Raw genomic sequence first — 42,219 nt, 5'->3', positions numbered from 1 at the left:
TCTCCCCGCAAGCGGGGAGAGGGAGCGCGTTGTCGTCAGAACGAATTCTTCGTTTCTATTCGAGCCGGTTGGAGCGCAGCGCCATGCGCGTGATCGGCGGGCGGCTGCGCGGCCGCAATCTGGTGGCGCCGTCGTCGCGCGATATTCGCCCGACGGCGGATCGGCTGCGCGAGTCGCTGTTCAACATTCTGATGCACGCGTACGACGATCCGATCAGCGACGCGCGCGTGCTCGATCTGTTCGCCGGCACCGGCGCGCTCGGCATCGAAGCGTCGTCGCGCGGGGCGAAGTTCGTGCTGTTCGTCGACAACGGCGCCGAGGCGAGGGCGCTGCTGCGCGCCAATGTCGAGGCGCTCGGGCTCGGCGGCGTCAGCAAGGTGTATCGCCGCGACGCGGCCAATCCCGGCCCCGCGCATCCGATCGAGCCGTTCTCCCTGGTGTTCCTCGATCCGCCCTATCGCATGCAGCTCGCCGAGAAGGCGCTGACATCACTCCGCGACGGCGGCTGGCTGCTGCCGGATGCGCTGCTGATCGTCGAGGAAGCCAAGGACGCAAATTTCGTTGCGCCTGAGGGCTTTGCCGAACTGGAGCGGCGAGCCTACGACGACACTGAGTTCACCATCCTGCGGTTCGGTCCAGCTAAGTAACAACTCGCTCGCTGATTCGCTTATTTGCACCACCTCTCCGCGAGTCATTCCGGGGCGCGCGGAGAACATCCTTTCCCCGTCATTCCGGGGCGCGCGCAGCGCGAACCCGGAATCCATAACCCCCGTGTTTATTGTAGCGAGAGGCGTCGCGACGCCGCGCTTCACCGAGGCTCCGGGAGTATGGATTCCGGGTTCGCGAGCTGCGCTCGCGCCCCGGAATGACTCGGGGAGAGGTTCGAGGCTGAACGTTACTGGCGGTGGTAGCTGCGAGCTAACTACTCACAAATCCGCGGCGCTGATCCAGAACACTTCGCCTTCGGAGTCCTCGCTGTCGAGCCAGAGCAGCGGCAGGTGGGCGAATTCGGCGTCGATCAGCTCGCGGCCGCGGCCGATTTCGCAGAGCAGGCCGCCGTTTTCCGTGAGGTGATCCTTGGCTTGCGCGAGGATGCGGCGGACGATGGCGAGGCCGTCGTCGCCACCGTCGAACGCCATCGCGGGTTCGGCAAGGCATTCGGCCGGCAGATTCGCCATGCCTTCGGCGTCGACATAAGGCGGGTTGGTGATGATCAGGTCGTAGCGCGCGTCGCCGAGCGGTGCGAACAGGTCGCCGTGGTGCAGCGTCAGGCGATCGCCGAGCTGATGATCGGCGACGTTGCGGGCCGCGACCGCCAGCGCTTCCTGCGACAGGTCGACCGCATCGATGGCGGCGAACGGAAACGCGCGGGAGGCGAGGATCGCGAGGCAGCCCGAGCCGGTGCACAGATCGAGCACGCGGCCGACCTCGGCCGGATCGCCGATCAGCGAGGTGTCGCCGCCGTCGAAATGGCTGTCGAGCAGTTCGCCGATGAACGAGCGCGGCACGATCACGCGTTCGTCGACATAGAACGGCACGCCCCGCATGTAGATCTTGTTGACGAGGTAGGCGGCCGGCAGACGCGTCACAATGCGGTCGGCGATCAGATCGAGGATCACCTCGGCCTCGGCGAGGGTGACGCGCGTGGTGGCGAACATTTCGAACTGATCGGGATGCAGGTGCAGCGCCTCTCCGATCAGGAAGGCCGCGTCAGCGATCGGGTCGGTGGTGCCGTGCGCGAACACCACACCGGCTTGGGCAAAGCGGCTCACTGCGAAGCGCAGGAAATCGAGCACGGTGACGAGTTCGCCCGGCATGACGGCGAACGTGTCGTGTTCGAGCACGAGCGGCATCTCGATTGCGGCGAGGCGCTTCGCCGGGCGCTTGTCGCGTGTAGCCGATTTGCGTTTCCCCGTCGAAGGTTTGGCCTTCGCGGGCTTCGCTTTCGCGACTGCGGCCTTCGCCTTCGCCTTTGCTTTTTTTGCCATCAATCCTTGCCCCATCGTGCGGCGGCCGCGTCGTCGCGGTCGTGCGCCTCGACCCAGCGCGTCTCGCCGTCGCGCTCCTCGCGCTTCCAAAATGGCGCGTTGGCCTTCAGATAATCCATCAGGAATTCGGCCGCCGAGAACGCCGCCTGGCGATGCGCGGAGGCGGCCAGCACCAGCACGATGTTGTCGCCCGGCAGCATCCGGCCGACGCGATGCACGATGGTCAGCGCTGTCACCGGCCAGCGCTTCACCGCCTCGGCGGCGTGGCGGCCGATTTCGTCCTCGGCCATGCCGGGATAATGCTCGAGCGTCAGCGCCGCGACATCATCGCCGTCGTCGGCGCCGCGGCAGATGCCGCTGAAGCTCACCACCGCGCCGATATCGACACGGCCGGCCGTCATCGCGGCGATCTCGGCGGCGATGTCGAAATCGGCTTCCTGAATGCGGATCGTCACCGGAACGGTCATCGGATCATCCCTGCGCGCGATGCGCTCAGCCGCCGGTCATCGGCGGGAAGAACGCGACTTCGCGGGCGCCGGCGATCGGCGCGTCGGGGCGCACATGGGTGCGGTCGATCGCGGTGCGGATGACGCCCGGTTTCTCGAACGCGGTCGCATAGCCTTCGCCGCGCGCGGTCAGCCAGCCGATCAGGTCGGCGACGGTGGCGATTTCGGCCGGCGGCTCGATCGTCTCTTCTTCCAGGCCGATGCGTTCGCGCACCCAGGCGAAGTACTTCACCTTCATCGCGAGTCCTCCTCGATGAGGTGGTGGATGCCGGCGCGGAAATAATCGTAGCCGGTGTACATCGTCACCAGCGCGGAGATCCACAGCAGGGCGAGGCCGATCTGGGTGGTGTAGGGCAGCACCTCGTCGCCGGCGTCGCCCGCGAGCAGGAAGCCGATCGCGACGAGCTGGACCGTGGTCTTCCATTTCGCCAGCTTGGTCACCGGCACGCTGACGCGCAGCGCGGCGAGATATTCGCGCAGGCCCGACACCAGGATTTCGCGGCACAGGATCACGATCGCGGCCCACAGCGTCCAGCCGTGGATAATACCGTCAGCCGCCAGCATCAGCAGGCAGGAGGCGACCAGCAGCTTGTCGGCGATCGGGTCGAGCATCCGGCCGAACGCCGAGTGCTGGTCCCAGATCCGGGCGTAATAGCCGTCCAGAAAATCGGTAATGGCGGCGGCGATGAATACCGCCAGCGCGACCCAGCGCAGCGCCAGCGGGCCGCCGAGGATCGACTGCGCATAGATGCAGCCGACCACGACGGGGATCGCCGCGATACGCGCATAGGTCAGAATATTGGGCAGCGTCAGCGACTTCGTCCCACGCGCCGGCGCCCTGGTAGAAACATTATTCATCGAGCTTACCAATACTGCCCAAGCTGGAACGTCAACTCCCTCGAACGGCGCCCTGATCCCTATCAGGAAAAGGTGAAATCCGCATGGATCCTGATCAGCCCGGGGGCGGCCGACTTTCGTCGGGCGTCGCGGCTCAGCCGGGTCCGGGGTGAAAGAAGTCGAAGATCCGCCGCGCGCTTTCGGCGCTGATTCCCGGAACCTTGCCGAGGTCGCCGAGCGAGGCCCGCTCGATTTCCTTCAACGTTCCGAAATGGTGGAGCAAAGCGCGCTTGCGGGTCGGGCCGATGCCGGGGATTTCCTGCAGGCCGGCCTCGCGGATGTCCTTCTTGCGCAGCTTGCGGTGCGAGCCGATCACGAAGCGGTGCGCCTCGTCGCGCAGCCGCTGGATGAAATACAGCACCGGGTCGCGCGGCTCGAGCTTGATCGCCTCGCGCTCGGGCATGAACAGCGTCTCGCGGCCGGCGTCGCGGTCCGGTCCTTTGGCGACACCGAGCAGCGTCACCTCGGTCTCCAGACCGAGCTCGGCCAGCACGCCGCGCGCGGCGTTGAGCTGGCCACGACCGCCGTCGATGATCACGAGGTCGGGCCAGTTCGGCGTCTCGTCGTCCTTGGGAGGCGCTTCGCCCTCGGCGCGGGCAGCCACCAGCCGCTTGAACCGGCGCTGCAGCACCTCGCGCATCATCGCGTAATCGTCGCCCGGGGTAAGCCCTTCGGAGCGGATGTTGAACTTGCGGTACTGGTTCTTGATGAAGCCGTCCGGCCCCGCGACGATCATCGCGCCGACCGCATTGGTGCCCTGGATGTGGCTGTTGTCGTAGACCTCGATCCGCTGCGGCGGCTTCGGCAGGCCGAGCGTGGTGGCGAGACCCTGCAGCAGTCGGGTCTGGGTCGCGGTGTCGGCGAGCTTACGGCCGAGCGCCTCGCGCGCATTTGTGGCGGCGTGCGCGACCAGCTCCTTCTTCTCGCCGCGCTTGGGGACGCTGACCTCCACTTTGTGGCCGGCCTTGACGCACAGCGCGCTGGCCAACAGCTCGCATTCCTCGATGTCGTGCGACAGCAGGATCTGCTTCGGCGGTGGTTTGTCGTCGTAGAACTGCGCCAGGAACGAAGCCAGCACCTCCTCGGGCGTGAACGACTTCTCGGCGCGCGGGAAGTAGGCGCGGTTGCCCCAGTTCTGCCCGGTGCGGAAGAAGAACACTTCGACGCAGGAATAGCCGCCTTCCTGATAGATGGCGAAGACGTCGGCTTCCTCGACGGTGCGCGGGTTGATGCCCTGCTGGGACTGGATCGCCGACAGCGCCGCGAGGCGGTCGCGATACAGCGCCGCGGTCTCGAATTCGAGCTCGTTGGACGCCTTCTCCATCTCGGCCGCGAGCAGGCCCTTCACGGCCCGGCTGCGGCCCGACAGGAAGTCGGTCGCCTCGCGCACCAGCTCGGTATAGCCGGGGAAGTCGACCTCGCTGGTGCAGGGCCCGGCGCAGCGCCGGATTTGATAGAGCAGGCAGGGCCGGGTGCGGCTCTCGAAGAAACTGTCGGTGCAGGAGCGCACCAGGAACGCGCGCTGCAGGGCCGTGATGGTGCGGTTGACGGCGCCGACCGAGGCGAACGGGCCGAAATAGCGGCCCGGCCGGGTCTGCGCGCCGCGGTGCTTCAGGATCTGCGGCGCCCAGTGGTCGCCGGTGATCAGGATATAGGGAAACGACTTGTCGTCGCGCAGCAGCACGTTGAAGCGCGGCCGCAGCTGCTTGATCAGATTGGCTTCGAGCAGCAGCGCCTCGGTCTCGGTCGCGGTCGAGATGATCTCCACCGACACCGTCGCGGCGATCATCCGGGCGATGCGCATCACGTGCCCGGTCGGCCGCGCATAGGACGACAGCCGCTTCTTCACGTTCTTGGCCTTGCCGACGTAGAGCACGTCGTTGGCGGCGTTCAGCATCCGGTAGACGCCGGGCGAGGTTGGCGCCAGCCGCACCGCCTGCTCGATCGCCGCGCGACCGACCGCGAGCGGGCCGTCGGCCGGCTCGGCGCTGTCGTCCTCGATCTCGGGCAGGCGTGCCTCATCGTCGTCCTCGACCGTCAAGGCAGCCGTGGCAGCGTCGATGTCTTGCGCGCCGGAGCGAGGCTTTGGGCCAGGCGAAACCGGCGACGGCGAAGCCGTCTCGGCCGGCGACGTCGCCGCCGCGTCGCGGGTTTCGGCAGGGTCTTGATTCATGGTCCTAAATTAGGCGTTCGGGGCGGGCGGTGCCAGCGCGGCGGTCCCGGAACTCACATGCGGCGATCGGCGCCCACGCCGCCATGCTGTCGCCCCGAAGCTTGGGAAGTAAGCTTTCATTAAGAACGAGGTCCGGAACCCAGGGCGGATTAACAACCGCTTAACTTAAAACTCTCGATAAATCTTACCGGAAAAAAGGGGAAATCCGTAACCATCCCGGATGCTTTTCCCGCGGCCACAACCGGCCGATGGCTGGACGGACGGCGCGCGCAAGCGGTGCTGCCGTCGAGGAGAGTAAGATGCGTAAACTTGCGATGGCGACGGCGACCATTCTCGCCGCAGGGGCAACGGCCGCGCAGGCGGCGGACATGGGCTATTACGGCTCGCGCACGCCCTACACGGTCAATCAGCCGCTGAACGCGTTCAGCTGGGCCGGCCCGTATCTGGGCGGCAACCTCGGCTATTCGTTCGGCAACGTCACCAACAACATCACCAAGCCGTCCGGCTTCTCGGGCGGCGTGCAGGGCGGCTACAACTGGCAGAGCGGCAACATCGTGTTCGGCCTCGAGGGCGACATCCAGTTCTCGACCGCGGACGATACCTTCGCGCCGTATAAGTTCTCGAACCCGTGGTTCGGCACCGCGCGCGGCCGCGTCGGCTACGCGATGAACGACGTGCTGCTCTACGCCACCGGCGGTCTCGCCTTTGGCCAGCTGAAGGGACAGAACCTGCTGATCACTGAGAGCCACACGACGGCCGGCTGGACCGTCGGCGCCGGCGCCGAATTCGCCTTCGCGCCGAAGCTCAGCGCCAAGGTCGAGTACCTGTACGGCAGCCTGTCGACCAACAACTTCTTCATCACCGGCGCGCCGAACGGCTACAATTTCGGCCTCGTCCGCGCTGGCATCAACTACCACTTCTAACAACGCGATCTTCGCGACCAAGAAACTCGGCGATCAACATTCCCGGCCCTCGTGGCCGGGATTTTTTGTCGAGAGGTTGTTAGTAGGTAAAGTTCGTAGGATGGGTTGAGCACAGCGAAACCCATCGGTCTTGCGGGAAACGATGGGTTTCGCTCCGCTCAACCCATCCTACGATGAGGGCTTATTCGGCGGTCAATATTCCGAGTTCTCGTGGCCGGGATTGTTTGACCAACCGGTCATGCCCATGCGCAATCCACAACCGCCCACGGCAACGTGGTGTTGCCGTCGTCAGGCGATTGGACTGCCATGCAATCGTGCGTCAGCTGCGCGCGTGCGAACGACGCCAGGATGCTTTACGAGATGACCAGGTTGACCGCCTTGGGGCCCTTGCCTTTCTTGTCCGGCTCAACTTCGAACGAAATCCGCTGACCTTCGGTGAGGTCCTTCAGGCCGGCGCGCTCGACCGCGGTGATATGTACGAATACGTCGCGGCCGCCGTCGTCAGGCTTGATGAAGCCATAGCCGCGTTCGCCATTGAAGAACTTCACCGTTCCCGTCATAGGCATTCCGGAAACTCCTCCCGCCCTGCTTTCCGTCGCGCCAACAGCAATGCAAGGCGCTACGGTGCGACCTGGCATTGCGCTGCCGGAAAGCTTGGCCGAGAGTGGGACCCGCTGCTCAACACATGCGGGTAGTACGGCCTTGTCACTCCGCCGCCCCCATTCGCGGAAGCGGAACGTAAAGCCAGTCCAATCAACTCAGCATAATACGGATTTGCGCGGATTGACTACGGCTCAAATGCGACTTTTGCAGCCTGATGCGGTCACTAGGTGAGTAATCAGGCCTTGGGTAGCTCGATCCGGTAACGGCCCACGCCGCCCTGGCCGAGCGGTCGCTCCAGTTCGGGGAGAATGACTTTCAACTCTGAGGCGAGCGTCCAGGGCGGGTTCACGATCAGCAGGCCGGTGGAGGTCAACGGCCCATCCGGCTGCTGGGGGGCGACGCTGAACTCGAGCCTCAGGCACTTACCTTCGCCGCCCTTGGCCGCCGTGGCGGCGACGTGGGCGGTCAGCGCTTCGGTCGATCGCCGGTTCTTGGCCGGGTACCACATCACAAAGACACCGGTCGGCCATTTGGCATAGGCGGTCGAGAAACCTTGGGCGAGGCGGTCGAATTCGTCCTTTTGCTCGAACGAGGGATCGATCAGCACCAAGCCGCGCCGCTCCTTCGGTGGCACGAAAGCTGTCAGCGCCTGCCAGCCGTCGAGATCCACGACCCGCGCCTGGGTGTCGCGGCGCAGCCCGTCGATCAGGCGCTTGCGCGCGACCGGCTCCAGCTCGCTCGCCACCATGCTGTCCTGCGGCCGCAGCAGCGCGCGGGCGATCATCGGCGAGCCCGGATAGGCGGTCAGCTCGCGCTGCGGATTGAAGGCCCGGACGATGTCGAGATACGGCTGGATCAGCTCGCCGGCCTTCTCGGAGAACCGCGCCTGCAGCACCCGGCCGATCCCGCCCGCCCATTCGCCGCCGCGGCGCGCCTCGTCGCTGGTGAGGTCGTACAGACCGGCGCCGGCGTGGCTGTCGATCACCCGGAACGGCGCCGGCTTCTCCTGCAGATAGGTCAGGATGCGGACCAGGACGATGTGCTTGAGAACGTCGGCGAAGTTGCCGGCGTGGAAGGCGTGACGATAATTCATCCGCATCTCCTATCAGCGGACGTCCTCGCCCGCCACGATGTTCGTGGCGCTGGGCAGGCCGAAGCCCCGCCGGACCCTTACTGGTACGACTACGGGGAACCAGGCATCTCTGTGAAATTCAAGCAAGTCAGTACTTTGTAGCAATTTGAAGCGACCTTGGCCGGGCTGTCGCGGCGTCCGATTAACGGGCTGTTTAATGAGCGGTGCTAGGTCTGAGGTCCGGATGGGACCGGAGATTTCTCGGGCCGGATCCCCCACAGAACGCAATGAGCCCACCGTTGGGGGCGTTTCGGCGCACCATCGCGGTGCCCCTTGGGAGTTGAAGATGGCGGTTGATTTGTCAATGTCGGTCTTGGTGGTGGACGACTACAGCACCATGATCCGGATCATTCGTAATCTTCTGAAGCAGCTCGGCTTCGAGCATATCGACGACGCCAATGACGGCTCGGCCGCGCTCGAGAAGATGCGCAGCAAGAAGTACGGCCTGGTGATCTCGGACTGGAATATGGAGCCGATGACCGGCTACGACCTGTTGAAGGAAGTCCGCGCGGACCCGAACCTGTCGCAGACCCCTTTCATCATGATCACGGCCGAATCCAAGACCGAGAACGTGATCGCCGCCAAGAAGGCCGGCGTGAACAACTACATCGTCAAGCCTTTCAACGCCGCGACGCTGAAGACCAAGATCGACGCGGTGTTCCCGGATCACGTCGCCGCCTGATCGCGACGCCTGATCGACCGAGTTTGCGAGACGCGCTCCGCAAGGGGCGCGTTTTTGTTTAGGCCCACATCTCCCCGTCATTCCGGGGCGCGCGAAGCGCGAACCCGGAATCTCGAGCTGTTCTGCGACTCCGACGTTTCCACAATTGCGGGATTCCGGGTTCGCGCGCGAAGGGCGCGCGCCCCGGAATGACGTGCGTGAGGGTGTTTGCGCGGCGTAGCGCATCCCGGAAATGACGATAGGAGAGCAGCTACCAGCGCAGTTCCCGCGTCAGGGCCAGCGGCGGGTGGCCGAACAGTTCGGTGACGGCGGCGGTGTCGAGCCGGTCGATGCCGTCGAACGCGTCGGCGTGGATGCCGCGGGTGACGAACAAAAGGTCGATGCCGTAGGCCTGCGCGCCGGCGAGATCGGTGCGCACCGAGTCGCCGATCGCCAGCACGCGGTCTTGCGGCGTCTCGGTGCCGCGCAGCTCGCGGGCCAGCGCCATGGCGCGGTCGTAGATCGGGCGATGCGGCTTGCCGTAGAAGATCACGTCGCCGCCGAGCTCGCGATACAGCTCGGCGATCGCGCCGGCGCAATAGATCAGCCGGTGACCGCGTTCGACCACGATGTCCGGATTGGCGCAGACCAGCGTCAGCTTGCGCGCCAGCGCCTGTCCCATCATCTCGCGATAGTCTTCGGCCGACTCGGTTTCGTCGTCGAACGGGCCGGTGCAGATGATGTAGTCGGCCTGGTCGAGCGGCGTCAGCACACTGTCGAGGCCGCGATAGATCGAATTGTCGCGATCCGGGCCGAGCCAGTAGATCGACTGCCCGGGATGCTCGGCCACGTAGATCCGGGTGAGGTCGCCGGACGAGACGATGGCGTCGTAGCAATCGTCCGGAACGTGCAGCTTGCGCAGCTGGCGCTGCACCGAATCCGCCGGGCGCGGCGCGTTGGTGATCAGCACCACGGTGCGGCCCTCGGCGCGCGCGGTGCGCAGCGCTTCGCAGGCTTCGGGAAACGACTCCAGGCCGTTATGGACGACGCCCCAGATGTCGCTCAGCACGACATCGACGGACGGCACGAGCTCGCGCAGGTGCTCGACGAAACGCAGTGTGGTCATCGCAGGGGACGGTCAGACGGGGCCGACGACGCGGCGCGCCAGCGCAGCGACGCCGGTGGCGACACGCGCCGGTTCGATCCGGGCAAGTGCGCCCTTCGGGAGGGAGCCAGCATCATGAGAAGAAGCGAGTTCCTGCTTGGCCGTATCGCCGGAGGAGAGAGGCGTTGGCGAGGGGGCGGTTTCGGGGCGCAACGGGCGCGGGGCCGCGAACAAGAACCCCTGCCCAAACCGCACATCGTAGTCAAGCAGGTCGACCACCGCGCGTTCCCCCTCGATCCGCTCGGCGATCAGGTCGATGCCGAAGCGGCCGAGCAAATCCGACAGATCCGCCGGGTGAATGTCGGCGGCCGGACGTTCGCGCTCCTCCAGCAGCAGCGCGGCCGGCACCTTGATGAAGCGGACGCCGCGGTCGGCCAGCTCGCGCGGCTCGAACCGTAGGTCGGTGACGTGATCAATCGAGAACCGGTAGCCGCGCTGCGCCAGCGCCGCTAGATGCTCGGCTTCGACCGGCCCGAGACTGCGCAGCGTGCTCTGCTTGAACTCGAGCACGAAGGACGGAGCGAGCGCCCGATTGGCCTCGAGGAAATCGAGGCATTGGGCGAACGCCGCGGGGTCCGACAGCGTCGCGGCGGCGACGTTCACGAACACGCCGACGTCCTTGTTGCGGACCATCAGCCGGCGCAGCACCTGGACGGCGCGCAGCATCACCGCATGGTCGATCCGTCCCATCAGGCCGGCGGTTTCGGCAGCGGTGAGAAACTCCTGGGCGGTCAGAACCTGATCGTTGCCGAGGCGCAGCCGGGTGACAATCTCGTAGAATCGCACCTTGCGCTGCGGCAGCGTCACCAATGGCTGCAGATAGATATCGAGCCGGCCCTGTTCGACTGCGTCCTTCACCCCGTCCAGCAACTGCGCCGCGTCACGGGGCGGCTTCGGCGCGGGCGCGCTCGGCGTTGGCGCGAGCTCGCCGATCGCCATCGGCTCGGCGGCGGCCGGTTGGGCTCCCTGCTGCTCCGGCAGCCGCGCGCCCGGATCGAGCAGCGGTTGGGTCTGCGGCGCGCCGTTCGAGGCGGCGGCGGTCAGCATATCCTCATGGGTGGCGACCGAGGCTGCGAGTTGCTTCACCAGCAGTCCGAGCTCGCCGATCTCGTTCAACGCGATCTGGGCGCGATCCTGGCTGGCCGCATTGGCGGCCAGGATCCTGGCCTCGACGGCGGCGAGGCGCCGCCCAAATTCGCCGATCTGGCGCGCCAGATCCGCCGTTCCGTTCGACAGGTCGGCGATCTGCTGGCTGGCGTCGGAGCGGTTGCCGAGACGGACCGACACCGCGTGATACAAAACGAACAGCGACATCGCCGCCAGCGCGACGATCGCGGATTCCAGCGCATTGAAGCCGGCAAGCGAATACACAACCGTGCCGAGCGACACGGAGATCAGCACCATGCAGATCGCGATGAAGAGGGTCGAAATACGAATCATTCAGCGCTGATATCCCTGCCGATCCCGCCATCATTGGTGATTCGGCGGACGAGTCCACTGGATTCGTCCGCCGTATCAGGGATCAGGGCAAGCAGCGTCAGGCGACGGCGCGGATCACCTTGGCGACCTTGTCGACGATTTCGCCGACCTGGTCGTCGCTCATGATCAGCGGCGGGGTCAGCGCCAGCGTGTCGCCGGCGATGCGCAGCATCAGGTCGTGGTCATGGAAGGCGGAGTTCATCGCCTCGTAGCCGCGCTTGCCGGCGCCCTCGGCGAGCGGGGCGAGGTCGATGCCGGCGGTGAGGCCGACGGTGCGGATATCGAGCACGTTCGGCTCCGACTTCAGCGACAGCACGGCGTCGGCGAACTTCGGCTCCAGCGCCTTGGCGCGCTCGAACAGCTTCTCGTCGCGATAGATGTCGAGCGTGGCGAGGCCGGCCGCGCAGGCCAGCGGATGCGCCGAATAGGTGTAGCCGTGGAACAGCTCAACGGCGTAATCCGGCCCGGTCATGAACGCATCGTGGATCTCGCCCGTGGCGATCACGCCGCCCATCGGCACCGCGCCGTTGGTGACGCCCTTGGCGAAGGTGATCATGTCGGGCGTGACGCCATAGCGCTCGGCCGCGAACGCAAAGCCGAGCCGGCCGTAGCCGGTGATCACTTCGTCGAAGATCAGCAGGATGCCGTGCTTCTGGGTGATCTCGCGCAGGCGCTTGAGATAGCCCTTCGGCGCCGGCAGCACGCCGGTCGAGCCGGCCATCGGCTCGACGATCACCGCCGCGATGGTGTTGGCGCCGTGCAGATTGACGAGGCCCTCGAGCGCGTCGGCGAAGTGCGCGCCGTATTCCGGCTCGCCCTTGCTGAACGCCTGCTTGTCGCGGTCATAGGTCGCGGGCAGGTGGTCGACGCCGTTCAGCAGCGTACCGAACATCTTGCGGTTGTTGCCGATGCCGCCGACCGCGGTGCCGCCGAAGCCGACGCCGTGATAGCCGCGCTCGCGGCCGATGAAGCGGGTGCGCGAGCCCTGGCCGCGGATCTGCTGCCAGGCCATCGCGATCTTCAGCGCGGTGTCGGCGGCTTCCGAGCCGGAGTTGCAAAAGAACACGTGGTCGAGCCCGGCCGGCGCCAGATCGGCGATCCGGCTGGCGAGTTCGAACGCCTTCGGCTGGCCGAACTGGAACGGCGGCGAGAAGTCGAGCTCCTCAGCCTGGGCGGCGATCGCGGCGGAAATCTGCTCGCGGCCGTGGCCGGCGTTGCTGCACCACATGCCCGAGGCGGCATCGATGATCTTGCGGCCGTCCGTGGTGAAATAGTGCATGTCCTTGGCGCCCGCGATCATCTTCGGCGCGCGCTTGAAGGCCCGGTTCGCAGTGAACGGCATCCAGAACGCCTCGAGGTCGTTCGGCACGTTGACGGCGGACGTGGGCTTGCTCTTGTCTAACATAGCGCTCCTCATATGCGCGGGGCTGGATTCCGGACGGCGCGGCAGGCTAGCAGCTTCGGGGTGGCACGGAAATGCCGCGAGCCCGCACATTTGCGTGGGGCTTCCATCCGATCGGGGGCTGCCCGCGCTCATAAACCACGCAATTCGCCTGCGATTTGCGCTGGATCACACAGCCCAGCCTTGCTGCCCGGCAGGACGGCTGGTACCAACCCGGACATGCGTGATCAGACCCAGAATCCTAAAAACTCCGGCAAGAAACCCACCAAGCTGCGGGCACGGCTGCCGCGCGGCCTGGCCGATCGCGGCCCCGCCGAGATCGCGGCGACGCGCGCGATGGTGGAGACCATCCGCGAGGTCTACGAACGCTACGGCTTCGAGCCGGTCGAGACCCCGGCGTTCGAATACACCGACGCGCTCGGCAAATTCCTGCCCGATCAGGACCGCCCGAACGAGGGCGTGTTCTCGCTGCAGGACGACGACGAGCAGTGGATCAGCCTGCGCTACGACCTGACCGCGCCGCTCGCCCGCTACGTCGCCGAAAACTTTGATGCACTGCCTAAGCCGTATCGCAGCTACCGCTTCGGCTGGGTGTTCCGCAACGAGAAGCCCGGCCCCGGCCGCTTCCGCCAGTTCATGCAGTTCGACGCCGACACGGTGGGCTCCGGCTCGCCGGCCGCCGACGCCGAGATGTGCATGATGGCCGCCGACACCATGGAAGCGCTGGGCATCCCGCGCGGCAGCTACGTGGTGAAGGTGAATAACCGGAAGGTGCTGGATGGGGTGATGGAGGCGATCGGGCTCGGCGGGGATGAGAATGCCGGGCGTCGACTCACGGTGCTGCGGGCGATCGACAAGCTCGACAAATTTCCACCTGAGGAAATCCGTAAACTACTCGGCACCGGTCGATGGGATGGCGGAGAGGAAGGGAAGGGTGACTTCACGAAAGGCGCGGGCCTAGGAAAAGCGGAAATCGACCTGCTCATGAACCTTGTCGCCATCGGTCCGGTAACTGTCATGATGGGTGGAGCCTCAGTTGATACGTTCAATCTAGGCACCGAGAACGCCGCCTTACCGGACAATGCTACATTCTTAGCGGGTGTCTCTGAACTCAGAGCTATCGGTGAGTTAGTAAAGGCGAGTGGCTACGACGAAGATCGCATCCGGATCGATCCCTCCGTCGTCCGCGGCCTCGAGTACTACACCGGCCCGGTCTACGAGGTCGAACTGCTGCTCGAGACCAAGGATGAAAAGGGCCGCCCGGTGCGGTTCGGCTCGGTCGGCGGTGGTGGCCGTTACGATGGCCTCGTCTCGCGCTTCCGCGGCGAGCCGGTGCCGGCGACCGGGTTCTCGATCGGCGTGTCGCGGCTGCAGGCGGCGCTGACGCTGATCGGCAAGCTCGGGACCCGGCCCGCGACCGGCCCGGTGGTGGTGACGGTGTTCGACCGCGATCGGCTCGCCGACTATCAGAAGATGGTGTCGCAGCTCCGCGCCGAGGACATCCGCGCCGAGCTCTATCTCGGCAATCCGAAGAACATGGGCAACCAGCTCAAATATGCCGACAAGCGCAATTCGCCTTGCGTGATCATCCAGGGCTCCGACGAGAAGAACGATCCGGACGGCCCGCAGGTGATCGTCAAGGACCTGATCCTCGGCGCCGAACTCGCCGCGCTGGATAAAGATCGCGACGACTATCTGCAGCGTCAGGCCGACGCCCAGCGCAAAGTGCCGCAGCTCGGAATGATCGACGAGGTGCGGCGGATTCTGGCGCGCCACGACGTGACGTGGCGGTAGCCGTCATTCCGGGGCGCGCCGTCAGGCGCGACCCCGGAATCCCGCAGTTCAGGGCACCATGAGATTCCGGGTTCGCTAGCTTTGCTCGCGCCCCGGAATGACGAACAAAAATAACTGGCAAGACACAGGGAGAAACCACCATGCCCGAGATCAGCATCAACCTGGCCGAAGGCCGCACCGCCGAGCAGAAGGCCGCGATGATGCGCGACATCTCGCAGGCGCTGGTGACGCATCTCGGCGTCAAGGCCGAGGATGTCGTCATCCAGATCAACGAAGCCCCGCTCACCAACAAGATGAAGGGCGGCAAGACCTTCGTCGAGCGCAAGGCCGAACAGGCGAAGTAAGCGGTTCACCTTTGTCATTCCGGGGCGCCGCGCAGCGGCGAACCCGGAATCCATAGCCCCCGCGCTCGCGGTTACGCAGCCACGTTGCAACGCTCGTGTTTGTCATCGAGACTGGGCGTATGGATTCCGGGTTCGCGCCAAGAGGCGCGCCCCGGAATGACGAACTTGAAGTGATCGCCGGGCGGCAAAACGCCAAAAATCATTCGTCAAGACCACGAGGCCCCATGGACGCGCGCGATATTCTCTCTGTCGGCATGAGCGCCGAGCGGCAGATCACGGTGGCGCTGGAGCAGACGGTGCAGCATTTCGTGCCGTACATGCCGCCGGTGTTCGCCACGCCGCTGATGATCCTGGAAATGGAAATGACCTCGGGCGAGGCGATCCACCCGCTGCTGCCGCAGGGCTGGGTCACAGTCGGCACCGGCGTCGACATCCGCCACCTCACGCCGGCGCTGGTCGGCCATGTGGTGCGGACGACGTCGAAGGTGATCTCGGTCGAGCAGCGCAGCATCGGCTTCGAGGTCGCCTGCTGGGTCGGCGCCCGCAAGATCGGCGACGGCAAGCACCTGCGCGGCCTGATCGACGTCGAAGCGTTCACCAAGCGCTTCAAGGATTGGTAGCACCGCCCCTCCGCGAGTCATTCCGGGGCGCGCGGCGAAGCCGCGTGAACCCGGAATCTGACGCCGGCACTGTGCTCGCCGCTTCTTCGTAACAACCTCTGGATTCCGGGTTCGCTCGCTGGCGCGAGCGCCCCGGAATGACGGTGGGTGGGGCTGGCGGGGCGCTGCGCGACCGCGCCGGATCAATAACGCTTCCTCAGCGTCCCTCGCGCAGCCACGTCGCCGCGAACGCACCCAGCAGCAGCAACAATCCGATCAGGCCGGTGAACATCGGCAGCACGCCGACGCCGCGGACCACGCTGGCGTCGCGGATGCGGACGCCGAGCCAGTTGTCGCCGCGGAACGATGTCGCCGAGTGCACCGGGATGATCCGTGGCAGGTCGACGCTGCCGCTGTCGGCGATGCGGCGGGCGTCGCCGCCGGTGGTCTGCGCCAGTGGCCGCAGCGTGTCGGGCGTCGAGGTGACTTCGGAGAATTCCTTCGGGTTGACCGGCCCGACATTGATCAGCGCCTTCAGCGTGCCGTCGGTCGCCTGCCACAGCCCCAGTTCGTCGGCCGGCAGGCTTGCGCGCCAGGTGCCGGGATCGTTCGAGGTCAGCGCGAGCTGCTTGGTCTGGCCGGACGGCGAGGTGACGGTGACGGGCGGCACGTTGTCAGCCATGGTCTGCCGGATCACCTGCAGGTCCTTGCCTTCGACCTTCAGCCGCAGCGCTTCCTCGTCGAGGTCGGGCTGCTTCATCAGCCAGTGCGACATCCGGCGTAAGAGATCGAGATGCGGCCCGCCGCCCTCATAGCCGCGCGCCCACAGCCAGATGTGGTCGCTGAGCAGCAGCGCGACGCGGCCCTCGCCATAGTGCGACAGCAGCAGCAGCGGCGCGTTGTCGGCGCCGGTCATCAGTGGCGGCGTGGTGGCGTTGCGGGTGTCGACGGTGCGGAAGAAGCGGCTCCATTTCGGCGGCTCCGAGTTCGAGCCTTCCAGCCCGCGCGTCACCGGATGGCGTTTGCCGGCATCGGACAGATGCGCGTAGAACGGCTTCTCGGTGACGCCGACCGGCTCGGCCGGCAGCAGGCTGTCGAGCGGCGTGCGCCAGATCGAGGTGGTCGAGGCGTAGTCCGGCCCGGCCGACACCAGCACGGCGCCGCCGTTGCGGACGTAGCGGGCGATGTTGTCGAAATAGGCGATCGGCAGCACGCCCTGGCGGGCGTAGCGATCGAAGATGATCAGCTGAAACTCGTTGATCTTCTGCTGGAACAGCTCGCGGGTCGGAAACGCGATCAGCGACAGCTCGTTGATCGGCGTGCCGTCCTGCTTCTCCGGCGGCCGCAGAATCGTGAAGTGCACGAGGTCGACGCTGGCGTCGGACTTCAACAAGTTGCGCCATGTGCGCTCGCCGGAATGCGGCTCGCCCGATACCAGCAGCACGCGCAGCTTGTCGCGCACGCCGTCGATCGACACCACGGCGCGGTTGTTGACGGTGGTGAGTTCGTTCTCGACCGGCGAGGCTTCGATCTCGACGATGTTCTGGCCGGCGTGCTTGATCTCGACGTCGACATTGACGGTCTGGCCGCTGGCGACGCTGCGCTCGTTCAGCACCTCGCCGTCGCGGCGCACGACGACGCGGGCGCGCTCGCCGGTGATGCCCTGATCGTCGAGCCGGTAGGTGATGGTCTGGACCTGGCCGACGATGCCGAAGCGCGGCGCCGCCACGATGGCGACGCGGCGGTCGCGCTCGTTGCTGCGGCCGGTGATCAGCGCGTGCACCGGCGCCTGGAAGCCGAGCGCGGCGGCATTCGCCGGAATGTCGTGGACGCGGCCGTCGGTGATCAGGAAGGCGCCGGCGACGCGGTCGGTCGGCACATCCGACAGCGCCGAGGTCAGCGCGCCGAACAGCTTGGTGCCGTCGGTTTCGCCATCGGCCTGGCCAGCCTCGACGACGCGGACCTCGACGCCCTTGAGCTGCTTCAGCCGCTCGACCAACTGCTCCTTGGCCTGCTCGGCCTCGGCGGCGCGCGTGCCGAAATTCTGGCTCGGGCTCTTGTCGACGACGACGGCCGCCACCGACGACAGCGGCTCACGCTCCTCGCGGGTGAACGACGGATTCGACAGTGCCAGCAGGATCAGCGCCAGCGCCGCAATCCGCACCCACGCGCCGCGCGACCGCCCGAGCAGCAGCACCAGCGCGATCACCGCAATCGCGGCAAGCGCAACCCAGAGCACGGCGACGGGGACCAAAGGCGCGAAGGCGATGCCGTATTGCATCAAGCACTCTCTTTCGTGCCGTCATTCCGGGGCGCGCGAAGCGCGAACCCGGAATCCGGAGGTTCAGGGCATCTCGGGATTCCGGGTTCGCGAGCTACGCTCGCGCCCCGTAATGACGTCGTAAGGGCGGGATAACCCTGCATCATTGCCCCAGCCGCTCGATCAGCGCTGGTGCGTGGACCTGGTCGGCTTTGTAGTTGCCGGTCAGGGTGTACATCACGATGTTGACGCCGGCGCGGAAGGCGTATTCGCGCTGGCGCGGTTCGCCCGGCGTCAACGGCAGCATCGGCTGGCCGTCGGGGCGCATCGCCCAGGCGCCGGCGAAATCGTTCGACGTGATGATGATCGGCGACACGCCGTCGCCGCCGCGTGCCGGGCGGGCGTTGTCCTCGTCGTCGTTCTCGCGCGGTAGCGCCTCGACCCAGGTCTCGCCCGCGGTGAAGCGGCCGGGGAAGTCGCGCAGCAGATAGAACGTCTTGGTCAGCACGTGCTCGCGCGGCACCGGCTCGAGTTCGGGAATATCCAGCGACGACAGCACGCCGCGAAGCGTCACCATGCCCGGCGTCTGCGAGCTGCCATTGACCCCCGGCGGCGCCTCGATCGCGTCGCGGGTGTCGAAGATCACCGTGCCGCCCTGCTTCATGTAGGCGTCGATCTTGTTGAGCGCGTCCTGCGGCGGCTTCGGCGCGCCCGCGATGATCGGCCAGTAGATCAGCGGAAAGAACGACAGCTCGTCGCGCGCCGGATCGATCCCGATCGGTTCGCCGGCCTCCAGCGCGGTGCGCTGGGCCAGAAACAGCGTCAGCCCGTTCAAACCCGCCTTGACGATCTGATCGACGTCCGGATTGCCGGTGACCACATAGGCGAGGTGGGTCTGCGACGTCGCCTTGATGGCGAACTCGTCCTTGGCGGCGTCGGCGAAGCTCGGCCGCGGCAGGCTGGCGAGCGGCAGCGCCACGATCAGCGCCAGCGCCGTGGTGGCGGCGCGGCGGCGTCGCGACAGCAGCGCGGCGAGGCCGCCGCCGAGCAGGGCGACGATCAGCGCATCGAGCGCGAACAGGCCGAGCGAGGAGGCGAGCAGCATGCCGCGCAGGTCGCGCGGCTCGGCGGTGGTGTAGTTGGCGCGGCGCGCTGCGATCGCCGAGGTGTCGAGTGGCGCGAGCCGGTCGGCGGCCGCGAGCGTGTTGACGGCGAGCGGACCGTCGGCGGGGCCGTAGAAGCCGGGCGGGTGATCGGCGCTGCCGCGGTCGCGCCAGTCGGTCGGGATCGGCTTGGCCGAGGCCGGCGGCGGGCCGAAGGCGCCGAAGCCGTCCAGCGTGCGCAGCGGCGCGACGGTCTCGGCCGCGTTGGTGTCGGCGGCCACGCCGGCACCGGGCGTTGAGGTGTAGCCCGACATGTCGACCAGCCGGCGCAGCATCTCGACAAAGGTGCCGGACATCGGCAGATCCGACCAGCGCATGTCGGCGCTGACGTGGAACAGCGTCACCAGGCCCTTGCTGCGATGCTCGCCGGTGACCAGAGGCGTGCCGTCGGCGAGCGAGGCCCAGCTCTTGGTCGCCAGCACGGCGTCGGGCTCGGCCAGCACCTGGCGATTGACGGTGACGTCGTTCGGCACGGCGATGCCGGCGAACGGACCGTCGGCCGCGAAGGCGGCGAGCTTCTGCGGTTTCTCCCATGTCAGGCTGCCGCCGAGGCTGCGGCCGCCACGGCGCAGCTTCACTGGCACCAGATCGTCGTCGTCCTGCCGCGCGAGCCGCGGGCCGGCGAACCGCACCAGCACGCCGCCTTGTTCGATCCAGGCGTCGAGCCGCTGGCGGATCTCCGGCGACAGCGCGCCGACATCGGCCATCACGATCATCGGCAGCTTCTGGTCGAGGAACTGCGCGATCGTCTGCTGCGGCGCGCCGCGGTCGCCGAGCCGGACGTCGGCGAACGGCGCCAGCGCCCGGGTCAGATAGAAGGTCGGCGCCAGCAGCGGCTGCGCGGTGTCGGTGCTCGCGCCGGACACGATGCCGATGGCGCGGCGGCGCCAGCGCTTGTCGAGCAGTTGCACCGCGCCGGCGGAGCGCTCGCCGGCGATCTCCAGCCGCGAGATGTCGTTGCGCAGTTCGACCGGCAGTTCGAATGCCGCATCGGTTTCGCGATCCTGCGGCGGGAAGTTGAACGCCGCTTCGCCGATCGGCGCGCCCTTGGCGTCGAGCGCTCGCACCGTTCCGGTGTCGATGCCGCCGGTCTGCGCGCGCAGCACCTTCACGGTCATCTTGGCGGCGGCGTTCTCGGCCGCAGCAAGGGCGTGCGGCTGCGCGGCGCCGCCTTCGACGATGGTGACGTTGCGGCCCTGCAGCAGCTTGGCCACCGCCTCGACGAATTCGCTACCGCGGCCGGTGTCGACGCCGTCGGTCAGCCAGACGATCTCGGCATCGTTGCTGGTCTTGAGGAAGCGCTCGACCGGCGCCAGCGCCTCGACGCGCTCGACCGCATAGGGCTTCGGCGATAACTGGCGCAGCGATACCCGCGCGGTGCCGGCCGGCATCAGCACCGGATCGCGCGTCGCTTCGGATAACGGCGCCAGCGCGACCGCACGGCGCGAACTATCCGCCTCGGCGATCAACTCGTCGGCGGCCTTGATGCGCAGCTCCCAGTTCGACGCCGAGCTCCAGCCGTCGTCGAGCATGATCAGCAGCGGGCCGCTGCTGTTGCCGGCGGCGGTCTGCGGATTCCAGATCGGGCCGGCCAGCGCGAAGATCACCAGCGCGGCCGCGAGCATCCGCAAAGCGGTGAGCCACCACGGCGTGCGCGACGGGGTTTCTTCCTTCGGGGAGATCTCGAACAGCAGCCGGGTCGGCGGGAAGTCGACGCGGCGCGGCTTCGGCGGCGTGACGCGCAGCAGCCACCATAGCGCCGGAAGCGCCAGCAGGCCGAACAGCAGCAGAGGTTGCGCGAAAGACAGAGGCAGACCGCCGATCATGCGCCGAGCCCCGCTTTGACGCCGCGTTCGACGCCCTTGGCGGTGGTCATGCCGGCGTGCAGGAACAGCAGCAGCTCGGCCGCCGAGCGGCTGGTGGTGTGAGTCGAGAACATCCAGTCGAGCTTGCCGGTTTCGATCCGGATCGCGTCACGATGCGCGGCGACCAGCGCCACATAATCGGTCGCCCAGGTCTCGGCGCGGCCCGCCGTAATCGTGCCGCCGCCTTCGGGCTCGACGAACTCGACGCGGCCAGCGAACGGAAAACTCTCCTCGGACGGATCCACAACCTGCACCAGCGAGCCGTGTGCGCCGGAGGCGGAGAGGCCGGCCAACATGGCGCGGATGTCGGCGATCGGCGACCAGAAATCCGACAGCACCACGATCTCCGCCAGCGAGGAGGGAACGAAGGACGGCGGCAGGCTGTCGCGCGCGGTGGTGTCGTGCAGGATCGCCTGCGCCATTTTGTCGATCACATTGGTGCTCGATGTCGGATTCATCAGGCCCGGGATGCCGACGCGCTCGCCGCCGGCGACCAGCAGTTCGGCCAGCGCGAAGGTGACGATCAGCGCCCGCTCGAGCTTGCTGTCGCGCACGCCCTTCGACGCATAGGCCATCGAGGCGGAGCGGTCCGGCCACAGCCACACGGTGTGGGCGGCCTCCCATTCCAGTTCGCGGACGTACAGATGATCGTCGCGCGCCGAGCGGCGCCAGTCGACGCTCGTGGCCGGCTCGCCGGAGACGAAGCGGCGATACTGCCAGAAATTCTCGCCGGCGCCGGCGCGGCGGCGGCCGTGCAGACCGTGGGTGACGTTATTGGCGATGCGGCGGGCTTCGAGCATCAGGCGCGGCAAAGACGCAGCGAGCGAACGGCTCTCGCCATCCGCGCGCCTGACTGCCAGCGTCTCCTTGTTCGGCTGCTCGCCCGCCTGCGCCATCAACCGATCCGGCTCTTGAGCTGGCGGATCACGTCCGGAATGGTGCGGCCTTCGGCGCGTGCCGAGAAGGTCAGCGCCATGCGATGCTTCAGCACGGGCTCGGCGAGGTCGAGCACGTCGTCGATCGACGGCGCCAGCCGGCCGTCGAGCAGCGCGCGGGCACGCACCGCCAGCATCAGCGATTGGCTGGCGCGCGGGCCGGGGCCCCAGGCGATCAGCTTGCCGAGATCGCCGGCCTCGGGGCCAGGACGCGCCGAGCGCACCAGCGACAGGATCGCCTCGACCACGGAATCGCCGACCGGCAGGCGGCGGACCAGCCGCTGCGCCGACACCAGCAATTCGGCATTCATCGCCACCTTGGGCGCGCTTTGTTCGGCGCCGGTGGTGTCGAACAGGATGCGCCGCTCGGCGTCGCGATCCGGATAGTCGACGTCGATCTCCATCAGGAAGCGGTCGAGCTGCGCTTCCGGCAGCGGATAGGTGCCTTCCTGCTCCAGCGGGTTCTGCGTCGCCAGCACGTGGAACGGCTTCGGCAGATCGTGGCGTGCGCCGGCGACCGTGATGTGCTGCTCCTGCATCGCCTGCAGCAGCGCCGATTGCGTGCGCGGGCTGGCGCGGTTGATTTCGTCGGCCATCAGCAATTGCGCGAACACCGGACCGGCGATGAAGCGGAACGAACGCTTGCCGGCGGTGGTCTCGTCGAGCACTTCGGCGCCGAGAATATCGGACGGCATCAGGTCGGGCGTGAACTGCACGCGCTTGGCGTCGAGGCCGAGCGTCACACCGAGGGTTTCCACCAGCTTGGTCTTGGCGAGGCCGGGGACGCCGATCAGCAGCGCATGGCCGCCCGCCAGAATCGTGACGAGCGTATTGTCGACGACGCGCTCCTGGCCGAAGATGACGGTGGCGATCGCCTCCTTGGCGGCGCGAACCTCGCTGGCAATCTGCTCGGCCGAGCGGACGATGACGTCTTCAAGTTTCTCGACACTGTCCGCCGCCATCCGGTCTCTCTCCTGTTCACGCTCGCCCTGGATCAGCCCAACCCGGCGCAACGGCATCGTCCCGTTTCCGCCCGCATGCTAGGCTGCCCGCACAGGCGAAGCGAAGGCTATGGTTTTATTGGCCAAATCTATCCCCACATTATGAGCATCAAGGCGTTGCGCCCATCACGATGTGGAGAGTTAACCCTTGTGGCACGGTGTCGAAGGCGTGCAGCTATCGTGCCATCAGAAACTTCAAGGTCAGGGTAAACCATGGCGAAGCAAGGGCAGAGCGCGAACCGCAATCTCGACGGGTTGACCGCTGCCGCGCGTGACGCGGCCGAACAGGCCGCCTCCGGCAAGGGCCTCCCGCCGGTACATCTGTGGAATCCGCCGTTCTGCGGCGATCTCGACATGCGCATCGCCAGCGACGGAACCTGGTTTTATCTCGGCACGCCGATCGGACGACCCGCTCTGGTGCGGCTGTTCTCCACAGTCCTCAAGCGTGAGGACGGCAAGCACTTTCTGGTGACGCCCGTCGAGAAGGTCGGGATCACCGTCGACGACGCGCCGTTTCTCGCTGTGGAGATGGTGAAGGACAGTGACTCACGCGGCCCGGTGCTGCGCTTTCGCACCAATGTCGATGATTGGGTCACCTGCGACGCCGACCACGGTCTGCGCTTCGAGGTCGCGGAGGACGGCGGCCTGATGCCGTATCTGCACGTCCGCGCCGATCTGTGGGCGAAGGTGACGCGGGCGTTGTATTACGATCTGGTTGACATCGGCGAGGAGCGGATGGTCGATGGTCACCGCAAGTTCGGCATCGCTTCAGGCGACGCATTCTTCGCGATGGCAGACGCCGAGCAGATGAGGGAAGCACTTTGAACTGGGAAGCCCATTGAACGAGCCGACGATGACGATCGAATCTGCCCCCGGTGGCATCAGTTCGGCCGACTTCTTCGATCGCGCCTTGCGGCGATTGCGGTTCGACGTTCCGCCGGCGCTGACCGATGCCAACATCATTCCCTCGACCGGCGACGCCGGCACCGACCGGATGCTGAAGCTGATCGCGGAAGAGCGCCCGATCAGGCCGGCTGCGGTGCTGATCCCGGTGATCGAACACGCCGAGCCGACCGTGTTGCTGACGATGCGCGCCGCGCATCTCAACGATCATGCGGGCCAGATCTCGTTTCCCGGCGGCAAGATCGACGCCACCGATAATTCGCCGCTCGACGCCGCGCTGCGCGAGGCGGAAGAAGAAATCGGGCTCGATCGCTCCTATGTCGAACCGATCGGCTACCTGGACGTCTACGGTACGGGCTTCGGTTTTCGGATCCTCCCGACCGTGGCGCGGGTGCGGCCCGGCTTCGAGCTGACCATCAACAAGGCCGAAGTCGACGACGCCTTCGAAGTGCCGCTGTCGTTCCTCATGGACCCGGGTAATCATCAGTTGCACAGCAAGGAATTCCGCGGCGCGCAGCGGTCCTACTACGCGATGCCGTTCGCCGAACGCTACATCTGGGGCGCGACCGCAGGCATCCTGCGGGTGTTGTACGAACGGATCTGCCTGCCATGATCCGTGCTGTTCTGACTGAAGTCGGAATCTTCCTCATCCCCTTCATCCTTTACGCGGCCTACCTGATGATCATCAGGGCGGCGGTGCTGCATCGTTCGTCCTGGCCGCTGCGCGTGGTCGGCTGGCTGCTGCTGTCGGCGCTGGCGCTGGTGATCGTCAGCCTGCTGCTGCTGGTGCATTATTCGGGTGCTCCGCCCGGTGCGACCTATGTGCCGGCGCATATCGAGGATGGCCGGCTCGTGCCCGGAGTCGAAAAATGACCGGCGCCGCGGTGCGCGCCGAGGCACCCTGGCTGCGTGGCGGCCCGGCCGCCAAGGTGCTCACACTGCTGAACGGCGACGGCGAGGAGGCGCGCGTGGTCGGCGGCGCCGTGCGCAACGCGCTGCTGCGGCTGCCGATCGGCGACATCGACATCGCCACGACGGCGCTTCCCGACGAAGTGGTCCGGCGCGCCAAGACCGCCGGCGTCAAGGCGGTGCCGACCGGGATCGAGCACGGCACCGTGACGCTGGTGCTGGAGGGGCAGGGCTTCGAAGTCACCACGCTGCGCGAGGACGTCGAGACCTTTGGCCGCAAGGCGCGGGTCGCGTTCGGCCGCGACTGGGTCCGCGACGCGCAGCGGCGAGACTTCACCATCAACGGCCTGTCACTCACTGCCGATGGCGTCGTGCACGACCATGTTGGCGGTCTCGACGACATCGCGGCGCGGCGGGTGCGGTTCATCGGCGATCCCGACCAGCGTATCGCCGAGGACTATCTGCGCATCCTGCGGTTTTTCCGGATCCACGCCGCCTACGGCGACGGCGCGCCGGAGCGTGAAGGGCTGCTCGCCTGCCTGCGCGGCCGCGGCGGCCTTGCCACGCTCTCGGCCGAGCGGATGCGAATGGAGATCCTCAAGCTGATGGTGGCGGACGGCGCGCTGGCGTCCGTGGTCGCGATGGCCGACGGCGGCCTGTTGCTCGCCGTGCTCGGCGGCGTCACCTATCCGGGCACGCTGGCGGCGATGATCGCCGCTGAAGCGTCGCTCGGTCTACCGGCCGATGCGGTGAGGCGGCTGGCGGCGCTGGCGGTCGCGGTCACCGAAGACGCCAAGCGGCTGACGCAGCGGCTGCGGCTGTCCAATGTCGAGAGCAAGCGGCTGGATTCGATGGGGCACCGCTGGTGGCGACTCGCCGGAATGGACGAGGCGACCGCGCGGCGCCGGCTGTATCGCCTCGGCGAGGCCCGCTTCCACGATCGCATGATGCTGGCGTGGGCGCGGGCCGGCAGCCGGGCCGATCCGGCCTATTGGCGCGAGCGGATCGCCTTGCCGCAACGCTGGCGTGCGCCGACTTTCCCACTGAAGGCTGCCGACTTCATCGCCCGAGGCTTTGCGGCCGGACCGGCGCTCGGCCACGTTCTGACGCTGGCCGAGGACGCCTGGCTGGCGGCTGACTTCCCGCTCGAGGAGGCCCGGCTGCAGACGATCGCCGACCAGACCGCAGCGCGGTTCGCCAAGGATCATCTGGTTTAGGCGGCTCACAGCAATGCGGCCCTGAAATCAGGGCCGCGCGGTTGTGTCGGAGGGATTTGCCCGAGGAAACAGCGCTCTAGCGCTCAGGCGACCAGGCGCTCAGGCGACCTTGCTGGCCTTGGCGTCCTCGTCGTCGGCGCCGTCCTCGTCCTGATCGTCGTCCTCATCCTCAACCTCGTCTTCGTCCTCGTCGGCGACTTCGATCGCCTCGAGCACGGCGAGCGGCAGGGTTTCACGGAACAGATCGCCTTCTTCGCCCATCCAGACGCAGACGACCTCGTCGGCACGCGCCTCCGCCACCGTCATGGCCTGACCGCCCGATTTCAGGATCACGACGTCGCCCGCTTTCAAGTCCATGTTCGGCTCCCGCTGAATGTGTTGATCACGCCGGAGAGACTAGCTGACCGGCATGACAGGCCGATCACGGCCCACCTGGAGCTAGCGGATGCCGATCACCTTGTGGGTCTGGACGCTGAGCCGCCATTGCGGGTGGCGCAGACAGTAATCGATCGCCTCGCGGGTGTTGTCCGACTGCCGGGTTCCATCCATCGGCTGCAGCGAAAAACGCTCGAAAGCGAGGTGCTGGAACTGGTTCGGCAGGGCGCCTTCCTGCGGGTACACCAGCTTGAGCTCATTGCCGCACTGCACGCGTAGCGCTGCGCCGGCTTTCGGACTGACACAAAGCCAGTCAATTCCGGGAGGTGGTTCGATTGTACCATTCGTTTCGACGCCGATTGCGAAGCCTTGTTTGTGCAACGCATCAATTAGTTCTTCGTCCAGTTGAAGCAGCGGCTCGCCGCCGGTGATCACCACATAGCGGTCCTGGTCGTTGCCTTTCCATTGAGCTGCAACAACCGCGGCGAGCTGATCGGCGTCGGTGTAGCGACCCCCGAGTGTGCCGTCAGTGCCAACGAAGTCAGTATCGCAAAACTTGCATACGGCCTGATCGCGATCCTGATCTCGCCCCGTCCACAGATTGCACCCTGCAAATCTGCAGAACACCGAAGCGCGTCCGGCATGGGCGCCTTCGCCCTGCAGGGTCAGGAAGATCTCTTTCACCGCGTAGCTCAAATCGTGTCCTTCACTCGTAACGGGTCTGCCGGAGCGCCTCGCCGACCACCAAGGCCGCCGCCATCGCGACGTTCAGCGAGCGCATCTGCGGCTGCATCGGAATCACCACGCGCGCATCCGCCGTATCGGCCACTTGTGGCGGAACGCCAGCGCTTTCTCGGCCCAGCAGCAGGACGTCAGTGGATCGGTAACGCTGTTGCAGATAGGGTGTTACGCCTTTCGTTGTAAGTAAAATCACGCGACAGTCAGCAGCCTCACGCCATTGCACGAATTTTGACCAGGAATCGTGCCGAATGATCGTTATCTGATCCAGATAGTCCATTCCCGCCCGGCGGAAATGACGATCCGAAATCGGAAAGCCGGCCGGCTCGATGATGTGAGCTTCGACGTTCAAACACGCGCAAAATCGAAGGATAGTGCCGGTGTTCTGAGGAATGTCGGGCTGGTAGAGGGCGATCCGCATTCCGTAATGCTCCGTAGCAACTGAATCATAACTCGAGGGGTGAGAAGACAGCGCAAGCGAATTGTTCGGGCTGCGGTGATTAGCCCTTCGCGGACTTGCGCTCTACCGGCAAGGGTGCCAATAGATCGATTCTGAACTGTCTGTTTCTAGCTGACCGGCTGATGACAAACAGCCATGGGATGCGTGGGCTGCGAAGTTCGGCGATCCTGCCTCGGGCGATTTTTCGCACCTGCCAGAACCGTCTCGCCGGCCGCAGAGATGAAAGGGCTTTGGATCGTGACCACAGAGACTTCGGCGGAACCGACACGCCGTGATTTTCTCTATATCGCAACTGGCGCCGTGGCCGCTGTCGGCGCAGCCGCGACGGTGTGGCCGTTCATCGCGCAGATGAACCCCGACGCCTCGACGATCGCCGCAGGTGCGCCGATCGAAGTCGATCTGACGCCGATCGCCGAAGGCCAGGACATCAAGGTGTTCTGGCGCGGCAAGCCGATCTACATCATGAACCGGACCAAGAAGCAGGTCGAGGAAGCGCTGGCAGTCAACCTGTCGTCGCTGCCTGATCCGCAAACCGACCAGGAGCGCACCAAGCCGGGCCACGAGCAGTGGCTGGTGGTGATCGGCATCTGCACGCATCTCGGCTGCATCCCGATCGCGCATGAAGGTCTGTTCGACGGCTTCTTCTGTCCGTGCCACGGTTCGCAGTACGATTCCTCCGGCCGCATCCGCCAGGGTCCGGCGCCGCTGAACCTGCCGGTCCCCCCCTATCAATTCGTCTCCGACTCCAAAATCCAGATCGGCTGACACTTCCCTTCAGCGTCGCTATATCCCTTGCTTAGGATCGCATCATGAGCGGACCATCTACCTATCAGCCGCAGAGCCCCTTCATGAAGTGGCTCGAGCAGCGCCTGCCGATCGCCGGCTTGGTTCATTCTTCCTTCATTGCCTATCCGACCCCGCGCAACCTCAACTACTGGTGGACGTTCGGCGCCATCCTGTCGATGATGCTGGTGATCCAGATCATCACCGGCATCGTGCTGGCGATGCACTACACCCCGCACGTCGATCTCGCCTTCGACTCGGTCGAGCGGATCGTTCGGGACGTCAATTACGGCTGGCTGCTGCGCAACACGCATGCCGCCGGCGCGTCGATGTTCTTCATCGCGGTCTACATCCACATGTTCCGCGGCCTGTATTACGGGTCGTACAAGGCGCCGCGTGAGGTGCTCTGGATTCTCGGCGTGATCATCTACCTGCTGATGATGGCGACCGGATTCATGGGTTACGTGCTGCCGTGGGGCCAGATGAGCTTCTGGGGCGCGACCGTCATCACCAACCTGTTCTCTGCTATCCCGTTCGTCGGCGACAGCATCGTGACCCTGCTGTGGGGCGGCTATTCGGTCGGCAACCCGACCCTCAATCGCTTCTTCTCGCTGCACTACCTGCTGCCGTTCGTGATCGCCGGCGTGGTCGTGCTGCACGTCTGGGCGCTGCACGTGACCGGTCAGAACAATCCGACCGGCGTCGAGCCGAAGACCGAGAAAGACACCGTGCCGTTCACGCCTTACGCGACCTTGAAGGACGCGTTCGGCATGTCCTGCTTCCTGCTGTTCTTCGCCTGGTTCATCTTCTACATGCCGAACTATCTCGGTGAGGCCGACAATTACATTCCGGCCAATCCGGGCGTGACGCCGCCGCACATCGTGCCGGAATGGTACTACCTGCCGTTCTACGCGATCCTGCGTTCGATCCCGAACAAGCTGATGGGCGTCGTCGCGATGTTCGGCGCGATCATCGTGCTGCTGTTCCTGCCCTGGCTCGACAGCGCGAAGGTCCGTTCGTCGCGCTACCGTCCGCTGGCGAAGCGCTTCTTCTGGGGCTTCGTGGTGGTCTGCATCATGCTCGGCTGGCTCGGCTCGAAGCCGGCGGAAGGCATCTACACGATGCTCGCGCGGGTCTTCACCTTCTTCTACTTCGCCTACTTCCTGATCGTGCTGCCGCTGCTGGCCCGGGTCGAGAAGACCTTGCCGCTGCCGAACTCGATCGCCGACGACGTTCTGAACAAGGGCAAGGCGCTGGGAACGACGGCAGCGAGTCTGTTCGCCCTGGCGCTGGCCGGCACGCTGATGCTCGGCGGCGCGCAGAGCGCCAAGGCGGCGGAAGGCGGCGAGAGTCCGCCGTCGCTGAGCTGGAGCTTTTCCGGCCCGTTCGGCACCTATGATCGCGCCCAGCTTCAGCGCGGTTTCAAGATCTACAAGGAAGTCTGTTCGGCCTGCCACTCGATGAAGCTGTTGCAGTACCGCAACCTCGCCGAGCCGGGCGGCCCGAGCTTCACCCTCGATCAGGCCAAGGCGATTGCCGCCGAGGCGTCGATCAAGGATGGCCCGAACGACGCCGGCGAGATGTTCGAGCGTCCGGGTCGCCTCGCCGACACCTTCCACTCGCCGTTCCCGAACGAGCAGGCGGCCCGCGCGGCCAATGGCGGCGCGGCTCCGCCGGACATGTCACTGCTGGCCAAAGCGCGTTCCTATTCGCGCGGCTTCCCGCAGTTCGTGTTCGACTTCTTCACCCAGTTCCAGGAGCAGGGTCCGAACTACATCGATGCGCTGATCCAGGGCTATCAGGATCCGCCGCCGGAAGGTTTCGCGCTGCCGGACGGTTCGTACTACAATAAGTGGTATCCCGGCCACTCGATCAAGATGCCGCCGCCGATTTCGGACGGGCAGGTGACCTACGACGATGGCAGCCCGGAAACGGTTCCTCAATATGCAAAGGACGTCACGGCCTTCCTGATGTGGGCAGCCGAACCCCATCTCGAAGCCCGCAAGCGCCTCGGCCTGCAGGTCATGATCTTCCTGATCATTCTCAGCGGCCTGCTGTACTTCACCAAGCGCAAGGTGTGGTCGAACGTGCACTGAGCGACCCCGCACCCGATCCACGCGCACGACAAACGCGCGACAGAAAGCCCCCTCGCGGGGGCTTTTTTGTTGCGCCGTTGTGCGCGCCAGCGCCGCGGTCCGGGCGATTGCATCCGTCCGGGAGTGCGGACAATATGCGCCGCAACGAAAGTGCATCTCACGGAGGATTCATGGGCACGATCATCACCTTCAAGCGTCCCGACGGCAAAGAGGCGAGCGGCTATCTGGCCAATGCGGCGCGCGGCAATGCGCCCGGCGTCGTCGTGATTCAGGAATGGTGGGGCCTGTCCGAGCAGATCAAGGGGCTGACCGACCGCTTCGCGCTCGCCGGCTTCGATGCGCTCGCGCCCGATCTCTACAACGGCAAGGTCGTGCCCTATCACGACACTGACGCCGCCAACAAAGAGATGGGCTCGCTCGACTTCATGGATGCGACGACCCAGACGGTGCGCGGCGCGGCAGCATATCTTTCGCGCAATGGCGCCAAGGTCGGGCTCACCGGCTTCTGCCTGGGCGGCGCCGTCACGGTGATCGGCGCGTGCAAAATTCCGGAACTGAGTGCTGCGGTTGTGTTCTATGGCATTCCGCCGGAGCAGGCGGCCAAGCCGTCGGAAGTCCGCGTGCCGATGCAGGGCCACTTTGCCAATCGCGACGACTGGTGCACGCCGCAGGTGGTGGACGCGTTCGAGAAGGGCCTGAAAGAAGCCGGCAAGGCCGCCGAGTTCTTCCGCTACGAAGCCGACCACGCTTTCGTCAACGAGCAGCGCGCCGCGGTGCATGATCGGGAGGCCGCGGAACTGGCGTGGTCGCGGGCGACTGCATTTTTCGGAAAGCATCTCGGCTGAACGCCGGTTGCTCCTAAAATTTGAGCTTTCGACTGAAGATTTGAAAGAAGGGTTGCTGCGATAAATGCTGTCAGAACTACGAGGACAGCAATGGTTGACAAAGTTGTAACACCAGGTCGCAACATCATCGACTTCGCGAACTACCAGCGAACGCAGCGGCCGAGTCAGACGACAGCGATGAGCGGCCGTTTCTGCCGACACTGCGGGGCGGCGTTGTTCGACGACGACCGCGAGGAGGATTGTTCGAGCGCGGGCATCCTGCAGCAAGGCCCCACGCGAACCCGGCCCCGCCGGTTTCGCGCGGATTGAAGTATCTCTGATTCCATCCGCGTCATTGCGAGGAGCGAAGCGACGAAGCAATCCAGCTCGGTGCACTGAGCTGGATTGCTTCGCTTCGCTCGCAATGACGCGGAGGGCCGGGACTACACGTGTTGGCCGCCGTTGATGTGGATCTCGGCGCCGTTCACGTAGGACGAGGTCTCGGTGCACAGCACGTAGATGATCTTCGCGACTTCGTCGGGGGTGCCGAGGCGGCGCATCGGGATGTCTTCCTGGACGATCTTATCGGTGCCGGGAGACAGGATCGAGGTGTCGATCTCGCCGGGCGCGATCGAGTTGACGCGGACGCCGATCGGGCCGAAGTCCGACGCCATCTCGCGGGTCAGCGCGGCGAGCGCCGCCTTCGAGGTGGCGTAGGCGGCGCCGGCGAACGGATGCACGCGCGAGCCGGCGATCGAGGTGACGTTGACCACCGAGCCTTTCGCCGCCTTGAGTTCCTCGATCAACCCGCGCGCCATCATGATCGGCGCGAAGAAGTTGACGTGGAAGACGTGCTCCCAGGTGTCCATCTCGGTGTCGATCGAGCCGAGCCGTCCGCCGCTGGCGTTCTTCGGCGAGATCGCCGCGTTGTTGACCAACGCATGCACCAGCGCGCCGTCGAGCCGCTCGCGGATCTCGCCGATGCCGCGCAGCGCGTCGGCGCGGTCGCCGAGATTGATCTGGATGTGATCCTCAGGACCGGCGCCCCACGGGCACTCTTCCGGAAACGGATGACGCGAGCAGGTGATCACACGCCAGCCGGCACTGGAAAACCGGATCGCCGTGGCGTGGCCGATGCCGCGGCTGGCGCCGGTCAGAATCATCGTCCGGCGCTGCGCGTTGGTCTCGGGCGCGCGCTTCGGGGTTTCGGGATTCATGGATAAAGCCTTGTCTTGGTCCAGGGATGCGCCGGCGTGTCGCGGCTGAATTCGATGCGGTCGTGCAGACGGAACGGGCGGTCGTGCCAGAACTCGATCCGCGACGGCGTGATCCGCCAGCCACTCCAGCCCGGCGGACGTGGCACTTCGCCGACCAGATGCCGCGCCGCGACCTTGGCGATCGCCTGCTCGAAGGCGAAGCGGCTCTCCAGCGGCTGCGACTGCTTGCTGGCCCAGGCGCCGATCTGCGCCTGCTTGGGCCTTGTGGCGAAATAGGCGTTGGCTTCGGCCTCGGTCACCGGCGCCACCGTGCCGCGGATCCGAACCTGACGGCGCAGCGACTTCCAATGAAACAGCAGCGCTGCCTTCGGATTGGCTTCGAGCTCGCGGCCCTTCTGGCTGGCGATGTGGCTGTAGAATACGAAGCCGTCGTTGTCATAGCCCTTCATCAGAACCATTCGGACGTCAGGCAGTCCGTCGGGATCGACCGTCGCCAGCGCCATTGCATTCGGGTCGTTCGGTTCGGACGCGGTCGCTTCGGCAAGCCATTCAGCGAAAAGGCCAAACGGATTCTCCGCCGCTGTGAAATCACCGGACGTTAACTCACTCTGGTGTTTGATGGACGTGTCGCTCATGCGAGGGAATCCGACTTGTGCTTCACCGCGCTCCCGAACGCGCCGGCGGCTCTATGTAGGCCAGACCTATATAGGGCACCGCAGTGCGTTGTTCTATCGACGATCGGCCGCTCCGCCGGGTTGATAGCCATTCTAATGGGGGTGGGGCTCGGCGGCTGCAGCGTCGGCGGCAAGGACGCCGCGTTTGCCCAAATGGACGCCACCGAGTTCACCGGATCGATTGCGGCGCTCTCCCCGTCGGCGCAGAACGGCCCAAGCGAAGCGGATTTGGCGCTGGCGCGAATCGCCGCCTCAGACGTTCTCACCAAAGGCGGCAAGGATTCGAGCCAGCCGTGGGAGAACCCCACCACAGGCGCGCGTGGCTCGGTCACGCCGATCGCAGCCGCCTATACGGCCGAGGGGCGCTCCTGTCGCGACTTTCTCGCCAGCTACGTCAAGGACGGCTCGGAGAGCTGGATGCAGGGCGCTGCCTGCCGGTCCGCCCAAGGCCATTGGGAAATCCAATCGCTGAAGCCCTGGCGCCGCAGCTGACCGCGACCGCGAAAGCGGCCTGAAGCGGTTGCAAAAGAGACGAAAACACCCCAGATGAACCCCGACTGGGCGTTCTGCCCATGGTTCGATTCCTGATTTCTGAAGGAGACGTGACGGATGCGCGACCCCTACGAGGTCCTGGGGGTGCAGCGGGACGCCAGCGCTGCGGCGATCAAAAGCGCCTATCGCAAGCTGGCCAAGAAGCATCACCCCGACGCGAACAAGAACGACCCGAAGGCCGCTGCCCGTTTTGCCGAGGTCAACTCTGCCAACGAGATTCTCGGCGACGAGTCCAAGCGCAAGCAATTCGACCGTGGCGAGATCGACGCCGAAGGCAAGCCGCGTTTCCAGGGCTTCCCCGGCGGTGGCGGAAGCGCGCGCGGCGGACGTGCCGGCGCTGGCGCTGGCGGCGGCTTCGAGCAGTATAATTTCCGCGGCGGCGCAGGCGGCGGTGCAGGCTTCGAGGACATCCTGAATTCGATGTTCGGCGGCGCGGCCGGGATGCGCGGCGGGCCGCGCGGCGGCGGAGCGGGCTTCGACTTCGACAGCGGCGGCTTCGCGCCTGACCTCGATCAGAGCGTCGCCATGACGGTCACGCTCGAAGAGGCGGCCAAGGGTTCGGAAAAGCGCGTCCGGCTGCCGAGCGGCAAGGAGCTCAACGTCAAGATTCCGGCCGGCGTCGGTCCGGGCCAGCAGATCCGCCTGAAGGGGCAGGGCGAAAGCGCGCCCGGCCACCGGCCCGGCGATCTGCTGATCACCGTCAACTACGCGCCGCATCCGCACTTCAAGGTCGACGGCAACGATCTGCGGCTGGAGCTGCCGATCACGTTGTACGAGGCGGTGCTCGGCGCCAAGGTCCGCGTGCCGACGCTGACCGGCGCGATCGAGCTGTCGATCCCGAAGAACACCTCGAGCGGCCGCACCTTCCGGCTCAAGGGCAAAGGCCTGCCGAAGTCCGGCACCGCCGGCGACCTGTTCGTCACCACCCGGATCGTGCTGCCCGACGGTCACGACGCCGATCTCGAAGCGCTGATGACCAAATGGCGCGACGGCCACCCTTATCACCCGCGCAGCGATCTGGGCTGATCCTGAAAGCTTGCCGCCGCGACGAGTGTCACCCTCCCCTGGAGGGGGAGGGTCGCTCGCGTAGCGAGCGGGGTGGGGTGGCGAAGAGTTCATCCGCCGTGCCCGCTGCTCACCCCACCCCGTCACGCACCCGCTACGCGGCTGCGTGCCGACCCTCCCCCTCCAGGGGAGGGTGAAGAGAGCTCACGTGTAGCTGTCGACATTCCATTTGCGAGTTGGATTCGAGACTCGACGCGACGCGTGCTCCTACGCATTCGCCTCCATCACGAACGCGTCGATCAGCGCGTCGAAGCGGTCGGCTTGCTCCCATTGCGGCAGGTGGCCGGCGCCGTCGATGGTCTGAACCGCGCCGCGCCACAGCGTCGGCATCGTCAGGGACTGCAGATACGTGCCGTTGACGAGCTGCTCCCCGGCGCCGTGCAGCACCGCGAGCGGCTGCTTCAGCTTCGCCACGACGTCGATCTCGTCGCGATAGCCGCCGGGCGCGATGCTGGCGGCGAGCTGGGCGCGGGCGCGGCCGTCGGTGCGCAGCACGTCGGCGACCATCTCGTGCGGCAGCTCGGTGACGCCGGGCCGAAACGCGGCGGCGACGTAAGCGCGCGCCTGCTCTTCGTTCAGCTCCGGCTGAAACGTGTAGGCCATCGCCGGTGTCGCCAGGAAGGCCTGCTCCATCGCCGGCGGAAAGCCGATCGGCGGCGTCCCGAAGATCGCAAAACCGTTCGCCTCCGGCAGATCCGGCGCGGCCTCCAGCACGATGTGCCCGCCCAGACTCCAGCCGACGAACACAGCCTCCGCCGCGCCGAGCTGACCCGCAAACTCGCGCAGCATCGCCGCATAGCCCGGCATGGTGTAGGTCGCCGCCGGATCTGCCGCATCGGCCGACTCGCCATGACCGGGCAGGTCCGGCACCAGCAGGCGATACTTGGCGCCGAGCGAGCCACCGAGCTGCCGCGTGAAGGCGCGCGACGACGCCGAATTGCCGTGGACGATGATGATCGTCGGCCCGGCGCCGGCGGATTGACGATAGGCGATCCGTCCGGCGGACGTCTCGATCGACTGAGTCTGCATACTGGTATCCCCTCACCACGATTTGCGGTGATAAAATACCAAAGAGGTATCCGGGGGAAGGCCTAGGCTTGCAGACGACGCGCGATCGGGGGAGCGTGGGTCCGAAACGGAGCGGCCTCGGCGCAGGGGATCAGCGCAACCCCGGCCAAGGCCGCCTGCGCCGATCGGCGGATCAGACGCACTCAAAGCATCGTGATTCGGTCGGACGAGACTGAGGCGCGTCGATGTTGGAATCCGCGATTATCAGTGTCGAAATTTGGACGACGCCGAAGGCGCGAACTAATCGCCAACTAACCGCCCGCTTTCTCCGCCTGCGCATAGACCTGCTTCGCAACCTGGCTCAGCCGCTCCTTGTCGGTCGGCCCGGCCAGCACGTAGCCGACGCCACGATCGGCCCAGAACAGCGCGCCGTCACGGGCGTCGCTGGCGTAGCGCATCTGCGCCGCGTCGGTTTTGGCCCGCGAGGTGTAGAGCGTGAAGCGCTCGCCACTGGCGCTTTCGTACATCAGGAAAGCCGCCGGCGCGTCCGGGCCTGGTAGCAGCCGACCGCCGACCAGTTTCAGCCCGCTGGCTTCCAGCTCCGGCGCCGTCACCTGATAGCCGACCCGCTTCGACAGCCATTGCTGTAGATGCGCACGCTCGGAGGCCTCGACCTCGACCGGGTGGCGCACCTCGACGACGTACAGCCGATGGGCGCCCAGCGCATCCACCGTGAAGCTGCGGAAGGCGCTTGGCGACGTGGCGGCACCGCGGGCAAACCATCCGGCGCCGCCGCCGACGATGAACGCCGCCAGCGTGGCGGCGATCGCGCCGGCGATCCAGCGCCGCGGCGGCGCGGCGCTGAGCCGGTCGAGCTGCAGCCGCGCCGGCACCGGCTCGTCGAGCACGCGGTCGTAGCGCGCATGCAGCGCCTCGGCCATCGCCTGCCACGCCCGCACCCGCTCGGCATCCGCCGGATGTGCGGTGAGCCAAGCCTCGACATCCGCCCGCCGCTCCGCCGGCAATTCGCCGTCCACATAGGCGTGCAGTTCGTCCTCGGTGACGGGGATCTGAGGTTCAGTCATGGCTGCGCTTCTTCGATGTTAAGAGTTCGTCGCGTTGCGTGCACCACGCCCACCCCGTCATTGCGAGCCAACGGGTCGGCGCAAAGCGCCGCCCGAGCACAGGCTCCGCGAAGCAATCCAGACGCAGTGCTCGGAGCTGGATTGCTTCGTCGCGGAGCCTGTGCTCGGACGGCGCTGAGCGCCGATCCGGGTGCTCCTCGCAATGACGATGGGGAAGCCGGATTAAAAACTTCGCGATGCATCACTTCACCCGCTTGAGCATTGGCCGCTCGCCGTCGAGGCTGGCGCGGATGTGGGCGCGGGCGCGGGCGAGGCGGGACATCACGGTGCCGATCGGCACGCCCTGGATGTCGGCGACCTCGCGGTAGCTCAGGCCTTCGAGCACCACCAGCAGCAGCGCGGCGCGCTGCTCCTCGACCAGCGTCGCCAGCGCGCGGGCAATGTCGCCGCCCTCCGCTTCGGTGCCGCTGGCGTCGGCGCTGGTGTCGGTCAGCGGCATCAAGGTCGGCCGCCGCGCCAGCGTGCGCCGGCGGTTGCGGTTGAGGTTGGTCAGGATGGTGTAGAGCCAGCTGCGCAGATCGCCGCCGAGAAACAGCTTCTCGGAGCGCAGCGCCCGCACCAGCGTGTCCTGCACCAGATCGTCGGCGATATCGGTGTCGCGCGCCAGCGCCCGGGCGTAGCGCCGCAGGGCCGGGATCATCGCTTCGACGCCGTCTCGGAAGTCGTTCATCGCTCGCCTGTCGGTCGGAATGCGGCTCGCCGCACCGACAACCATAACACCGCGCCGGCCGGCCTATTCCAGCCCGGCCCAATTGCGCCAAACGGCTGATTTTGCTCGCGAACATTCGGGCTGTACCGGGCCGGGGCGGTGGTGTAGGTCGGGGCTTCCATTCTGGCCGAGAGGAAGTGACATGGCGACTGGTTCGGGGCTGATGCAGGGCAAGCGCGGGGTGATCCTCGGCGTGGCCAACAACCGCTCGATCGCCTACGGCATCGCCAAGGCCTGCCGCGAGCAGGGCGCCGAAGTGGCGCTGACCTATCAGGGCGACGCCCTGAAGAAGCGGGTCGAGCCGATCGCCGCCGAACTCGGCGGGCTGGTGCTCGGCCATTGCGACGTCACCGACGCGGCGACGATCGACGCGGTGTTCGACGTCCTGAAGGAGAAATGGGGCAAGATCGACTTCGTCGTCCACGCCATCGCGTTCGCCGACAAGAACGAGCTGGACGGCCGTTACATCGACACCTCGGAAGCCAACTTCTCCAAATCGATGCTGATCTCGTGCTACTCGCTGACGGCGATCGCGCAGCGCGCCGAGAAGCTGATGACGGACGGCGGCTCAATCATCACGCTGACCTACTACGGCGCCGAGAAGTGGATGCCGCACTACAACGTCATGGGCGTCGCCAAGGCGGCGCTGGAAGCCAGCGTGCGCTACCTCGCCGCCGACCTCGGCGAGAAGGCGATCCGCGTCAACGCGATCTCGGCCGGCCCGATCAAGACGCTCGCGGCTTCGGGCATCGGCGACTTCCGCTACATCCTGAAATGGAACGAATATAACGCGCCGCTGCGCCGCACGGTGTCGATCGAGGAGGTCGGCGACAGCGCCTTGTACTTCCTGTCCGACCTGTCGCGCGGCGTCACCGGCGAAGTCCACCACGTCGATTCCGGCTATCACATCGTCGGCATGAAAAACCCCGACGCCCCGGACATCTCGCTCGGCGGCAAGGATTGACGAAGCCTTCTTATCGCGGGCCCCAATCTCCGTCATGCCCGGGCTCGTCCCGGGCATCCACGTCTGCGGGCGCACGCTGATAACAAGAACGTGGATGGCCGGGACAAGCCCGGCCATGACGGGTCGATAGACTTCGCTCTCACAACTGATCGAACCATGCCTACCATCTACTTCATCCGCCACGGCGAGACCGACTGGAACGCGACCGGTCGTTATCAAGGGACGCAGGACATTCCGCTCAACGACAAGGGGCGGGGGCAGGCGCTTGCGGCTGGCCGGTTGCTCGCCGACGTGCTGACCCGCGACGGGCGCGCGGTTGCGGCGCTGTCCTATGTGTCGAGCCCGCTCGGCCGCGCCCGGGTCACCATGGAACTGGTGCGCGGCGCGCTCGGTCTGCCGGCCGAAGGCTACGCCACCGATGAGAGGCTGCGCGAAATCACCTATGGGGCCTGGGAGGGCTTCACGGTCGAACAGATGCAGGCCTCCGACGCGCAGGTCTACGCCGCGCGCCATGCCGACCGCTGGAACGTGGCGCCGCTGCGCGGCGAGAGCTACGCCGACCGCATTCCGTTCATCACCGATTGGGTCAACTCGCGGACCACCGACACCGTCGCGGTCGGCCATGTCGGCACCGCCCGAACCCTGATGGTCGCCTGCGGCGTGAAATCCCCGGCCGAAGCGCTGGAAGGCCTGATCCTGCAGGGCTCGGTCTACGTCTTCCGGGACGGGGCGATGGAGATCGTGAGCTGAGGTTTCGAACCCTCTCCCCTTGTGGGAGAGGGTGGCTTCGCGCAGCGAAGCCGGGTGAGGGGGCGCCGCGCGCTCGGCGCCCCCTCATCCGGCACGGACTGCATCCGCGCCACCTTCTCCCAGGAGGGGAGAAGGAAGAAGAAGGTCGGTTTGACCCCATTTGGCCGGCGCGTTACCACACCGGCGCAATTCTTAAAGGCAGCCCGCGCCATGTCGTTCAATACCTTCGGCCATCTGTTTCGCGTCACCACCTTCGGCGAGAGCCATGGGGTGGCGATCGGCTGTGTGGTCGACGGCTGCCCGCCGCTGATCCCGCTGACCGAAGCCGACATCCAGAGCGATCTCGATCGCCGCCGGCCGGGCCAGTCGCGCTTCACCACCCAGCGCCAGGAAGCCGATCAGGTGAAGATCCTGTCCGGCGTGATGGCACATCCTTCGACCGGCGAGCAGGTCACCACCGGCACGCCGATCGCGCTGCAGATCGAGAACACCGACCAGCGCTCCAAGGACTATTCGGACATCCAGAACAAGTATCGCCCCGGCCACGCCGACTTCACCTACGAGGCGAAATACGGCATCCGCGACTATCGCGGCGGCGGGCGCTCCTCGGCACGCGAGACCGCCACCCGCGTCGCGGCCGGCGCGGTCGCCCGCAAGGTGATCGCCGGCATGACCGTGCGTGGCGCGCTGGTGCAGATCGGCCCGCACAGGATCGACCGCGCCAAATGGGACTGGGACGAGATCAGCAACAACCCGTTCTTCTGCCCGGACAAGGATGCCGCCGCGCTGTTCGCCGATTATCTCGACGGCATCCGCAAGGCGGGCTCGTCGATCGGCGCGGTGATCGAGATCGTCGCTGAGGGCGTCCCGGCCGGGCTCGGCGCGCCGATCTACGCCAAGCTCGATGCCGATATCGCCGCGGCGCTGATGAGCATCAACGCCGTCAAGGGCGTCGAGATCGGCGACGGATTCGCCAGCGCCGAACTCACCGGCGAGCAGAATGCCGACGAGATGCGAATGGGCAATCATGGCCCGAGCTTCCTGTCCAACCATGCCGGCGGCATCCTGGGCGGCATCTCCACCGGCCAGCCATTGGTGGCGCGCTTCGCCGTCAAGCCGACCTCCTCGATCCTGACGCCGCGCAAGACGGTCGACCGGTCAGGCGCCGACACCGAGATCCTGACCAAGGGCCGCCACGACCCCTGCGTCGGCATCCGCGCGGTGCCGGTCGGCGAAGCCATGGTCGCCTGCGTGCTCGCCGACCACCTGCTGCGCCAGCGCGGCCAGGTCGGCTGAAGCGCCGATCCACCCGGGGACCTGCCATGAGCGGCACCCCGGTGCCAATTGCGAGCCGTCCGGCTAGGATGGCCGGATGCAATCACAACAGTTTCACGACCTGATCGACTGGCTGATCGACGGCGCGCGCTCCGAGCCGGAGCCGGTCGCCATGATGACGCGCACCTGCGAGCGGCTGGTCGAGGCCGGGCTGCCGCTGTATCGTGTCGGCGTCTTCGTCGAGACGCTGCATCCGGACATTTACGGCTACGGCTTCGTCTGGCGTGAGGGGCAGGAGACCGTCACCAGCGAAACCACGGTGGATGTCGAAAGCCTGGAAGAGTATCAGCGCAGCCCGCTGAAGCTGATGTACGACAGCGCCGCCGAAGTGCGCTTCCAACTCGACAGCGCCGCCAGCCGGGCTTTTCCGTTTTTCGACGACATGCGCAGCGAGGGCGTCACCGATTATCTGGCGCTGCCGCTGATGTTCATGGACGGCAGCGTCAACGGCGTCAGCTTCACCACGCGGCGGCCCGGCGGGTTCAGCGCCGCCGACCTGGTCGCGCTGCGCCGGCTCGCCGGCCCGCTAGCGCGGCTGATCGAAGTGATCAGCTTGCGCGAGATCGCCACCACGCTGCTCGACACCTATGTGGGCAACCGCGCCGGCGCGCGGATTCTGGCCGGGCAGATCCGACGCGGCCATACCGACACCATGCGGACCGCGATCTGGCTGTCGGATCTGCGCGGGTTCACCGCGCTCTCGGACCAGCTTCCACCCGAGGTGATGGTGAAGCTGCTGAATGCTTACTTCGACTGTCAGGTCGGCCCGATCCTGCGCCATGGCGGCGAGGTGCTGAAGTTCATGGGCGACGGCCTGCTCGCTGTGTTTCCGATCTCCGCCGATGGCAGCGACGAGGCCGACGTCTGCGCGCGGATGCTGGCCGCCGCGCATGAATGCCGCGACACCGTGGCGGCGATGAACTACATCGACGGCAACCACGTCATCGAGCGCTTCCGCTTCGGCGTCGCGCTGCATGTCGGGCAGGTGCTGTACGGCAATATCGGCGGTGGCAACCGGCTCGACTTCACCTGCATCGGCCCCGCCGTCAATCTGGCCGCGCGGCTCGAGCGCATCGCCGGCCGCCTCGGGCGCACCGTGGTCGCCTCGACCGACTTCATCGGCCTGTGCGCCGACGGTTTCGTCGAACTCGGCGAATTTCCGATCCAGGGCCTGCCGCATACCGAACGCGTCTACGGCCTCGAAGTCGAGACTCTGCAGGCTGCCGAGGGGCTGTAAGTTCACGCCGCGCGGCCGCTGCCCTCAATCCTCATCCCACCATGGATACTGCGGCGGCATGTCCTGCGAGACCTTGCCGGGAAACGCCGGAGCGCGCTTCTCGAAGAACGAGGCGACACCTTCGCGGACGTCGGGATGACGGCCACGCTCGATCGACATCGCGCCGTCGATCGCCAGCACTCCGTAAGGGTCGGGAGCACCGGCGAACCGCCACAGCATCTGCCGGGTCAGCGCGACCGACACCGGCGAGGTCTGTTCGGTGAGTTCGCGCGCGATCTCCTTGGCGCGGTCGAGCAACTGCTCCGGCGTGGTGAGTTCGCTGACGAGGCCGCCGCGGAGCGCTTCCTCCGCCGCGAAGGTGCGGCCGG

Annotated in this window: 42 protein-coding genes (1 of these 42 running past the window's edge); 19 read left to right on the top strand and 23 right to left on the bottom strand. The window is 66.4% G+C overall.

All coding sequences use genetic code 11. From position 1 onward, the window contains the following. The first annotated feature begins 83 nt into the window (after positions 1–83). Complete coding sequence (gene rsmD, locus LPW26_RS09695; RefSeq protein WP_238734664.1) at positions 84–647, top strand: 16S rRNA (guanine(966)-N(2))-methyltransferase RsmD; 564 nt, start codon at positions 84–86, stop codon at positions 645–647. A 279-nt stretch (positions 648–926) separates the two neighbouring features. Here rsmD and prmB read toward each other — a convergent pair whose 3' ends face one another. The 5 genes from prmB to uvrC all read right to left on the bottom strand — a co-directional run bounded on the left by prmB (position 927) and on the right by uvrC (position 5,564). After that, positions 927–1,988 (bottom strand): 50S ribosomal protein L3 N(5)-glutamine methyltransferase, encoded by a 1,062-nt coding sequence (gene prmB, locus LPW26_RS09690; protein WP_406677312.1) that lies wholly within the window; start codon positions 1,986–1,988, stop codon positions 927–929. Beyond that, entirely contained in the window at positions 1,988–2,455 is a 468-nt protein-coding gene (locus LPW26_RS09685) for a molybdenum cofactor biosynthesis protein MoaE (protein WP_238734662.1), read from the bottom strand. The genes prmB and LPW26_RS09685 overlap by 1 nt, the downstream gene beginning before the upstream one ends. A gap of 25 nt (positions 2,456–2,480) precedes the next feature. Then, on the bottom strand, positions 2,481–2,732 hold the full coding sequence (moaD, locus tag LPW26_RS09680) for a molybdopterin converting factor subunit 1 (RefSeq protein WP_238734660.1): 252 nt from the start codon (positions 2,730–2,732) through the stop codon (positions 2,481–2,483). Next, positions 2,729–3,352, bottom strand: coding sequence for a CDP-diacylglycerol--glycerol-3-phosphate 3-phosphatidyltransferase (gene pgsA, locus LPW26_RS09675; protein WP_054162294.1), 624 nt, complete (start codon positions 3,350–3,352; stop codon positions 2,729–2,731). The genes moaD and pgsA overlap by 4 nt, the downstream gene beginning before the upstream one ends. A gap of 133 nt (positions 3,353–3,485) precedes the next feature. After that, complete coding sequence (gene uvrC / locus LPW26_RS09670) at positions 3,486–5,564, bottom strand: excinuclease ABC subunit UvrC (protein WP_238734658.1); 2,079 nt, start codon at positions 5,562–5,564, stop codon at positions 3,486–3,488. Positions 5,565–5,863: 299 nt separating this feature from the next. On the opposite strand from uvrC, the gene LPW26_RS09665 reads away from it, so the two are divergent. After that, the gene (locus LPW26_RS09665) at positions 5,864–6,487 is read left to right on the top strand and encodes an outer membrane protein (RefSeq protein WP_238734656.1); all 624 of its coding nucleotides are present in this window, start codon (positions 5,864–5,866) and stop codon (positions 6,485–6,487) included. Between the two features lie 353 nt (positions 6,488–6,840). Here LPW26_RS09665 and LPW26_RS09660 read toward each other — a convergent pair whose 3' ends face one another. Then, on the bottom strand, positions 6,841–7,053 hold the full coding sequence (locus tag LPW26_RS09660) for a cold-shock protein (RefSeq protein ID WP_054162291.1): 213 nt from the start codon (positions 7,051–7,053) through the stop codon (positions 6,841–6,843). 272 nt (positions 7,054–7,325) lie between these two features. Continuing rightward, on the bottom strand, positions 7,326–8,183 hold the full coding sequence (locus LPW26_RS09655; protein WP_238734654.1) for a 23S rRNA (adenine(2030)-N(6))-methyltransferase RlmJ: 858 nt from the start codon (positions 8,181–8,183) through the stop codon (positions 7,326–7,328). Positions 8,184–8,508: 325 nt separating this feature from the next. Here LPW26_RS09655 and LPW26_RS09650 point away from each other — a divergent pair, with 325 nt between their 5' ends. After that, positions 8,509–8,904 carry a chemotaxis response regulator CheY gene (locus tag LPW26_RS09650; RefSeq protein ID WP_238734652.1) on the top strand — a complete coding sequence of 132 codons (396 nt, stop codon included), beginning with the start codon at positions 8,509–8,511 and terminating at the stop codon, positions 8,902–8,904. A gap of 250 nt (positions 8,905–9,154) precedes the next feature. Here the strand turns inward: LPW26_RS09650 and LPW26_RS09645 are convergent, their stop codons facing one another. The 3 genes from LPW26_RS09645 to LPW26_RS09635 form a co-directional block, all read right to left on the bottom strand. Beyond that, positions 9,155–10,009: a TIGR01459 family HAD-type hydrolase gene (locus tag LPW26_RS09645; protein WP_238734649.1), complete on the bottom strand. Its 855-nt coding sequence runs from the start codon at positions 10,007–10,009 to the stop codon at positions 9,155–9,157. Between the two features lie 12 nt (positions 10,010–10,021). Next, positions 10,022–11,488: an EAL domain-containing protein gene (locus LPW26_RS09640; RefSeq protein ID WP_238734647.1), complete on the bottom strand. Its 1,467-nt coding sequence runs from the start codon at positions 11,486–11,488 to the stop codon at positions 10,022–10,024. Positions 11,489–11,585: 97 nt separating this feature from the next. Further along, the gene (locus tag LPW26_RS09635) at positions 11,586–12,932 is read right to left on the bottom strand and encodes an aspartate aminotransferase family protein (protein WP_238734646.1); all 1,347 of its coding nucleotides are present in this window, start codon (positions 12,930–12,932) and stop codon (positions 11,586–11,588) included. Between the two features lie 216 nt (positions 12,933–13,148). On the opposite strand from LPW26_RS09635, the gene hisS reads away from it, so the two are divergent. From hisS to LPW26_RS09620, 3 genes are all read left to right on the top strand, one after another. Beyond that, positions 13,149–14,723 (top strand): histidine--tRNA ligase, encoded by a 1,575-nt coding sequence (gene hisS / locus LPW26_RS09630; RefSeq protein WP_238734644.1) that lies wholly within the window; start codon positions 13,149–13,151, stop codon positions 14,721–14,723. Positions 14,724–14,863: 140 nt separating this feature from the next. Then, positions 14,864–15,067, top strand: coding sequence for a tautomerase family protein (locus LPW26_RS09625; protein ID WP_238734642.1), 204 nt, complete (start codon positions 14,864–14,866; stop codon positions 15,065–15,067). A gap of 224 nt (positions 15,068–15,291) precedes the next feature. Next, the gene (locus LPW26_RS09620) at positions 15,292–15,687 is read left to right on the top strand and encodes a thioesterase family protein (RefSeq protein ID WP_238734640.1); all 396 of its coding nucleotides are present in this window, start codon (positions 15,292–15,294) and stop codon (positions 15,685–15,687) included. A gap of 196 nt (positions 15,688–15,883) precedes the next feature. On the opposite strand, the gene LPW26_RS09615 is transcribed toward LPW26_RS09620, so the two are convergent. The 4 genes from LPW26_RS09615 to LPW26_RS09600 form a co-directional block, all read right to left on the bottom strand. After that, positions 15,884–17,947 (bottom strand): hypothetical protein, encoded by a 2,064-nt coding sequence (locus LPW26_RS09615; protein WP_238734638.1) that lies wholly within the window; start codon positions 17,945–17,947, stop codon positions 15,884–15,886. A gap of 142 nt (positions 17,948–18,089) precedes the next feature. Next, positions 18,090–20,915, bottom strand: coding sequence for a DUF4159 domain-containing protein (locus tag LPW26_RS09610; RefSeq protein WP_238734636.1), 2,826 nt, complete (start codon positions 20,913–20,915; stop codon positions 18,090–18,092). After that, positions 20,912–21,850, bottom strand: a complete 939-nt coding sequence (locus tag LPW26_RS09605; protein ID WP_238734634.1) for a DUF58 domain-containing protein — start codon at positions 21,848–21,850, stop codon at positions 20,912–20,914. The genes LPW26_RS09610 and LPW26_RS09605 overlap by 4 nt, the downstream gene beginning before the upstream one ends. Beyond that, the gene (locus LPW26_RS09600; RefSeq protein ID WP_238734632.1) at positions 21,850–22,851 is read right to left on the bottom strand and encodes an AAA family ATPase; all 1,002 of its coding nucleotides are present in this window, start codon (positions 22,849–22,851) and stop codon (positions 21,850–21,852) included. Before LPW26_RS09600 ends, LPW26_RS09605 begins: the two co-directional genes overlap by 1 nt. Positions 22,852–23,103: 252 nt before the next feature. Here LPW26_RS09600 and LPW26_RS09595 point away from each other — a divergent pair, with 252 nt between their 5' ends. The 4 genes from LPW26_RS09595 to LPW26_RS09580 are packed head-to-tail and all read left to right on the top strand — an operon-like array spanning position 23,104 to position 25,919. Next, positions 23,104–23,715, top strand: a complete 612-nt coding sequence (locus tag LPW26_RS09595) for a DUF1285 domain-containing protein (RefSeq protein ID WP_238734630.1) — start codon at positions 23,104–23,106, stop codon at positions 23,713–23,715. Positions 23,716–23,743: 28 nt separating this feature from the next. Further along, positions 23,744–24,406 (top strand): CoA pyrophosphatase, encoded by a 663-nt coding sequence (locus LPW26_RS09590; protein WP_238734628.1) that lies wholly within the window; start codon positions 23,744–23,746, stop codon positions 24,404–24,406. Further along, positions 24,403–24,666, top strand: coding sequence for a DUF6111 family protein (locus LPW26_RS09585; RefSeq protein WP_238734626.1), 264 nt, complete (start codon positions 24,403–24,405; stop codon positions 24,664–24,666). Before LPW26_RS09590 ends, LPW26_RS09585 begins: the two co-directional genes overlap by 4 nt. Further along, complete coding sequence (locus LPW26_RS09580) at positions 24,663–25,919, top strand: CCA tRNA nucleotidyltransferase (RefSeq protein ID WP_238734624.1); 1,257 nt, start codon at positions 24,663–24,665, stop codon at positions 25,917–25,919. The genes LPW26_RS09585 and LPW26_RS09580 overlap by 4 nt, the downstream gene beginning before the upstream one ends. 99 nt (positions 25,920–26,018) lie before the next feature. Here LPW26_RS09580 and LPW26_RS09575 read toward each other — a convergent pair whose 3' ends face one another. From LPW26_RS09575 to LPW26_RS09565, 3 genes are all read right to left on the bottom strand, one after another. Beyond that, the gene (locus LPW26_RS09575; protein ID WP_238734622.1) at positions 26,019–26,276 is read right to left on the bottom strand and encodes a YodC family protein; all 258 of its coding nucleotides are present in this window, start codon (positions 26,274–26,276) and stop codon (positions 26,019–26,021) included. An 81-nt stretch (positions 26,277–26,357) separates the two neighbouring features. Beyond that, a complete protein-coding gene (gene queE / locus LPW26_RS09570; protein ID WP_238734620.1) occupies positions 26,358–26,990 on the bottom strand; it encodes a 7-carboxy-7-deazaguanine synthase in 633 nt (210 codons plus the stop codon). Positions 26,991–27,000: 10 nt separating this feature from the next. After that, positions 27,001–27,453, bottom strand: coding sequence for a tRNA (cytidine(34)-2'-O)-methyltransferase (locus LPW26_RS09565; protein ID WP_238734618.1), 453 nt, complete (start codon positions 27,451–27,453; stop codon positions 27,001–27,003). 276 nt (positions 27,454–27,729) lie between these two features. Between LPW26_RS09565 and petA the strand changes: the two genes are divergently transcribed. The 3 genes from petA (at position 27,730) to LPW26_RS09550 (ending at position 31,216) form a co-directional block, all read left to right on the top strand. After that, the gene (gene petA, locus LPW26_RS09560) at positions 27,730–28,257 is read left to right on the top strand and encodes a ubiquinol-cytochrome c reductase iron-sulfur subunit (protein WP_238734616.1); all 528 of its coding nucleotides are present in this window, start codon (positions 27,730–27,732) and stop codon (positions 28,255–28,257) included. Positions 28,258–28,301: 44 nt separating this feature from the next. Then, positions 28,302–30,371: a cytochrome c1 gene (locus LPW26_RS09555; protein WP_238734614.1), complete on the top strand. Its 2,070-nt coding sequence runs from the start codon at positions 28,302–28,304 to the stop codon at positions 30,369–30,371. Positions 30,372–30,541: 170 nt separating this feature from the next. Continuing rightward, the gene (locus LPW26_RS09550) at positions 30,542–31,216 is read left to right on the top strand and encodes a dienelactone hydrolase family protein (RefSeq protein ID WP_238734612.1); all 675 of its coding nucleotides are present in this window, start codon (positions 30,542–30,544) and stop codon (positions 31,214–31,216) included. Between the two features lie 422 nt (positions 31,217–31,638). Here LPW26_RS09550 and LPW26_RS09545 read toward each other — a convergent pair whose 3' ends face one another. Continuing rightward, positions 31,639–32,412, bottom strand: a complete 774-nt coding sequence (locus LPW26_RS09545; protein WP_238734610.1) for an SDR family NAD(P)-dependent oxidoreductase — start codon at positions 32,410–32,412, stop codon at positions 31,639–31,641. Next, positions 32,409–33,047 carry a pyridoxamine 5'-phosphate oxidase gene (gene pdxH / locus LPW26_RS09540; RefSeq protein ID WP_238734608.1) on the bottom strand — a complete coding sequence of 213 codons (639 nt, stop codon included), beginning with the start codon at positions 33,045–33,047 and terminating at the stop codon, positions 32,409–32,411. Before pdxH ends, LPW26_RS09545 begins: the two co-directional genes overlap by 4 nt. 135 nt (positions 33,048–33,182) lie before the next feature. Between pdxH and LPW26_RS09535 the strand changes: the two genes are divergently transcribed. Both LPW26_RS09535 and LPW26_RS09530 read left to right on the top strand, forming a co-directional pair. Continuing rightward, positions 33,183–33,578 (top strand): RT0821/Lpp0805 family surface protein, encoded by a 396-nt coding sequence (locus tag LPW26_RS09535; protein WP_319942175.1) that lies wholly within the window; start codon positions 33,183–33,185, stop codon positions 33,576–33,578. 117 nt (positions 33,579–33,695) lie between these two features. Further along, a complete protein-coding gene (locus LPW26_RS09530) occupies positions 33,696–34,664 on the top strand; it encodes a DnaJ C-terminal domain-containing protein (RefSeq protein WP_238734605.1) in 969 nt (322 codons plus the stop codon). Positions 34,665–34,910: 246 nt separating this feature from the next. Here the strand turns inward: LPW26_RS09530 and LPW26_RS09525 are convergent, their stop codons facing one another. From LPW26_RS09525 to LPW26_RS09515, 3 genes are all read right to left on the bottom strand, one after another. After that, complete coding sequence (locus LPW26_RS09525; RefSeq protein WP_238734603.1) at positions 34,911–35,732, bottom strand: alpha/beta fold hydrolase; 822 nt, start codon at positions 35,730–35,732, stop codon at positions 34,911–34,913. Between the two features lie 290 nt (positions 35,733–36,022). Next, on the bottom strand, positions 36,023–36,796 hold the full coding sequence (locus LPW26_RS09520) for an anti-sigma factor family protein (RefSeq protein ID WP_238734601.1): 774 nt from the start codon (positions 36,794–36,796) through the stop codon (positions 36,023–36,025). A gap of 241 nt (positions 36,797–37,037) precedes the next feature. Then, positions 37,038–37,526 carry a sigma-70 family RNA polymerase sigma factor gene (locus LPW26_RS09515; protein WP_238734599.1) on the bottom strand — a complete coding sequence of 163 codons (489 nt, stop codon included), beginning with the start codon at positions 37,524–37,526 and terminating at the stop codon, positions 37,038–37,040. Positions 37,527–37,707: 181 nt separating this feature from the next. Between LPW26_RS09515 and fabI the strand changes: the two genes are divergently transcribed. The 4 genes from fabI (at position 37,708) to LPW26_RS09495 (ending at position 41,851) form a co-directional block, all read left to right on the top strand. Then, entirely contained in the window at positions 37,708–38,529 is an 822-nt protein-coding gene (fabI, locus tag LPW26_RS09510; protein WP_238734597.1) for an enoyl-ACP reductase FabI, read from the top strand. 156 nt (positions 38,530–38,685) lie between these two features. Further along, complete coding sequence (locus tag LPW26_RS09505; RefSeq protein WP_238734596.1) at positions 38,686–39,279, top strand: histidine phosphatase family protein; 594 nt, start codon at positions 38,686–38,688, stop codon at positions 39,277–39,279. A 210-nt stretch (positions 39,280–39,489) separates the two neighbouring features. Then, complete coding sequence (aroC, locus tag LPW26_RS09500) at positions 39,490–40,575, top strand: chorismate synthase (protein ID WP_238734595.1); 1,086 nt, start codon at positions 39,490–39,492, stop codon at positions 40,573–40,575. Positions 40,576–40,651: 76 nt separating this feature from the next. After that, positions 40,652–41,851, top strand: coding sequence for an adenylate/guanylate cyclase domain-containing protein (locus LPW26_RS09495; RefSeq protein ID WP_238734594.1), 1,200 nt, complete (start codon positions 40,652–40,654; stop codon positions 41,849–41,851). Between the two features lie 24 nt (positions 41,852–41,875). Here LPW26_RS09495 and LPW26_RS09490 read toward each other — a convergent pair whose 3' ends face one another. Then, positions 41,876–42,219 carry the 3' end of an enoyl-CoA hydratase-related protein gene (locus tag LPW26_RS09490; RefSeq protein WP_319942174.1) on the bottom strand. The gene runs 523 nt beyond the window's last position, so only the last 344 of its 867 coding nucleotides appear in the window; the start codon falls outside the window, past its right edge — the gene reads right to left on this strand; the stop codon is at positions 41,876–41,878.

Source organism: Rhodopseudomonas infernalis (assembly GCF_022271405.1).
Classification (GTDB): Bacteria; Pseudomonadota; Alphaproteobacteria; order Rhizobiales; family Xanthobacteraceae; genus Rhodopseudomonas; species Rhodopseudomonas infernalis.
This window is presented reverse-complemented; position numbering and strand designations above follow the sequence as displayed.

Bases quoted from the DNA above. Each gene is read 5' to 3' on its own strand.
- LPW26_RS09600 (WP_238734632.1), bottom strand. From the start codon at position 22,851: ATGGCGGCGGACAGTGTCGAGAAACTTGAAGACGTCATCGTCCGCTCG.
- hisS (WP_238734644.1), top strand. From the start codon at position 13,149: ATGCGTGATCAGACCCAGAATCCTAAAAACTCCGGCAAGAAACCCACC.
- LPW26_RS09550 (WP_238734612.1), top strand. From the start codon at position 30,542: ATGGGCACGATCATCACCTTCAAGCGTCCCGACGGCAAAGAGGCGAGC.
- LPW26_RS09535 (WP_319942175.1), top strand. From the start codon at position 33,183: ATGGGGGTGGGGCTCGGCGGCTGCAGCGTCGGCGGCAAGGACGCCGCG.
- LPW26_RS09530 (WP_238734605.1), top strand. From the start codon at position 33,696: ATGCGCGACCCCTACGAGGTCCTGGGGGTGCAGCGGGACGCCAGCGCT.
- LPW26_RS09625 (WP_238734642.1), top strand. From the start codon at position 14,864: ATGCCCGAGATCAGCATCAACCTGGCCGAAGGCCGCACCGCCGAGCAG.
- uvrC (WP_238734658.1), bottom strand. From the start codon at position 5,564: ATGAATCAAGACCCTGCCGAAACCCGCGACGCGGCGGCGACGTCGCCG.
- LPW26_RS09640 (WP_238734647.1), bottom strand. From the start codon at position 11,488: ATGATTCGTATTTCGACCCTCTTCATCGCGATCTGCATGGTGCTGATC.
- LPW26_RS09590 (WP_238734628.1), top strand. From the start codon at position 23,744: ATGACGATCGAATCTGCCCCCGGTGGCATCAGTTCGGCCGACTTCTTC.
- LPW26_RS09585 (WP_238734626.1), top strand. From the start codon at position 24,403: ATGATCCGTGCTGTTCTGACTGAAGTCGGAATCTTCCTCATCCCCTTC.
- LPW26_RS09580 (WP_238734624.1), top strand. From the start codon at position 24,663: ATGACCGGCGCCGCGGTGCGCGCCGAGGCACCCTGGCTGCGTGGCGGC.
- moaD (WP_238734660.1), bottom strand. From the start codon at position 2,732: ATGAAGGTGAAGTACTTCGCCTGGGTGCGCGAACGCATCGGCCTGGAA.
- LPW26_RS09505 (WP_238734596.1), top strand. From the start codon at position 38,686: ATGCCTACCATCTACTTCATCCGCCACGGCGAGACCGACTGGAACGCG.
- LPW26_RS09605 (WP_238734634.1), bottom strand. From the start codon at position 21,850: ATGGCGCAGGCGGGCGAGCAGCCGAACAAGGAGACGCTGGCAGTCAGG.
- LPW26_RS09665 (WP_238734656.1), top strand. From the start codon at position 5,864: ATGCGTAAACTTGCGATGGCGACGGCGACCATTCTCGCCGCAGGGGCA.
- LPW26_RS09555 (WP_238734614.1), top strand. From the start codon at position 28,302: ATGAGCGGACCATCTACCTATCAGCCGCAGAGCCCCTTCATGAAGTGG.
- LPW26_RS09645 (WP_238734649.1), bottom strand. From the start codon at position 10,009: ATGACCACACTGCGTTTCGTCGAGCACCTGCGCGAGCTCGTGCCGTCC.
- LPW26_RS09615 (WP_238734638.1), bottom strand. From the start codon at position 17,947: ATGCAATACGGCATCGCCTTCGCGCCTTTGGTCCCCGTCGCCGTGCTC.
- prmB (WP_406677312.1), bottom strand. From the start codon at position 1,988: ATGGCAAAAAAAGCAAAGGCGAAGGCGAAGGCCGCAGTCGCGAAAGCG.
- LPW26_RS09575 (WP_238734622.1), bottom strand. From the start codon at position 26,276: ATGGACTTGAAAGCGGGCGACGTCGTGATCCTGAAATCGGGCGGTCAG.
- fabI (WP_238734597.1), top strand. From the start codon at position 37,708: ATGGCGACTGGTTCGGGGCTGATGCAGGGCAAGCGCGGGGTGATCCTC.
- aroC (WP_238734595.1), top strand. From the start codon at position 39,490: ATGTCGTTCAATACCTTCGGCCATCTGTTTCGCGTCACCACCTTCGGC.
- LPW26_RS09685 (WP_238734662.1), bottom strand. From the start codon at position 2,455: ATGACCGTTCCGGTGACGATCCGCATTCAGGAAGCCGATTTCGACATC.
- LPW26_RS09650 (WP_238734652.1), top strand. From the start codon at position 8,509: ATGGCGGTTGATTTGTCAATGTCGGTCTTGGTGGTGGACGACTACAGC.
- LPW26_RS09620 (WP_238734640.1), top strand. From the start codon at position 15,292: ATGGACGCGCGCGATATTCTCTCTGTCGGCATGAGCGCCGAGCGGCAG.
- LPW26_RS09655 (WP_238734654.1), bottom strand. From the start codon at position 8,183: ATGAATTATCGTCACGCCTTCCACGCCGGCAACTTCGCCGACGTTCTC.
- LPW26_RS09565 (WP_238734618.1), bottom strand. From the start codon at position 27,453: ATGCGGATCGCCCTCTACCAGCCCGACATTCCTCAGAACACCGGCACT.
- LPW26_RS09545 (WP_238734610.1), bottom strand. From the start codon at position 32,412: ATGAATCCCGAAACCCCGAAGCGCGCGCCCGAGACCAACGCGCAGCGC.
- LPW26_RS09520 (WP_238734601.1), bottom strand. From the start codon at position 36,796: ATGACTGAACCTCAGATCCCCGTCACCGAGGACGAACTGCACGCCTAT.
- LPW26_RS09495 (WP_238734594.1), top strand. From the start codon at position 40,652: ATGCAATCACAACAGTTTCACGACCTGATCGACTGGCTGATCGACGGC.
- LPW26_RS09635 (WP_238734646.1), bottom strand. From the start codon at position 12,932: ATGTTAGACAAGAGCAAGCCCACGTCCGCCGTCAACGTGCCGAACGAC.
- pdxH (WP_238734608.1), bottom strand. From the start codon at position 33,047: ATGAGCGACACGTCCATCAAACACCAGAGTGAGTTAACGTCCGGTGAT.
- LPW26_RS09515 (WP_238734599.1), bottom strand. From the start codon at position 37,526: ATGAACGACTTCCGAGACGGCGTCGAAGCGATGATCCCGGCCCTGCGG.
- rsmD (WP_238734664.1), top strand. From the start codon at position 84: ATGCGCGTGATCGGCGGGCGGCTGCGCGGCCGCAATCTGGTGGCGCCG.
- LPW26_RS09595 (WP_238734630.1), top strand. From the start codon at position 23,104: ATGGCGAAGCAAGGGCAGAGCGCGAACCGCAATCTCGACGGGTTGACC.
- LPW26_RS09525 (WP_238734603.1), bottom strand. From the start codon at position 35,732: ATGCAGACTCAGTCGATCGAGACGTCCGCCGGACGGATCGCCTATCGT.
- LPW26_RS09660 (WP_054162291.1), bottom strand. From the start codon at position 7,053: ATGCCTATGACGGGAACGGTGAAGTTCTTCAATGGCGAACGCGGCTAT.
- pgsA (WP_054162294.1), bottom strand. From the start codon at position 3,352: ATGAATAATGTTTCTACCAGGGCGCCGGCGCGTGGGACGAAGTCGCTG.
- LPW26_RS09610 (WP_238734636.1), bottom strand. From the start codon at position 20,915: ATGATCGGCGGTCTGCCTCTGTCTTTCGCGCAACCTCTGCTGCTGTTC.